This is a genomic window from Pseudomonas sp. Sample_11, assembly GCF_004307505.1.
GTDB lineage: Bacteria > Pseudomonadota > Gammaproteobacteria > Pseudomonadales > Pseudomonadaceae > Aquipseudomonas > Aquipseudomonas atacamensis.
Genome location: NZ_RCOD01000024.1, coordinates 10,819 through 68,489 on the forward strand (window position 1 = coordinate 10,819; position 57,671 = coordinate 68,489).

The following is a 57,671-nucleotide window of genomic DNA, read 5'->3' on the forward strand; positions in this document are numbered from 1 at the left end:
TCCAAACCGAATTCCATTTGTGGGAGTGAGCCTGCTCGCGAATGCGGTGTGTCATCCAGATGCATCAGTGCCTGACAGGACCCCTTCGCGAGCAAGCTCGCTCCCACATGGGCATTGGTCGTGGCGGAGATTTCGGTCCAAACCGAATTCCATTTGTGGGAGTGAGCCTGCTCGCGAATGCGGTGTGTCATCCAGATGCATCAGTGCCTGACAGGACCCCTTCGCGAGCAAGCTCGCTCCCACATGGGCATTGGTCGTGGCGGAGATTTCGGTCCAAACCGAATTCCATTTGTGGGAGTGAGCCTGCTCGCGAAGGCGTCAGTCCATTCGACGCATCTCTGTCAGATCACCTCCCAGCCACCCCCCAGCGCTTTGTACAAGGCGATGCTCGCCTGCAACCGCGACAGGCGCAGTTGCACGTTGAGGTCTTGCGCCGCATACAGCGTGCGCTGGGTTTGCAGGACGGTGAGCAGGTCTTCGGCGCCGGCCTGGTAGCGACTCTGGGCGATGTCGAAGGCGGTTTGTGCCTGGCTCAGTTCTTCGCTTTGCCATTGCCGTTGTTCGTCGAGGCCACGAATGCTGCTGAGGGCTTTTTCGACGTCGGCGAAGCCGTTGGTGATTGCCCCGCGATAGGTCTCCAGCAATTCGTCCTGCCGCGCCTTGGCCTTGTCGCGTTCGGCGCTGAGGCGGCCGTTGTTGAAGATCGGCGCGGTCAGCCCCGAGGACAGGTTGTAGAACGTCGTGCGCAGCAAATCGGCGGCCAGATCAGCGCCGCTGCCGAGACTGGCGGTCAGGGTGATTTTCGGCAGCATCGCGGCGCGGGCGACGGTGACATCAGCCTGGGCTGCGGCGAGCTTGGCCTCGGCGCTGGCAATGTCTGGACGCCGACTGAGCAAGTCGCTCGGCACGCCGCTGGCGATGTCCGGCCAGTGCAATTGGGCGAAGGATTGCTCGGGCAACGGCAACGCTTGCACCGGTTGGCCGAGCAGGGCGGCGAGGCTGATCAGTGCTTCGCGGGCCTGTTGTTGCACCAGCGGCAGGCGACGCTGTTGTTCGGCCACCAGGCTTTTCTGCTGGGCCAGTTCCAGCGCGGTGGCGCTGCCAGCGTCGAAACGGGTCTGCACCAGATGCAGCACATTCTGCGCATTTTTCAGATTGAGTTCGGCAATGCGCGCCTGCTCACGCAATGCCAGGGCCTGGGTGTAACTGTTGGCGACGCCGCTGAGCAAGGTCAACTCGACGGTGGCGCGGTCGAACTCGCTGGCCTGCACGCCGAACACGGCACTGTCGCGGGCGGCACGCTTGCCGCCCCAGAAATCGATTTCGTAACTGGCGCTGAGCTCGGCATCGTAATAGTCCAGCGAACGATTCTCCGGGCTGACATCCAATTGGCTGTAGCCCTTGCCGTGGATCAGTTTCTGCCGGTTGGCATTCAAACCGGCCTTGAGCTCGGGCAGCAGCGGGGCGCCGGCGATGGTTGCGCTGGCCTCGGCCTGTCTGGCTCGCGCCACGGCGGCGGCGAGGTCGTAGCTGCCCAGCCGCGCCTGTTCCACCAGCCGCTCCAGCTCGGGGCTGCCGAATTGCGTCCACCATTGCCGATTGCTCTGCAGCGCGCCGGGGATGTCGGCGGACTGCCACGCGCTCGGTGGCTGCACGCCGCTGTCGAGGCGCGGCGCCGGGCTGCTGCAGGCCGCCAGCAACAGGCTGGCGGCGAGGAACGTCAGTCGCACTTTCATAGGTCGATCATTCACTGGTAAGGGCCGTGACCGGGTCAAGCCGGGCAGCTTTGCGGGCCGGCATAAAGCCGAAAATGACGCCGGTGACCAGCGCACAGGCAAACGCACCGATCACCGCCAGCGCTTGAAAGGCAATCGCCACGCCGCTGAGCAACAACACGCCGCCAACCAGCAGCGCCAGGCCGATGCCGGCAATTCCGCCGACCACCGAAAGCATCAGCGCTTCAGTGAGAAACTGACGGAGGATGTCGCGCTGACGGGCGCCGGTGGCCATGCGAATACCGATCTCGCGGGTACGTTCGCGTACCGTCATGAGCATGATGTTCATCACGCCGATACCGCCGACCAGCAGGGAAATCGCCGCAATTGCCCCCAGCATCAGCGACAGCGTGCCTTGCGTGCGCGCTTCGGCCTGGATCATCGCGGCATTGTTGGTCAGCTCGAAATCCTTCTTGCCGTGGTGCCGGCGCAACATCGCCTGCTCGATGGCCTGTTCGGCGTCCTTGACCTTGCGCGCGTCCTTGGCGGCAATCACCACGTATTGCGGATTGCGGCTGCCGAACAGTCGCGTGCTCGCCGCCGAATAGGGCACGGCGATGCGGTTGTCGCTATCGGAGTCGCCGGAGCTGGCGCCTTTTTCGGCAAGCACGCCGAGGATCTGGAACGGCACGTTTTCGATGAGGATGTATTGGCCGATGGGGTCGGCGACATCCTTGAGCAATTTGTCGCGGACCTTGGTGCCGATCACCGCGACGGCGGCGGCGCTGTCCTCGTCGGCCTGGGTGAAGTAACTGCCCTGGATCACCGGCCAGTTGAAAATCTGCGGAAAGTTGGTGTCATTGCCACCGACGTAACTGCTGTGGTCAGCATTGCCAAAGCGCACCCCAGCGGTCGAGCCGTTGACCGGCATGATTCGTTCCACCTGAGGCAGGGCGGACAGTTCGGCGACGTCGTCGAGGGTGATGATGCCCTCCGGCGTGCGCGGGTTCGGCGCCGAGCCGCTGAGGTAAATGATGTTCGAGCCGAACGCACCCATTTGCGCCATGACCTGACGCTTGCTGCCTTCGCCGACGGCGAGCATGACCACCACCGAGGCCACGCCAATGACGATGCCCAGCAGGGTCAGCGCCGTGCGAAAGCGGTTGATCCACATCACCCGCCACGCCGCTTGTACAGCGTCGAGCAGTTCACCTTTCCAGGCGCCGGTCTGGCTGCTGCCGTTGCTCAGGCGCTGGCGCAGGTCGACCGCTTGCAACGCGCCGGGATTGGCCACAGGCGGCGCGCAGGCGTGCTCGGCGCTGTCACTGATGATCAGGCCGTCACGGATTTCGATGATGCGTTTGGCCCGTTGCGCCACTTCGCGGTCGTGGGTGATGAGGATCACCACATGGCCTTGATCGGCGAGTTCGTCGAGCAGGCTCATGACCTCGGCGCCGCTGTGGCTGTCGAGGGCGCCGGTCGGCTCGTCGGCGAGGATGATATGGCCGCCGTTCATCAGCGCACGGGCAATCGACACTCGCTGTTGCTGACCGCCGGAAAGTTGGTGCGGACGGTTGCCGGTGCGAGTGCCGAGGCCGAGACGTTCCAGCAGTGCGTGAGCTCGGGCATGCCGCTCGGCGGCCGGGGTGCCGGCATAGATCGCTGGCATCTCGACGTTTTCCTGGGCCGAGCCGGACGGGATCAGGTGATAGCCCTGAAAGACAAACCCGAAGGCTTCGCGGCGCAGCCAGGCCAGTTCATCGCTGTCCAGCTGCGCGACATTTTCCCCGGCGAACAGATACTCGCCGCTGGTGGGGCGGTCGAGGCAACCGAGGATGTTCATCAGCGTCGATTTGCCCGAACCGGAGGCGCCGACGATGGCAACGAACTCGCCGGCGTGGATCGACAGATCGATCCCGCGCAGCACTTCCACCAGCGGGCTGTCATCACCGCCGTAGGCTTTGCGGATCTGCCTCAGGTCGATCAGGGGCGTGTGCATTCAGCCTCCATGACCAGCGGCCGGCGCGCTGAGAACATGCTCGCCCTCGGCCAGACCTTCCAGCACCTGGGTGCGCAGGCGATCGCTGATGCCGGTGCGCACTTCCCGCGTTTGAATATCACCGTTGGCAGCGACGATCTGCGCTCGCTGCCACTGCGGACGCGAGCCCGGTTGCAGGGTGGCAGTCGGCACGGTCAAAGTGTCTTGCGCCTGTTCGGCGACAAAGAACACCTGGGCGGTCATGTCGGTCATCAGGCTGTGATCGGCGTTGTCGACGTCGAGCAGCACGGTATAAAGAACCACGCGTTCGCTGCCGCTGCGGCCGCTGGTAGGACTGCCGCCCTGATTCTGTTCAAGCGGACGCGGCGGCACCGGCAGGATCTGCCGCACGGTGCTGCTCCAGCGCCGAGTGCCGCCGCTGAGCGTGGTGAAGTAGGCGGTCATGCCCGGTTTGACGTGGCCGATGTCGGCCTCTGAAACCTCGGCCCACACCGTCATCGGCGACAGCCGGGCGATGCGCAGGATCAGCGGGGTCTGTTGTTGCGCGTTGAGGGTCTGGCCTTCGCGCGCCCCGACGGCGACCACGGTGCCGCTCATCGGCGCGTAGATGCGCGTGTAACCGAGTTCGGCCTCGTCGCTGCGCAGGCTGGCCTGGGCCTGACGGATCTGCGCCTGGAACATGTCGATCCGCGCCTGGGTTGCGCGGACCTCGGCGCGCGCGGTCTGCACGTCTTCTTCGCGGGTGGCGCCACCGGCGGCGAGTTTCTGCTGGCGCTGGTATTTCTGCTGCGCCAGATCGTGCTGGGCACGTTGCTCCTGCAACTGCGCCTTGAGGTTTTCGATGGAAAAACGCCCGGCATCGAGCTTGGCTTTCTGTGTCGACGGGTCGATTTCAACCAGCAACTGGCCTTCCTTGACCGTATCGCCGGCCTCGACGTGAATCTTCTGAATCTGCCCCGAAGCCTGTGCGCCGACATCCACATAGCGGCGCGGCTGCAAGGTGCCGAGCGCTGTCACGCTGTTTTCGATATCGCCGCGGCTGACCTGCACAGTGGCAACGGCGTCGCGACCGGGTGGCAAGACTTGCCAGGCAGCGACGGCGATCACGGGAATCAGACAGAGGGCGGCAAACAGCGCGCGACGGGCGGGGCGGGGACGATTCATGCAGGGTTCCGGCCAGTGGTTGCGGCCCGTCGCAAGGCACGACAGACACAGGGGCTGTCCTGTAAACGAGGCATGGGCGACGGAATTTAGCCGCAGACACATCGAGTTACCGCACGCCGGGCCACGACTATTTGTCCGGGATATGGAATCAACTCTTTAAATCTATATGAGAATTACTATAAATTACGCACCTCAAGTTGCCACTATCTTGCTACTGCGTGATTCGCAGGTCTGATCAGTGCGCTCAAGGACAGAAACGGCATCGATGCGGTCGGGAGTCATGTTGGAAAACTACTATCGTGAGCTGGTGTGTTTCCTCAACGCCAGACTGGGCAACCGTCAGGTCGCCGAGGATGTGGTGCATGACGCCTATGTACGGGTGCTGGAGCGCTCCAGCGAGGTGCCGATCGAACAACCCCGGGCCTTCCTTTATCGCACCGCGCTGAACTTGGTTATCGACGATCACCGCCGCAACGCGCTGCGCCAGGTCGAATCGCTGGACGTGCTCGACAACGAAGAGCGCTATTTCACCCCGTCCCCCCATGGCACCCTCGATCACGGCCAGCGTCTGGAAATGCTCCAGCGCGCACTGGCCGAGTTGCCGCCGCTGTGCCGCGACAGTTTTCTGCTGCGCAAGATCGAAGGAATGTCCCATCCGGAAATCGCCCAGACCCTCGGCATCTCCCGGGCACTGGTGGAAAAACACATCGTCAACGCCATGAAGCATTGCCGCTTGCGCATCCAGCAATGGGATGGCCAGTGAGCCGCACCGGTTAAATTTCCTTTCATCGTCCTCGTTCCTACTCAACAGACGACCTGCTGACCTGATTCAGGCCGGTCAGGCCACCCAGGCTTTATTTCCCCGCGTTGAGGGGTTCATCCAGAGGACACTGGAAATGACACAGGCAATTGCATCGCCCATCGTTCACGACCTGATCGGCGTCGGTTTCGGCCCTTCGAACCTGGCACTGGCCATCGCTCTGCAGGAACGCGGCCGGATCCAGGGCGAACTGGATGTGCTGTTCCTCGACAAGCAGGCCACTTACAGCTGGCACGGCAACACCTTGTCGACGCAGAGCGAGTTGCAGATCTCCTTCCTCAAGGACCTGGTGACCCTGCGCAATCCGACCAGCCCGTACTCGTTCGTCAATTACCTCAAGCACCACGGGCGTCTGGTCGACTTCATCAACCTCGGCACCTTTTATCCATGCCGCATGGAGTACAACGACTACCTGCGCTGGGTGGCCGGGCAGTTCACCGCGCAGAGCCGTTATGGCGAAGAAGTGCAGTTCATCGAACCGGTATTGCACAACCAGCAGGTCGAAGCCTTGCGGGTGATTTCCCGGGGCAGCGACGGCCAGCAATTCGTGCGTACCACGCGTTCGGTGGTGGTCAGCGCTGGCGGCACACCGCGCATTCCGGAGGCGTTCAAGGCGCTGAAGGGCGATCATCGGGTGTTCCACCATTCGCAGTATCTGTCGCAAATGGCCAGGCAGCCGTGCGTGAACAACCAACCGATGAGCATCGCCATCATCGGCGGCGGGCAGAGCGCGGCGGAAGCCTTTATCGACCTGAATGATTCGTTCCCGTCGGTGCAGGTCGACATGATCCTGCGCGGCTCGGCGTTGAAGCCTGCGGATGACAGCCCGTTCGTCAACGAAGTGTTCTCGCCGGAATTCACTGATCTGGTGTTCCAGCAGAACAGCGTCGAGCGCGAGCGTCTGGTCAACGAGTACCACAACACCAACTATTCGGTGGTCGACATCGACCTGATCGAACGCATCTACGGCATCTTCTACCGGCAGAAGGTTTCCGGGATTGCCCGTCATGCGTTCCGCACCCTGACCACCGTCGAGAGCGCCACTGCCACGGCAAACGGCATCGAACTGGCCGTGCGCAACAACGCCACCGGCGAAGTCACGGTGCGAATCTATGACGCCGTGGTGCTGGCCACCGGTTACGAGCGGCAGATGCACCGCAAGTTGCTCGCGCCGCTGGAGGAATACCTCGGTGAGTTCGAGGTCGATCGCAACTACAAACTGATCACCGACGAGCGCTGCAAGGCCGGCATTTATATGCAGGGCTTCTGCCAGGCCAGCCATGGCCTGAGCGATACGCTGCTGTCGGTGCTGCCGATTCGCGCCGACGAAATCGCCGGCTCGCTGTACGAGCATGGCAAACAGCGCGGGCACAGCCGCTCGGTGGCGGAGCTGTTGTTGGCGACTGCCAGCTGAAGTATGCGGCGCCTGTCACACCGCTTTCGCGAGCAGGCTCGCTCCCACAATGGTTCTGTGAATGCAGGCCAAAATCTGGGAGCGAGCCTGCTTGCGAAGGGGCCATGGAAAGCCCCACAGATGATCGTTCCCACGCTCTGCGTGGGAATGCCGCCCGGGACGCTCCGCGTCCCTTTCAGAAGCCGAACGCGGAGCGTCCGATGAGGCGTTCCTACGCTGAGCGCAGGAACGATCACGGGGAAATTCTGAACCCTTCCTGAACACCCCCCACATTCCCCGAAAACACCTCTTCCAGCCGTTTCGCTGCGGGCGTAAGCTGCGCGCGTTTTCATCAATTGCGGAGACCCACAGTGGGTACTTGTTCGAGTGACAGTTGTCGGCCGGTCTCGATCACCGGCAGATTCTCGGCAAGATAACGCGCAGCCTTTCCCTGCCGTTGTCTCGCCGTAACAGCGAGCAGCGGCATCCCGTGCACGACCCGTTCCGGATCGTGTCTCGACGTCCTTCTCATCGACGCTGAAACAAGCGTGCTGACGACCTCAATCGTCATCGCAGCCTATCGACACGCCTGTCGTTCCCGACGGGCGCGCCACGCCTTACCGTGCCGGTTTTCCCGGTGCCAGGGCGCGGCGGTACCTGCTCGACGGTTTCCCGGCTGACCACAGGGGACACAGCCATGAAACTCACGCTCAAGGAATTTTTCGCAGGCTTTCTGCGCAGCCGCCACATCGCCCGGCACTTCCGTCGTCTGGCGCTGCTGGATTCGATCAATGACACCACGGTCAGCCGTGAAGTGCCGCCGACGCTGGCCAACACGCTGGTCGCTGCCGCCCATGAAGACAGCGCTGCGTTGCTGTCATCGCTGGGCACGCACGGCGAGGGGCTCACCGAGGTCGAGGCCGATACTCTGCGCGCGCAACATGGCCTCAACGAGGTCGAACACGAGCAGCCGCTGCCGTGGTGGACCCATCTGGGGCACTGCTACAAAAACCCGTTCAACCTGCTGCTGACTCTGCTCGCGGTGATCTCCTGGCTCACCGAAGACCTCAAGGCGGCCGTGGTGATTTTCTCCATGGTGGTGCTGTCGACGCTGCTGCGCTTCTGGCAGGAGAGCAAGTCCAATCTGGCCGCCGATGCGCTCAAAGCCATGGTCAGCAACACCGCTACGGTGCTGCGCCGCGATGGGCCACGGCGGGAGCTGCCGATCAAGCAACTGGTGCCCGGCGATCTCATCGTGCTCTCGGCCGGCGACATGATTCCCGCCGATTGCCGCGTGCTCAGCGCCAAGGATCTGTTCGTCAGCCAGGCAGCAATGACCGGTGAATCGATGCCGGTGGAGAAATTCACCCGGCCCACCGATCGCGACACGTGTAACCCGCTGGAGCTGGACAATATTCTGTTCATGGGCACCAACGTTGTCTCCGGCAGCGCGATTGCGCTGATTCTCACCACCGGCAACAGCACCTACTTCGGTGCGCTGGCGCAACGCGTCGGCGCGACGGACCGGGCGGTGACCTCGTTTCAGCAGGGCGTCAACAAGGTCAGCTGGCTGCTGATCCGCTTCATGTTCGTCATGGCGCCACTGGTACTGTTCATCAACGGTTTCACCAAGGGCGACTGGAGCGAAGCGCTGCTCTTCGCGCTGTCAATTGCGGTCGGCCTGACCCCGGAAATGCTGCCGATGATCGTCACCTCGACCCTGGCCAAAGGCGCCGTGTTTCTGTCGCGCAAAAAGGTCATCGTCAAACGCCTCGACGCGATCCAGAACTTCGGCGCCATGGACGTGCTGTGCACCGACAAGACCGGCACCCTGACTCAGGACAAGATATTTCTGGCGCGTAATGTCGACGTCTGGGGTGAGGATTCTGACGCTGTGCTGGAACTGGCCTACCTGAACAGCTACTACCAGACCGGCCTGAAAAACCTGCTGGATGTCGCCGTGCTCGAACACGTGGAAGTCCATCGCGAACTCAAGGTCGGCAGCGTGTTTCGCAAGGTCGATGAGATCCCCTTCGATTTCAATCGCCGGCGCATGTCGGTGGTGGTGGAGGGCCGCGGTCAGCCCCATCAACTGATCTGCAAAGGCGCGGTGGAAGAAGTGCTGGCGGTGTGCAGTCGGGTGCGTCACGGCGAGGTCGATGAAGTCTTGAGCGATGAATTGCTGGCGCGGATTCGCCAAGTCACCGGCGCCTTCAACGCTGAAGGTCTGCGCGTGGTGGCGGTCGCGGCTCGCTCAATGCCAGCAGGGCGCGAGATTTACAGCCTGGCCGATGAGCAGGAACTGACGCTGATCGGTTACGTGGCGTTCCTCGATCCACCGAAGGAAAGCACCGCGCCAGCGCTCAAGGCCCTGGCCGAGCATGGCGTGGCGGTCAAGGTGCTGACCGGTGACAACGAACTGGTGACGGCGAAAATCTGCCGTGAGGTCGGCCTCGCGCAACAGGGTTTGCTGCTGGGCAATGACATTGAGCGCATGAGCGATGCCGAACTGGCCGTGGCGGTTGAGACGACCAACGTCTTCGCCAGACTGACGCCATCGCACAAAGAGCGCATCGTCGGCATTCTCAAGGGCAACGGCCATGTGGTCGGGTTCATGGGCGACGGCATCAACGACGCGCCGGCGCTGCGCAGCGCCGACATCGGCATTTCCGTGGACAGCGCGGTGGACATCGCCAAGGAAGCGGCGGATATCATCCTGTTGGAAAAAAGCCTGATGGTGCTGGAGGAGGGCGTGCTCGAAGGGCGGCGCACCTTCGCCAACATGCTCAAGTACATCAAGATGACTGCCAGCTCCAACTTCGGCAATGTGTTCTCGGTGCTGGTTGCCAGCGCGTTCATCCCGTTCCTGCCGATGCTGCCGATGCACCTGCTGGTGCAGAACCTGCTCTACGATATTTCGCAGATCGCCATTCCGTTCGATAACGTCGACGACGAGATGCTGAAACAGCCGCAGCGCTGGCAGCCGGCAGACGTCGGGCGCTTCATGCTGTTTTTCGGTCCGATCAGTTCGATCTTCGATATCACGACGTTCGCCTTGATGTGGTACGTGTTCGACGCCAATACCCCGGATCATCAGACGCTGTTCCAGTCCGGCTGGTTCGTGGTCGGGTTGCTGACCCAGACGCTGATCGTGCACATGATCCGCACGCCGAAGATCCCGTTCCTGCAAAGCCGCGCCGCCATGCCGCTGCTGGTGATGACCGGGGTCATCATGGCGGTCGGCATCTTCCTGCCAATGGGGCCGCTGGCGCATTACTTCAAGTTGCAGGCGCTGCCGTCGCTGTATTTCGTGTTTCTGCCGGTGATTCTGCTGGCGTACATGGCGCTGACCCAAGCCGTTAAAGGCTTCTACATCCGCCGGTTCGGCTGGCAATAACCGCCATGGAATGCTTTCCCCTGTGGGAGCGAGCCTGCTCGCGAAGGCGTCGTGTCAGTCAGTACACCTCTGACTGGTATAGCCCCTTCGCGAGCAGGCTCGCTCCCGCAGGGGATATTGGTGCGTCAGGGCCGCCGGATGAATGACCAAATTTTTAGGAAAAGTCCTACAGAGCTATCGCCGACGCTTGCGTAGTCTTGCCCTCCCCAAACCTCACCGGGAGAATGACCATGAGCAACAAAGCGTTGCGCATCCTGATCGCCGACCCGCAGCATTTTCATCGCATGAAAATCGAGCGCCTGTTCAACGCGCTCGGCTACTACCGCGTCGCCCCGGTGCAGACTCTCGGCGAACTGTTGACCCTGGTCGACTATGGCTGCGAGCCGTTCGATGTGCTGGTGATCAATGCCGAACTGGCGGCAGGCTCTCTCGATCTGCTGGGCTTTCTGCTCGATAACCCACAGGTTCGCCATGCTCTGATCTACAACGAACCGTCGGCACCTTTGCAGGCGGCTGCCGGGTTTGCTCAGGAAAACGCGCAGATCAGCCCGACGCCATTGCCCAATTCACAGCTCATCGGGCAGGTAATGGCGAGAGTCGAAACTTGCGACGAACGCCAGGCAGCGCCTGACGCCCACGCATCGTTGCGCCATGCCAATGCATAAAAAAACACTCTGCACAACTGTCAGACCTGACAGGTGATTCTCTTGCCCATCCATGTAACAGTGCCGGCGCAGCCACCGACTCCGGGACAGACTGTTGCGGTGTCTTCGATTTTGCAGGAGTCCCAATGAAGTCAGCGCTGATCGTCGATGACCATCCAGTCGTGCGCGCGGCCATTCGGATCGTTCTGCAGGCTCAAGGCTTCACCCGGATTCATGAAGCGTCCAATGGCAATGAAGTCGTGCCGTTGATCTGCGCGCATGATCCGCACCTGGTTGTGCTCGATCTGGGGCTGGGATCGATGGACGGTCTGGAAGTGCTGACGCGAATCCAGATCAAGGCGCCAACGGCGCGTTGCCGGGTGCTGGTGTTCAGCATGCATGAGCCCACGCATTACCAGGAGCGCTGTCTGCGCGCCGGCGCACGGGGCTACGTGACCAAGAGCAATCAACTGACTCTGCTGCACGAAGCCATCAAGGCATTGATGTCCGGCCACACTTATTTCTCCGCATTGCCCAATACCAGCGGTCTGTACAACGCCGTGCAACGCACGGAAAAGGAGCTGATCGCGCAGCTGTCCGATCGAGAGTTATGCATCTTCGTGAATCTGGCGCTGGGCAAACCGAACAAGGCCATCGCTTTGGAAATGCACCTGAGTCACAAAACCGTCAGCACCTACAAGACCCGCATGATGGCGAAACTTGGCCTGGGTTCGCTGGTGCTTCTGCGTGAGTTCGCCAAGCGCAATCACTTGATCTGAGTACCCCGACATGATGCAGGGACTGCGGGTTTTATTGCTGTGGCTGGGGCTTGTTGCCTCGGTCGGGGCGAATGACCAGCCGCAGACGCTGGAGGTGCTGGCGCGCCTCGAACCGGGAAGTATCCAGGTCCGCCTCGATGATCGGGAGCGCCAGTGGCTGCGTGAGCATCCAGTCTTGCGCATGGGCATCTCCGGCCCGGATTACCCGCCCTTCGAAATCACCCGCAATCAGCATGAGCTGGAAGGGCTGACCGCCGATTACGCCGATCTGCTGGCGCAACTGCTCGGCATCAGGATCGAAGTGCGGCGTTTCGCCGATCGTCCCGCACTGATGGCCGCACTCAAGCGCGCTGACGTCGAACTCCTGGGCACCTCGAACAGTTTCGAAGCCGCCGATCCGGCTTTCGTTCTGTCGCGGCCGTATGCTGAAGATCAGCCGATGCTGGTGACGCGTCATGACGAGAAACTGCCTGCTGACCTTGCAGGCAAACGCATCGCCATGGTCGAGGATTACCTGCCGCTGACCCATGTTCAGGCGTTCTACCCCGGCGCCCACGTACAGCTTTACGCTTCGGCCATGGATGCACTCGGCGCGGTCGCCTTCGGTGCCGACGACGTGTACCTGGGCGACTTCATCAGCGCCAACTATCTGATCAACACCAATTATCGCAACGACCTGCAATTGGCCGGGCCGTCGGGCCTTGATGCCAATCCGTTCGCCTTTGCGTTGTTGCGCAGCGATGTGGTGCTCAAACGCATCGTCGACAAGGCCTTGCTGGCCGTGCCGATGGAGCGTCGCCATCTGATCGAACAGCGCTGGAGCGTCGGCCTCGCCGAGATGGCCGAACAGTCGCGGGTACAGCTCAGCGCCGCCGAGCAGCAGTGGCTGGATCAGCACCCGGTGGTGCGGGTCGGCGCTGTCGAAGACTTCGCGCCGTTGGCGTTTTTCGATGCTGATGGACGCTTCAATGGGCTGGCAGCGCAGTTGCTGGGCCTGATTGCGCAGCGCAGCGGGCTGAATTTCGAGATTGTCCGTGGCACCTCCTTGAACGATCAGTTCGAGCAGCTCCAGGCCGGCGCACTCGATGTTCTGCCGGTGGTGACGCCGAGCACCGAGCGGGAAGCGCAGCTGCAATTCACCCGCGCCTATCTGAACAATCCGTTCGTGCTGGTCAGCGCAGCGAACGGACCACATCCATTGCCGCTCGACGAACTGGCGGGCAAACGCCTGGCGATCTATCGCGGCCACCCGTTGCGCGAATACCTGCTGCAACGGGTTCCCGGCCTGCGTCTGGTCGAAGTCAAAAGCCCCGCCGAAGGCATGGCGCTGATTGCCCGTGGACAGGTCGACGTGACGGTAAGCTCGTTGCTGGTGGCGCGTTTTCTGATCGCCCGCCAATACCGCGACCGCCTGCGTATTACCGGCACCGTAGGCGATCAGCCGGCGCGCATCGCTTTGGCCACGGCGCCGCAGTCGGCGCTGCTGCACTCGATCCTGAACAAGGCGTTGCTGAGCATCGCGCCGCAGCAAATGGATGAACTGGTCGAGCGCTGGAGCCACGATGTGGTGGTGGAGGACAGCTATTGGTCGCGCCATCGCCGCGAGATTCTGCTTGGTTTTGCCGGCGCCGCAGGCTTGCTGCTGCTGGCCCTGATCTGGATCGGCTGGCAGCGTCGGCAGATTTATCAGCGCCAGCAATGGTTGTTGCAACTGCAACAGGCCAAGGACGCAGCGGATGAGGCCAATCGGGCCAAAAGCACTTTCCTGGCGACCATGAGCCACGAGATCCGCACACCGATGAACGCCTTGATCGGCATGCTCGAACTGGCGCTCAAGCGCGCAGAGGAGGGCGTGACTGATCGACTGGCAATTCAGGTGGCGTCGAATGCCGGCCAGCAATTATTGGCGTTGATTGGCGACATTCTCGACATCGCCCGTATCGAGTCGGGGCATTTGTCCCTCACGCCCGAGCGGGCCAACCTGCGCGAGACGGTGTTATCGATGTGTCGGGTTTTCGAAGGGCTGGCGCGGCAGAAACGGCTCTTGTGGCGCATCGAACTTGATCCGCGCGCCGACGTGGATGTGCTGATTGATCCGACGCGCTTCAAACAGGTGCTGTCGAACCTGTTGAGCAATGCGATCAAATTCACCGAGGTGGGTGAGGTGAGTTTGCGCTTGCAGGTCATCGCCATGACCGACGCTGAAGTGGACTTGCTGTTGCGCATCGAAGACAACGGCATCGGCATCAGCGACGAAGATCAAAAGCGCCTGTTCAGCCCATTCGTTCAAGCGAGCAATAGCCTTCAAGCGGCGCGCAGCGGTTCCGGCCTGGGGCTGGTGATCAGCCGTAACCTCTGCGAAATGATGGGCGGCACGCTAAGTCTCGATAGTGATCTCGGGCAAGGCACGCGCGTGGAAATGCATCTGTCCTTGCCGCTGTTGACAGCTGTGACGACCACACTGGCAACGCCCGAGGCGGCAGCCGCTACCTGTGTATTAAGCGTGTTGGTGGTGGACGATCACCCGGTCAATCGTTTGCTGATGTGTTGGCAACTTAGTGAACTCGGGCATCGCACGGTAGACGTTGGCGATGGTGAACAGGGGCTGGACCGCTGGCGAGCCCAGGCCTTCGATGTCGTCATCACCGACTGCAACATGCCGCGACGCAATGGCTATGAGCTGGCGCGCACCATTCGAGATGAAGAGGCCGCCAGCGGCCGCAGGCCCTGTCTTATCCTCGGTTTTACGGCCAATGCGCAGGTCGAAGAGCGCCTGCGCTGTCTGGATGCCGGCATGGATGGCTGCCTGTTCAAACCGATTCGCTTGCATGATCTGGCTGAAGCCCTGAAAGGCGCTCATCGTTGCGAGCGCCACGAAGATGAACCGCCAAGTGCCGAGCCCGTCGAGATTGATCTGAGTGCCCTGGAGCAGATGGCCGGTGCCGATCACTCGTTGATCGAGCGTTTGCGCAAGGAAGTCGGCAATAGCTTGCGCGACGATCTGCAGGCTTTGGATCAGACCCGCGTCGGCGACCGCAACGGCCTGCGTGAGCTGGCCCATCGCATCAGGGGCGGTGCGCAAATGGTTGGGGCAGCGCGGGTTGTTGCGGCGTGTGCAGATCTGGACACGGCATGCCGAGAAGGTGAAAACGCGTTTATCGAGCGTGCCATCGACAGGTTGCGCGAAGCCATGCACGGCCTCGCACGGTGCCTCTGAACCAATGCAGTCTCCTGTGGGAGCGAGTCTGCTCGCGAAATGCGCGCCGCTGCTCAATTGTTCTGCATATGGAACACTCAAGCCGATTTGCACCCTCTAGTCGAATATTCGATATGCCCTTACGCTTAATCCAATGCATTCACCCATTGGAGACCCCATGAAAAACATCATCGGCATTTACACCAGCCCGCGCGGCCATTGGGTCGGCGATGGTTTCCCGGTGCGCACGCTGTTTTCCTATGACAACCTGGGCAAGCACATCAGCCCGTTTCTGCTGCTCGATCACGCCGGTCCCGCCGAATTCACCCCGACCACTGAACAGCGTGGCGTCGGCCAGCACCCGCACCGTGGTTTCGAAACCGTGACCATCGTTTACGACGGCGAAGTGCAACACCGCGATTCCACCGGCAGTGGCGGCACCATCGGCCCGGGTGATGTGCAGTGGATGACCGCAGCGTCCGGCATCCTTCATGAAGAATTCCACTCGGAAAACTTCGCCCGAACCGGCGGCAAGCTGGAAATGGTCCAGCTGTGGGTCAACCTGCCGGCCAAGGACAAAATGGCCGCGCCGGGTTACCAGACCATTCTCGACCGCGACATTCCGAGCATCGCGCTCAAGGACCACGCCGGCAGCCTGCGTCTGATCGCCGGCGAATTCGATGGGCACACCGGACCGTCACGGACTTTTACGCCAATCGACGTGTGGGATCTGCGCCTCAATGCCGGCAAGTTGCTGACGCTTGATCTGCACGAAGGACGTAATACCGCGCTGGTGGTGTTGAAGGGTTCGGTGCAGGTCAACGGCGCGGAATCGGTTGGGGTAGGGCAGTTGGCGCTGTTCGAACGCGACGGTGATCGACTCACCCTCCAGGCCAGCGAAGACGCGGTGGTATTGCTGCTCAGTGGCGAGCCGATAGACGAACCGATCGTCGGCCATGGCCCGTTCGTGATGAACACCGAGCAGGAAATCCACCAGGCCTTCGCCGACTTCCAGTCCGGGCGCTTTGGCCAGATGCACCCTTAACGCAAAAAGAACCTGTAGGAGCTGCCGAGGGCTGCGATCTTTTGATCTGATCGTTCCCACGCTCTGCGTGGGAATGCAGCCGGGGACGCTCCGCGTCCCACAGCCTCAAGATCGCAGCCTTCGTCAGCTCCTTCAGGGTTTTGCAGTGTTTGTAAGCCGGTGCTCCTCCACCGAAATCAATTGCTCCTACACTGTGCCAATCTGTGCGATCTTCTCGCGATTGGCCTTTGTCGGAGTTGTTTGATGCTGTCTCTGCTGACCGAACACCCGTTGTTTAGCGCGTTGATCCTGATCCTGCTCGATCTTGGCCTGTGGCGGCTGATCAGCTCTCGCGGCAGCGAATGGAAGCTGCTGGTGCGGGTGCTGATTTTCGCCCTGTTCAGCATTGTGCTGTTCAACGAAGGCCTCAACCCGATGGAGCCGGCGCCGTGGGCCGACAACGTGCCGCTGCATCTGGCGGCGACCGGGTTGCAGATCGGTTGGTGGCTGTTTGGTGCGCGGACCCTGACGGTGCTGATCGGCGCGGTGATGATGCAGCGGGTCGGCCATACCGGCCGGCTGTTGCAGGACTTGCTCGGCGCGGTGATTTTCCTCATCGCCATCATTGCGGCGCTGGCGTACGTGCTCGATCTGCCAGTCAAAGGCGTGCTGGCGACGTCCGGCGCGTTGGCGATCATTGTCGGCCTGGCTTTGCAGAGCACCTTGAGCGACGTGTTCTCCGGCATCGTCCTCAACACCACCAAGCCCTATCAACTTGATGACTGGATCTCCATCGACGGCACCGAGGGCCGCGTCACCGACATCGACTGGCGCGCCACGCGTCTGCAAACCAGTCAGGGCAGCATGGCCGTGATTCCCAACTCGCTGGCGGCGAAAGCCAAAATCATCAACTTCAGCCGACCGAGCAATATGTTCGGCGTTTCCGTCAGCGTGCCCGTCAGCCCCCATGCCCGACCCAGTTCGGTAATCGAGGCGCTGGAGCGAGCGATGCAGGGTTGTCGGCAATTGCTCGACACACCGGCGCCGAGCGTGTCGTTGAAGAGTTCTGCCAGCGGCGGCGCGGAATACGAAATCAGCGGGTTTGTCGCCTCGATGGGCGAGAAGCGCGTGGTGCGCAATCAGTTGTTCGACCTCGCTTACCGGCATTTGCAGGCGTCCGGGGTCAACCTGCTGTCCAGCAACGAGACCAGCGCCGCACCGCAGTTGTCGCGGCCACGGGCGCTGCTGGAAAGCTCACCGATCTTCTCGACTCTGCGTGAAGAAGAAAAAGACACCTTCAGCCAGAACATGACTCTGCAAACTTTCCGCGTCGGCGAAACGATTCTCGCGGGCGGGGAGGTCAGCGATCATTTGTTCATCATTGAATCCGGCGTGGTATCGGTGACGCTCAAGCGCCATGGCGCACCCCTGGAATCCGGGCGCATGGGGCCGGGCGAGGTGATCGGCGAGGCCGGGATTCTTTCCGACACCGCGCTGCCGGCGGATTTTTCCGCGAAGACTTTCTGCGCCCTGTATCGCATCGAGAAGTCCTACCTGAAACCGTGCCTGGACGCGCGCCATGACATTCATGATGCGATGCAGGCGTTGCTCGATTTCCGTCTGCACAAGGCGCAGTCGCTGACCGAGGACGCGCCCGTGGTCGCGCCGAAAAGAGGCTTTCTGCAATGGCTGCGTAATCGCGTCTGAGCTGTCGCTTTGTGATTCGATGCAACCTGCGCGGCGTTCTCAGGGTCACAATTTGCAATCCCACCGGGCAGGAGTTGCAGACGATGAAAAACCTGCGAATCGCCACCTTCAACGTCAACGGCATGCGCGCGCGGCTGCCGAATCTGCTGGAATGGCTCAAGCGCGAGCAACCGGACATCGTCTGCCTGCAAGAGCTCAAGTCAGTGGACAGCGCATTTCCCGCCGCCGAGCTGGAGGCCGCCGGTTACGGCGCAATCTGGCAGGGCCAGGCGTCATGGAATGGCGTGGCGATTCTGGCGCGTGATGCGCAGCCGTTGGAGAGTCGACGCGGTTTGCCCGGCGATCCCGATGACACCCACAGCCGCTATATCGAAGCGGCGGTGCACGGTGTGCTGGTCGGTTGCCTGTATCTGCCCAATGGCAACCCGCAGCCGGGGCCGAAATTCGATTACAAACTGGCCTGGTTCGAGCGTCTGATCAATTACGCCAATGACCTGCAAAGCAGCGATCACCCGGTGGTGCTGGCCGGTGACTTCAATGTCGTGCCCACCGACATGGACATCTACAACACCCGCTCCTGGCTCAAGGACGCCTTGTTGCAACCTGAAAGCCGCGAGTGCTACCAGCGGCTGCTGGATCAGGGCTGGACCGATTCTCTGCGCCACGTGTATCCCGAAGAGCGCCTCTACACCTTCTGGGACTATTTCCGTAACCATTGGCAAACAAACTCCGGCCTGCGCATCGACCACCTGCTGCTCAACCCGGCATTGAGCCCGTATCTGCATGACGCCGGCGTCGACGCCTGGGTGCGCAACGAACCGCACGCCAGCGACCATGCACCGACATGGATTCGCATCGCTTCGCGGAAAAAGCGCTGAGCGGGCGATTGGCGAAATCAATTGTCAGAAGCCGTGCTTGATCCCGTATACAGGGCAATAACCACGCAGTGTTCTGCGGCCCATGCATAAGGATCGAGCAATGAGTGCGCCACGGCTGACCAATACCAATCTGTACCTGCAACGTCTGGGTTTCGATGCGCCGCCGCCACCGACGCTGGATACCTTGCGTCAGTTGCAACTGCGCCATACCGCCGAATTTGTTTTCGAGAATCTGGCTACGGTCATGGGTGAACCGGTGTCGATCGACCTAAACTCCATCGAAAGCAAGGTGCTGCAGCAAGGGCGGGGCGGCTACTGCTATGAGCTCAATCATTTGTTTTATGCGCTGCTGCTTGAATTGGGCTTCGACGCGCGGGCGATCAGCGGGCGCGTGGTGATGAATCAACCGGAAGGCAGCTGGACGGCGCGCACCCATCGTCTGAGTCTGGTGACCATCGACACAGTGCGTTACATCACCGACGTCGGCTTTGGCGGCATGGTGCCGACCGCACCGCTGCTGCTCGACAGCGAAGGGGAACAACCGACTCCGCATGAGCCTTACCGCATCGACAAGCAAACCGATGGCTACCTGCTGCGCGCCAAAGTCGCAGGCGAATGGCGGCCGATGTACCTGTTCGATTTGCAACGCCAGGAAGACATTGATTACACCGTCGGCAACTGGTACGTCTCCACCCATCCCGAGTCACCTTTTGCCCAGCGCCTGATGGTTGCGCGCACCGGCGCTGGTTGGCGCAAAACCCTGAACAACGGCAGTTTTGCCATTCATTACATGGGTGCGGACAGTGAGCGGCGCGAGGTGGCGGACGTCGACGAGCTGATGAAATTGCTGCGGCGCGAGTTCGATCTTCAGGTGCCTGATTCACCGCGTGTGCAACAAGCGCTGGCTCGGGTCATCGCGCCAGCCTCCATCTAAGGCTTTGCATCAGGCTCCAATACGCGACGGATTTCGCCGATGGCCGCTGACAGCTTTCGCTCGAGACTCTTGAGATCGGTGGCGGTGATGCCTTTCTTGAATTGCCCCGTCAGACCTGAATCGTCAGCGCTTCCCTGCTGGCGTGGGCCATCAAGCAGAGCATGGCGCAGGGTGTTGTTGATCACAGTCTGGTAGCCAAAGCCCTCGGTTTCCGCGGCGGTACGCGCCGCTTCGATCACCGCGTCATCAAGCATGATAGTGATGCGGGTCTTGCCCTTGCTCGGCGCTACTGCGCCGCGTTTACCTGCGGAAAAGTCATATTCGTCTTTCATCGTTCAAGCCTCCTTAACTCCCGTCGTAATTGAATCACTGATTTGATTATGCATACTTTATATGTATAAAAAAGAGCGCGACTACACCGTCGGTCGCCGTGAACACTTCAGCCTAGTGGGCACTGGCGCGAGCGCAGCGGGGATGTGTTGCCGAATTTGTTGGGGCAAGAAGCGCAGGCTAGAAGGTTGGATGGCTACCTAACCATTATGTGACTGACAAGTTGTATACAACTCTATGGACATTTGTCCTGAGTATTGAATACAGTGTGCGCATAACAAAAACCAGGGAACCCCCCACCATGAAAACGCCCCATGTTTCACACCAACGGCCCGAGGATGAAAACCTCGGGGTCGGCGCGAATATGGCTTACGGCCTGCAACATGTTCTGACCATGTACGGCGGTATCGTTGCGGTGCCACTGATCATTGGCCAGGCGGCCGGTCTGTCGCCGGCGGACATTGGTCTGTTGATTGCTGCTTCATTGTTTGCGGGGGGGCTGGCGACGTTGCTGCAAACCCTGGGTCTGCCGTTTTTTGGCTGTCAGCTGCCGCTGGTCCAGGGCGTATCGTTCTCCGGCGTGGCGACCATGGTTGCGATCGTCAGCAGCGGCGGGGAGGGCGGTTTCCAATCGGTGCTGGGTGCCGTGATTGCCGCCTCGTTGATCGGCTTGCTGATCACGCCGGTGTTTTCACGCATCACCAAGTTCTTTCCGCCGCTGGTCACCGGCATTGTGATCACCACCATCGGCCTGACGCTGATGCCGGTGGCCGCACGCTGGGCGATGGGCGGCAACAGCCACGCGCCGGACTTCGGCAGCATGCAGAACATCGGTCTGGCGGCGGTCACGCTGGTGCTGGTGTTGCTGCTGAGCAAGGTTGGCAGCGCGGCCATTTCTCGGCTGTCGATTCTGCTGGCCATGGTCATCGGCACGGTGCTGGCGGTGTTCCTTGGCATGGCGGATTTCTCCAGTGTCACCACCGGCCCCATGTTCGGCTTCCCGACACCGTTCCACTTCGGCATGCCGACCTTCCATTTCGCCGCGATCCTGTCGATGTGCATTGTGGTCATGGTGACGCTGGTGGAAACCTCGGCGGACATCCTCGCCGTGGGCGAGATCATTGACACCAAGGTAGATTCCAAACGCTTGGGCAACGGCCTGCGTGCCGACATGCTGTCGAGCATGTTTGCGCCGATCTTCGGTTCGTTTACGCAAAGTGCTTTCGCGCAAAACGTCGGTCTGGTGGCGGTGACCGGGATCAAGAGCCGTTTCGTGGTGGCCACCGGCGGTCTGTTCCTGGTGGTGCTCGGCCTGCTGCCGTTCATGGGCCGGGTGATTGCTGCAGTGCCGACTTCGGTCCTTGGCGGCGCAGGGATCGTGCTGTTCGGCACCGTGGCGGCGAGTGGCATCCGCACGTTGTCGAAGGTGGACTACCGCAACAACGTCAACCTGATCATCGTTGCCACCTCGATCGGTTTCGGCATGATCCCGATCGCCGCGCCGAACTTCTACGATCATTTCCCGAGCTGGTTCGCGACGATTTTCCATTCGGGCATCAGTTCATCGGCAATCATGGCGATCCTGCTCAACCTGGCGTTCAACCACTTCACGACCGGCAACTCGGATCAACAGTCGGTGTTCGCCGCAGCGGAAGAGCGCACCCTGCGTTATCGCGATCTCGCCGCGCTGCGTGAAGGCGATTACTTCAGCGACGGCAAGCTGCATGACTGCGATGGCAAGGAAGTGCCGGTGATCGAGCCGGATGACCACGACCATGGCCACGGCGCGCCTAAGGTTCAGGTGAAAAGCAGCGAACATGTCTGACCGCTGCGTCTGAAACAGAAAAGGCCGATCTGCCCACGCAGATCGGCCTTTTGGTATTTTTCGTGCGCCCACAAAAAAGCCCCTGAACCTTGCGATTCAGGGGCTTTGCTATTTGGCTCCACAACCTGGACTCGAACCAGGGACCCAGTGATTAACAGTCACTTGCTCTACCAACTGAGCTATTGCGGAATTGGTGCGTATGTTACTGATTCAAAAAGAGAAGTCAAGCATCGCCGGGCAACTTTTGCGATTCGTCGGGACGGACGGCATTTTGTCAGCGATTGGCGGTTACCAGAAAGGCCTCAGAGGTCTACCATGGCAGCCCGGAAGTGGTCACACGCGCTGCCGGCCATTCGCCGCAAAGGTACGCGCCATGATTCAAATCACTCGCAACACCGAGGTGCCTGCATGAGCACCGCACAGATCAGCCTGCCCAAAGGGATCGGCCCGCACGCCGAAAAACTTTTCGATGCAATCACCGGGGCAAGCACCGCCGAAGAATTGAACCGCGCTGGCGGCAAGGCTGAAGGTTTCGTCCTTGGTCTAGAAAGCAGCAAGGCCATCAAGAGCCAGGTCGCCGAATCGCTGTATGTGATTTACGACGATGCTGCCACTCAACGCGCGGCCGAGCTGGCTTAACTGCCGAAGGTAATCGTGCCGAGCATCAGCTTGGCATAGGCCGCCGTCGCCGCCAGTTGCACCAGCCACAGGGCCAGGCCACCGAGGAATACCCCGGTGGCGACTTGCAGCACCAGGCTCTTTTCACGCTTGGCCGGAGCGCGCGGGATGAAATCATCCAGGTCGTCACGGTCGGCGCGCAGGTTGTCGTTTTTCATGTGGGTTCTCTTCAAAAATCTCGGGTGTACACAAAACCGGTAGGAGCTGCGGAACGCTGCGATCTTTTGATCTTAGAAACAAGATCAAAAGATCGCAGCCTCGTTGCACTCGTCAGCTCCTACACTTTGAATTGTGTGCAGTCTAGAGGTTGCAAGGCGTTTCCAGAGACAAATAAAAACGGGAAGCCCAAAAGGCTTCCCGTTTTTCATCACTGGCCGAAATCAGATGACCTGAACGATCGCGTCCGTCACAGCCTTGATGTTGCTCTGGTTCAGCGCGGCCACGCAGATGCGGCCGGTGTCCAGGGCGTAGATGCCGAACTCGTTGCGCAGGCGATGCACTTGTTCAGTGGTCAGGCCGGAGTAGGAGAACATGCCGCGCTGACGACCGACGAAGCTGAAATCGCGGCCCGGCGCCTTTTCCGCCAGCAGGGCAACCATCTGCTCGCGCATGCCGCGAATACGCAGACGCATCTCGGCCAGTTCGGCTTCCCACTGCGCGCGCAGTTCCGGGCTGTTCAGCACCGCAGCAACGATGCTGGCGCCGTGGGTCGGCGGGTTGGAGTAGTTGGTGCGGATCACGCGCTTGACCTGCGACAGCACGCGCGCGCTTTCTTCTTTCGATTCGCTGATGATCGACAGTGCGCCGACGCGTTCGCCGTACAGCGAGAACGACTTGGAGAACGAGCTCGAGACGAAAAAGGTCAGGCCGGATTCGGCGAACAGGCGCACAGCGGCGGCGTCTTCATCGATGCCGTCGCCGAAACCCTGGTAAGCCATGTCGAGGAACGGTACGTGACCTTTGGCCTTGACCACTTCCAGTACCTTGTTCCAGTCCGCCGGGGTCAGGTCGACGCCGGTCGGGTTGTGGCAGCAAGCATGCAGGACAACGATCGAGCCGTTCGGCAGGGCGTTGAGGTCGTCGAGCATGCCGGCACGGTTCACGTCATGGGTGGCAGCGTCGTAGTAACGGTAGTTCTGCACCGGGAAACCAGCGGTTTCGAACAGCGCGCGGTGGTTTTCCCAGCTCGGGTCGCTGATCGCCACGACGGCGTTCGGCAGCAGTTGCTTGAGGAAGTCGGCACCGATTTTCAGTGCGCCGGTCCCGCCGACGGCCTGAGTGGTGATGACGCGACCGGCGCTGATCAGCGGCGAGTCGTTGCCGAACAGCAGTTTCTGCACGGCCTGGTCGTAGGCAGCGATGCCATCGATCGGCAGGTAACCGCGCGAAGCGTGTTGCGCGACGCGAATCGTCTCGGCTTCGATCACCGCGCGCAGCAGTGGAATTCGCCCCTCTTCGTTGCAGTACACGCCCACGCCCAGGTTGACCTTGGTGGTCCGGGTATCGGCGTTGAATGCTTCGTTGAGGCCCAGGATTGGATCGCGGGGTGCCATTTCGACAGCGGAGAACAGGCTCATTATTACGGCGGCTCTGAATGGAGAGTGGAGGGACGTGTCGCGCTCCAGCCGAATGCACTAGAGCGGTGCACAAACGGGGAGCTAGTATAGAGGCCATCACCGCGCAATGGCGACAGGCGAATCGGCTTTTAGGGTAAGTTTTTCCGATTATTTCTTGACCGTTAGTCGATTGACTTTGTCAGACTCTTTACCGGATGTAGGACGTTTGCCTTGAAAGGTCAGGCAATCGCCACCACATTCAGCACAATCCAGGTTTTTTCTTGCGCGACATCGGTCGTTTGCGGTCGTCCTCGTGGTGCTCCGCCTGACGCGGAACGCCGCGATTCCAGAGGTGTGTATGTCGGAATTCCAGCTAGTCACCCGCTTCGAGCCTGCCGGCGATCAACCGGAAGCCATTCGCCAGTTGGTTGAGGGCATTGACGCCGGGCTGGCGCACCAGACACTGCTCGGTGTGACCGGGTCGGGCAAGACCTTCAGCATTGCCAACGTCATCTCCCAGGTCCAGCGGCCGACGCTCGTACTGGCGCCGAACAAGACCCTGGCCGCGCAGTTGTACGGGGAGTTCAAGGCGTTCTTCCCCAACAACGCTGTTGAATACTTCGTTTCCTACTACGACTACTACCAGCCCGAAGCGTATGTGCCGTCGTCCGACACCTTCATCGAGAAGGACGCCTCGATCAACGACCACATCGAGCAGATGCGCCTGTCCGCAACCAAGGCCTTGCTGGAGCGCAAGGACGCGATCATCGTCACCACGGTCTCATGCATCTACGGTCTGGGCAGTCCGGAAACCTATTTGAAAATGGTCTTGCACGTTGATCGTGGCGACAAGCTCGATCAGCGCGCGCTGCTGCGGCGTCTGGCTGACCTGCAATACACCCGCAACGACATGGATTTTGCCCGGGCGACGTTCCGCGTGCGCGGTGATGTGATCGATATCTTCCCGGCGGAATCCGACCTCGAAGCGATCCGCATCGAGCTGTTCGATGACGAGGTCGAGAGCATTTCTGCCTTCGACCCACTGACCGGCGAAGTCATCCGCAAGATGCCGCGCTTCACTTTCTACCCGAAAAGTCACTACGTGACGCCTCGGGAAACCCTGCTCGACGCCATCGAAGGCATCAAGGTCGAATTGCAGGAGCGCCTCGAATACCTGCGCAGCAACAACAAACTGGTGGAAGCCCAGCGTCTGGAACAGCGCACCCGTTTCGACCTGGAGATGATCCTCGAACTGGGCTATTGCAACGGCATCGAAAACTACTCGCGCTACCTGTCCGGGCGTCCGGCCGGCGCGGCGCCACCCACCCTTTACGACTATCTGCCGGCCGACGCCTTGCTGGTGATCGACGAATCCCACGTCAGCGTGCCGCAGGTCGGCGCGATGTATAAGGGCGACCGCTCACGCAAGGAAACCCTCGTTGAGTACGGCTTCCGCTTGCCTTCGGCGCTGGACAACCGGCCCATGCGTTTCGACGAGTGGGAAGGGGTCAGCCCGCAGACCATTTTCGTCTCGGCAACGCCCGGCAACTACGAAGCCGAGCACGCCGGGCGCGTGGTTGAGCAGGTGGTGCGGCCGACTGGCCTGGTCGACCCGCAGGTTGAGGTGCGGCCGGCGCTGACCCAGGTCGATGACTTGCTCTCGGAAATCACCAAGCGTGTGGCGATCGAAGAACGTGTGCTGGTCACCACGCTGACCAAGCGCATGGCCGAAGACCTGACCGATTACCTCGCCGACCACGGCGTGCGCGTGCGCTATCTGCACTCGGACATCGACACCGTCGAGCGCGTCGAGATCATCCGCGATTTGCGCCTCGGCGTGTTCGATGTGCTGGTCGGGATCAACCTGCTGCGTGAAGGCCTCGACATGCCGGAAGTGTCGCTGGTGGCGATTCTCGATGCCGACAAGGAAGGCTTCCTGCGTTCCGAGCGCTCGCTGATCCAGACCATCGGTCGCGCGGCGCGTAACCTCAATGGCCGGGCGATTCTCTACGCTGATCGCATGACCGGTTCGATGGAGCGGGCGATTGGTGAGACCGAGCGCCGTCGCGAGAAGCAGATCGCCTTCAACCTTGAGAACGGCATTACCCCGAAAGGTGTGATCAAGGACGTCGCCGACATCATGGAAGGCGCCACCGTGCCGGGTTCGCGCAGCAAGAAGCGCAAAGGCATGGCCAAGGCCGCCGAAGAGAACGCCAAGTACGAAGCCGAGCTGCGCTCGCCAAGCGAAATCACCAAACGCATCCGCGCGCTGGAAGAGAAGATGTACCAACTGGCGCGGGATCTGGAGTTTGAAGCGGCGGCGCAGATGCGTGACGAGGTTGCCAAACTGCGCGAACGATTACTTACGGTATAAGGGATCGTTCCCTGTGGGAGCGAGCCTGCTCGCGAATGGCGGCGACTCGGTATAAGCGAGTCCCGGTCTCCGGCTTAAATACCCTGCCCGCTGGAGCGGGGCGGGTGTCGCCTGTTACCATTCGCCGCTTGATTGTTCTGCTCTTCATTTTTCGAGACAAGCCATGACCACCGTCCGCACTCGCATCGCGCCATCGCCTACCGGGGACCCCCACGTAGGTACCGCTTACATCGCATTGTTCAACTACTGCTTTGCCAAGCAGCACGGCGGTGAGTTCATCCTGCGCATTGAAGACACCGATCAGTTGCGTTCGACCCGCGAGTCCGAACAGCAGATCTTCGACGCCCTGCGCTGGCTCGGTATCGACTGGAGCGAAGGCCCGGATGTCGGCGGCCCGCACGGCCCTTATCGGCAGAGCGAGCGCGGCGATATCTACCAGAAGTACTGCCAGCAACTGGTCGACATGGGCCATGCGTTCCCGTGCTTCTGCACCGCTGAAGAACTCGATCAAATGCGCGCCGAGCAAATGGCTCGCGGCGAAACTCCGCGCTACGACGGCCGCGCACTGCTGCTGTCGAAGGAAGAAGTCGCGGCGCGCCTGGCCGCTGGCGAACCGCACGTGATCCGCATGAAAGTGCCGAGCGAAGGCGTCTGCGTGGTGCCGGACATGCTGCGTGGCGACGTCGAGATCCCGTGGGATCGCATGGACATGCAAGTGCTGATGAAGACCGACGGCCTGCCGACGTACTTCCTCGCCAACGTGGTCGACGATCACCTGATGGGCATCACCCACGTGCTGCGTGGCGAAGAGTGGCTGCCATCGGCACCGAAACTGATCTTGCTCTACGAATACTTCGGCTGGGAACAACCAGAGCTGTGCTACATGCCGCTGCTGCGCAACCCGGACAAGAGCAAGCTGTCCAAGCGCAAGAACCCGACCTCGGTGACGTTCTACGAGCGCATGGGCTTCATGCCGGAAGCGATGCTCAACTACCTCGGGCGCATGGGCTGGTCGATGCCGGACGAGCGCGAGAAGTTCTCGCTGCAGGAAATGGTCGACAACTTCGACCTCAAGCGAGTGTCCCTCGGCGGGCCGATCTTCGACATCGAGAAGCTGTCGTGGCTCAACGGCCAGTGGCTGCGCGATCTGCCGGTGGAAGAGTTTGCCGCCCGCGTGCAAAAGTGGGCGTTCAATTCCGAATACATGATGAAGATCGCGCCGCACGTGCAGGGCCGGGTTGAAACGTTCAGCCAGGTTGCACCGCTGGCGGGATTCTTCTTTGCTGGCGGCGTGAATCCGGATGCCAAGCTGTTCGAGTCGAAAAAGCTCTCCGGCGATCAGGTTCGCCAGTTGATGCAGTTGATCCTGTGGAAACTGGAAAGTCTGCGGCAGTGGGAGAAGGACAGCATCACCGCGACGATTCAGGCGGTGGTCGAATCCCTCGAGCTGAAACTGCGCGATGCGATGCCGTTGATGTTTGCTGCGATCACCGGGCAGGCGAGTTCGGTGTCGGTGCTCGATGCGATGGAAATCCTCGGCCCGGATCTCACCCGTTTCCGCTTGCGCCAGGCGATTGACCTGCTGGGCGGCGTGTCGAAGAAAGAAAACAAGGAGTGGGAAAAGCTCTTGGGCGCCATCGCCTGATTGCTTTTGCTTCTTTGCAGGACTGCCGAAGGCTGCGATCTTTTGATCCTGCCTTCGGCGTTTCTCCCGAATTTACGGGGGAGGGCGGTAAGTGATTGTTATCCCGGCAAAAAATTTTGAAATTTTTCAAAAATAAGTTTGACAGGCTTTCGATACGCCCTTAAGATTCGCCCCGTCCTCAGCGATGAGGGGCTATAGCTCAGCTGGGAGAGCGCTTGCATGGCATGCAAGAGGTCGACGGTTCGATCCCGTCTAGCTCCACCAATTTACACTTCGAGGTCTGGCCACACCGGCCTTGAAGCGATCAACACTCAGCGTTGATCAGTTGTATAGAAGGGTTTGCGTCCCCTTCGTCTAGTGGCCTAGGACACCGCCCTTTCACGGCGGTAACAGGGGTTCGAGTCCCCTAGGGGACGCCAGTTTTACAGAAGTGATGTTGCAAGAGATCACTCCGCCGCGAGGCGAAAAATCCGGGGCTATAGCTCAGCTGGGAGAGCGCCTGCATGGCATGCAGGAGGTCAGCGGTTCGATCCCGCTTAGCTCCACCAATTTTACAGTTCAAGGTCTGGCCACACCGGCCTTGAATCGATCAGCTCTCAGCACTGATCAGTTGTATAGAAGGGTTTGTGTCCCCTTCGTCTAGTGGCCTAGGACACCGCCCTTTCACGGCGGTAACAGGGGTTCGAGTCCCCTAGGGGACGCCACGATTACCCGCTCTGCGGGATTTTATAAGGGTCATTCAATTATTGAATGGCCCTTTTGTTTGTCCGGCGTTTGGCCAACTCTCCTTTTTCCTTACACTGTGCTTCAGACCAGCGGTCATATTCATGACTTGCAGAATATTATTATGCGAATAATATTCTAGTCGTAATATTCGGAGGCAACGATGAACGATAAAAAAGCTCAAACCCGCGAACGCATCCTCAAGGCTGCCAGCGCCGCATTGATTCAGCGCGGCCCGGCTGACCCGAGCGTGGGCGAAGTGATGGGCGCAGCCGGCCTGACCGTCGGCGGCTTCTACGCCCACTTCGAAAGCAAGGACGCGATGATGCTCGAAGCGTTCAAGCAACTGCTGGGCCGGCGTCGCGACCTGATTGCCGACATGGACGCCGATCTGACCGGCGAAGAGCGTCGCGCTTTGGTGGCTGCGTTCTACCTGTCACGCAAACACCGGGATTCCAGCGAAGCCGCATGCCCGATTCCTGCCTCGATTGGCGAATTGGGGCGTTTGCCGGAGTCGTTCCGCATCGCGCTGAACGAGCATCTGGAGCTGATGGTCGCGCAACTGGCCGCCAGCCCTGAAGACACCGACAAGGCTTTGGCCGATGTCGCGTTGATGGTCGGTGGTCTGGCCTTGGCCAGGGCGCTGGGTCCGGGAGAGTTATCCGATCGATTGCTGCGCGCCGCCAAGTCGGCGGTGCGTTGACCTGAAGGCAACAAGCCTGAGGAGAGTGCGATGAACGCGTTGAAGTGGGTTCGTGGCGTTAACGGTACCTTGGGCTGGTTTGCACCGAAGCTGGTGGCAAGCAAAATGCGTCTGGCATTCATGACGCCCCGCGCGCTACCGCTGCGGGATTGGGAGCTGCCGCTGTTGGCCAGCTCCGAACGCATCACGTTGCGCTTCGGCCTGTCGGCGCTGCGCTGGGGCCAAGGCCCGACAGTGTTGCTGATGCATGGTTGGGAAGGGCGGCCAACGCAGTTCGCCTCGCTGATCAATGCTCTGGTCGATGCCGGCTATACCGTCGTCGCGCTCGACGGTCCGGCTCACGGTCGCTCCCCTGGGCGCGAAGCCAATGTAGTGCTGTTCGCCCGCGCCATGCTTGAAGCGGCTGCCGAATTGCCGCCGCTGCAAGCGGTTATCGGCCATTCCATGGGCGGCGCCAGCGCGATGCTCGCCGTGCAATTGGGTCTGCGCACCGAAACCCTGGTCAGCATCGCCGCACCGTCGCGGATTCTCGGCGTGCTGCGCGGTTTTGCGCGAATGGTTGGCATGCCGCCGCGCGCGCGTTCGGCGTTTATCCGCCAGGTCGAGCAGGACGTCGGCATGCGCGCCGCGACGCTCGACGTGGCTCACTATCAACTGGATATGCCCGGTTTGATCGTGCATGCCGAGGACGACAATTTTGTCTCGGTCAAAGAATCGCAATTGATTCACGAAGCCTGGTTCGACAGCCGTCTACTGCGCCTGGAAAGCGGCGGCCATCAACGGGTACTGGCCGACCCTCGAGTGATTGATGGTGTGTTATCACTGCTTGCCGGTCGCAGCCTTCAGGCGCGCCAATCGGCCTGAGCTCCGTTACACTGCCCCGGTTGAATACTTTGACCGGGAGTGGGGCATGGGCTGGGATCGGGCAACGCCGTTTACCATTGATCTGCAAGTAGGCGCCGAAGACATCGACGGGCTCGGGCACGCCAATAACGCCGTTTACGTGACCTGGCTCGAGCGCTGCGCCTGGCGCCATTCGCAGCGCCTCGGCCTGGACCTGGTCGAATACCGGCGGCTGGATCGGGCGATGGCCGTTGTCCGCCATGAAATCGATTATCTGGCCGCAGCCTATGAAGGCGATGAACTGCAACTGGCGACCTGGATCGTCGACTGGGACCAGCGCTTGAAAATGACCCGGCATTTCCAGCTCAAACGCCCCAGCGACAACGCCACCCTGCTGCGCGCGCAGACCACGTTTGTGTGCATCGAACTGTCGACCGGCAAGCCCAAGCGCATGCCGGCGGAATTTATCGAAGGCTATGGCCCGGCGATCCTGACTCCAGCCTGACCCGGTCTGGTAGGAGCTGCCGAAGGCTGCGATCTTTTGATTTTGCTTTTTGCGAATCAAGATCAAGATCAAGATCAAAAGATCGCAGCCTTCGGCAGCTCCTACAAGGGTTCTGCGGTTTTGTGCGATATCCAGTAAACTGCCGCACGTTTTTCTTCAAGTAGTGTTTCCCCATGCAAATTGCTCTGGCGCCCATGGAAGGGTTGGTCGACGACATCCTGCGCGACGTGCTGACCCGCGTTGGCGGCATCGACTGGTGCGTGACCGAATTCATTCGGGTCAACGACCAGTTGCTCACCCCGGCGTACTTCCACAAGTTCGGCCCCGAGCTGCTCAACGGTGCTCGCACCGCGTCCGGCGTGCCGCTGCGCGTGCAGTTGCTCGGTTCCGATCCGGTGTGCCTGGCGGAAAACGCTGCGCTGGCCTGCGAACTCGGTTCTGAAGTGATCGACCTCAACTTCGGCTGCCCGGCCAAGACCGTCAACAAATCCCGCGGCGGCGCCGTGCTGCTCAAGGAGCCGGAGCTGCTCAACCAGATCGTCGAACATGTCCGTCGCGCCGTACCGGCGCACATCCCGGTCACCGCGAAAATGCGCCTGGGTTTCGACAGTCCTGACGGCTCGCTGGTCTGCGCCACGGCGCTGGCCGAAGGCGGGGCAGAGCACATCGTCGTACATGCGCGGACGAAAATGGACGGCTACAAACCGCCGGCTCATTGGGAGTGGATCCCGCGCGTGCAGGACGTGGTCAAGGTGCCGGTGTTCGCCAACGGCGATATCTGGAGCGTCGAAGACTGGCGCCGTTGCCGCGAAATCAGTGGTGTCGAAGACATCATGCTCGGTCGGGGTCTGGTCTCCCGCCCGGATCTCGCTCGGCAGATCGCTGCGGCGCGCGCTGGCGAAGAGGTCGTCGAGATGACCTGGGCCGAGCTGATGCCGCTGATTCAGGACTTCTGGCTGCAGGCCAAAGCGCAGATGACCGCCCGGCAATCGCCCGGTCGCCTCAAGCAATGGCTGGCCATGCTGACACGGAACTACCCGGAAGCCGCCGAGCTTTTCACCGTTCTGCGCCGTGAAACCGAGCCGGATCAAGTCTCGCGTCTGCTCGGATTGCCGCTCGTCGAAGCCGCATAAAAAATCTCAAAATAATCTCTTGAAATCAAAACAGCGGTCCCTATCTAAGGGTTACGCGATGCCGAATTCGGGTCGCGGAGACACAAAACCTTGCTGATTGTTTTCAGGAGATTTGAATCATGAGTACTGCATTTTCTCTCGCGCCACTGTTCCGTTCCTCGGTAGGTTTTGACCGTTTCAACGACCTGTTCGAAACCGCCCTGCGCAACGAGCCAGGCAGCAGCTACCCACCTTACAACGTCGAAAAACACGGTGATGACCAATACCGTATCGTCGTTGCGGCCGCCGGTTTCCAGGAAGAAGACCTGGACCTGCAAGTCGAGAAGGGTGTGCTGACCATCAGTGGCGGCAAGCGTGACACTGACGAGAGCGTCACGTTCTTGCATCAAGGCATCGCCCAGCGAGCCTTCAAGCTGTCGTTCCGTCTGGCCGATCACATCGAGATCAAGGACGCTGCCCTGCGCAACGGCCTGCTGAGCATCGACCTGCTCCGTGTGATCCCGGAAGAAGCGAAAGCCAAGCGCATCCCGATCAATGGAGCGCAGCAGCCGGCGTTGCAGCATTGATTCATGTGCTGACACACAATCGCCCGAACCGGCGATAAGCCGCTGAACGAAAGGCCCCGATACGTCGGGGCCTTTTTTGTGCGCGCAGTCAAAGCGATGCAGGGTTTGCCGCTGTCGTCGGGGCTCTTTACAATCGGCGCAGTTTTGCCGGCCCCCATTTCCCAGCGGTCGGCCTGGAGCCTTTTTTCATGGACGAGATTCAACAGCGCTGGCTGTGCGCGTTGTCCGCACCAATGGCCGCGCTCAACACCGGCGCCGGGTATGACGACCCGGCGTTCTGCAACGATCGTTACATCAACCTCAAGGAAAGTTGGGGTATCGATGATCGGCAACAGTTGTTCGACATGCTCGGATGGATGACCGACGACGGCCATGCCAAACACCTCAGTGCGGCCTATCTGGCGTGGCAGCGATGCCTGCCGAGTGAATGGCAGTCGTTGCTCAATGAGCTGAGCCCGCGCGAGCGCGTCCTGCATGAATTTGCCAGCCGTACCTTCGGCAGCTGTGGTCCCGGCGGCATCTTGTCCTGGGATTACGGCCGGATGGGCTTTCTGTTGCGCTGCGCCGTACGTAATCAATGGATCGATCTGGCCGAGAGCAACTGGTTGCACAGTCGTCTGGCGTTGAGGGCGCAGTTTCATTACGGCAGCTGGATGGCTTACTTCAACGGCTTTCTGGTGGGACGAACCTTTTGGTGCTGCATGAGTAAAAGCGATGATGAACTGGCGGTCGAGATGAGTCGTGAGGGCACCAGCGCTTTCAACACCAGGATTGCCCGAGGTCTTGCGCAAAACATTCCACACTTTCTCGCTGATCTGCCTTGGCACATGGATATTGATCCGCCGTCTCGTCCGGCATCGCTTGGGGAGTTCGACTGGTCATGAGTTGCTGGATTCGACTGGGCATTGAACCGACTACTGACGAAACCCTGATTCGCAGCGCCTATCGCGCCCGTTTGCCGGCGCACCATCCGGAAACCGATCCGGAAGGTTTTCAAGCGCTACGCATGGCCTACGAGAGTGCCCTGCGTCTGGCCCGTGAAGAGGAGGAAGAGGCTGGAGACGAGATCGACGCTGCACAAGCCAATGTCGTTCGGGCGCCTCAAGCTTTCCTGGATTTCTGTGCGCTGCTTGATGATCCCGCGCGACGATTCAATCACACGGCGTGGCAGGCATTCGTCCGGACGCTGGATGAATTGTCACTGGAGGTTTTAGATGACCTCAACTGGGGCTTGTACCACCGACTGTCCGGCGCCGGTCCGTTGTCCTACCGTTGTGCGAATCTGTTGGCGCAGCGCATGGCCTGGGACCAGCAATTGCTCGATCTGGCATTCGACGATGCGCAAGCGGTAGAAGGCTTTTTGCAGCGCATCAAGACGCCCGACCCGTTCGACACGGATCTGATGAGCGCCTGGTCAGAGCCGGCACAAACCGAGTCGCTGTGGTATGCCCGTAGCCTCGATTTCATCTTTACTCAGCGTCCGCTTCACGAGTTCGCCGAGTTCGCCAGTCGGCACACGTGCTTGCCGTTGCCCAACGATGCCGCGTACCTCAAGCGGTTGCTGGTGCAGTTCACCCAAGCGGGGATGGGCGCGCCGACGTTCCTGCAATGCTGTGCCGAACAGCACGATGCGGCGCCGGATAACGTCGACTGGCTGTACCTGCTGGCGTGTCAGTACAGTCTGTTGGGGCACGACGATCAAGCGTTTCCATGCTGGATTCGGCTCTGGAGCGAACATCGCCATCCCGCGGCAGAGAGTCGCTTGCTGGAGCTGTGTGCCAAGCGTCAGCCGACCTTTCTGCCGTTGCTGATTCAGGCGTTCGATCGTCTGGAGGACTGCGCCGTTTGGCCGGACGAACTGGGTGCTGAGTGCCAAGTGTATGGCAGTCCGTCACAACGGCCCGAGACCTTGACCCGTTGGTTGGGTGTCGGACGGCTCAAGCTTGATGCACTGGCGCAAAGCTTTGTTGATTGGCGCATGGCGGGCGACGAGTTGCCATTGCTCGCGCAGTTGATCGGCGAAAACCACGACAGCCGTTTGCTGCGTCTGTACCGGCACGCCTGGGCGCTGCATCGTGGTGATTCGGCCTTGTTGCAGCAGATTGTCGACGAACCGCTGCCGGTGGACGCGCTGGAATGCCTGGTTTTGAGCGGCCTGAAGTATCAGGCCAGGCAACATCTGCATTGGCTGGCCAAGGCGCCTGTTGCGCAGGCCATGAGCGCTTTCACTGACTCGCAAACACTTTCACCGCAATTGCCGCTCGCGTTGTCCGAAGGTGCGCTGCACAAGGTTTGTCGTCTGTGGTTGCAGCGCTTACGGCCCTATAGCGACACGGCGCTTGCACGCATTGCCGACGCGTTCGAGCTGAGTGCGGTCAAAGACGGCAATGACCTCTCGGAGCTTGATCTCATGCTCCAGTTGAGTCGGCGCGCGACAGGTTTGCCGCCGATCGGGTTGAGAGCGGCCATCTGGGATTGGCACGCTCAAACCGTGTTTTTTCTGGCATTGCTGGAACAACCCGAGCGCTGGTTGCAATTGATTGATGCGCAGTGTCTGGAGCGTTTGCCGTTCAATCCTGCGCATCCTTTGAGCCGACTGCAGCCGCTATTGCGGCGCTTGCTGCGTGAGCAGGGCAATGGCGCCGGTTTGCTGGGTTGGCTGCAGGGTGACGATCCTGTGCACGGTTTGCTGGTGCAACAGTTGTTCAGTGTCGAGCAGGCTCTCGACAGCGCCAGGCTGCCCGCCAATACCCTGCTTTACACCTGCGTCGAAAGTGACCGTGCGGCGTGCGGCGATGACCTGCTGGGCTTGTTGATGTTCTGGGGCGTGCTCTACCACGATCCAAGCCTGAGCGCCGAGCAGCACCGGGCGTTGTTGCAGTCGATTGAAGCGGTCAGTTGCGAGGATGACTGGTTCGAAGGCTTTCGCGACGGTCTGATCAAGGGCGAACCGGTGTGGCCACCGCGCAAGGTGTTGACGGATTTCGGTGTCGACAAACTATTGGCCTATGAGGCGCTGGATGCGCTCAAAAGCTTGATTCGCTACGGCGCTGCCGGAGTGCCGAAAACGCGAGTATTGCGGCAGCTGCAGCAGGGTAAGGATGACGTGCAGAACAGCGTCGGTTTGCGCTTGGCACTGTGCGCGTTGCTGTCGTGGTCGGAGCGGTTGCTGTTAGCCAACAGTGATGTCCAGCCAGTACCAGCGAAAGCGTTCTGGCGCCTCGGATCACGGCTGGGGCGCAGGGCTTTTATCGCTCAGGTCCTGGGATGCGTAGTGGTAACCCCAATAGCCGGGCTGATAACGGGCACGACGATTGGCGGGATGGTCATCTTTTTGCTTGGCGTGCTGCTGTTGTTCGCGGCAGTTGTACGGCGGTTGCACGATATGGGCCGGGGCATACCGACACTGCTGATATTTCTTGGATTGTCGTCGTTTCTGCCATTCCTGCCGCTGGTGTTGTTCGGCTTTCCGGGAGACAAACTGCCTAACCGCTATGGCGTGCCGCCGGACAGTGGGGCAGATATGTTGTCCGGCGGGTTGCAGGCTGCTTTACGGCAACTGAACGGTTAAAGACGCATCTGATCCAGCGCATCATTCAGCGCTGAGCGGTGGCTGGCGATTTCGCTGGCTTGCTGGCCGGCAAGCACGGTGTTGAAGGTGTCCATCCACTCGGCAATGCGCGCACGCTCGTCGCCCAGAGTTTGCATCCATGCTCGCTCCAGTCGTGCGAGCAGGGTGCGGTTGGGCAGGGCGTCGCGAGGGTGGACTTTGAGCGTCGCGAGCCGGGCATGGCTGTCTCTGCGCGCCTGTTCATCCAGTCCGGTCGGGCTACGGTCGATGCTGTGGCCGTAACGTTCGCCGGTTTCCAGAAGCGTGACGTCTACTTCCAGCAGGCCGTTGATGTCATAACTGAAACGCACATCGAGGCTCTGCAGCTGCTCACTAGGGGTGAACTGGATGTCGAAAGAATCGATGAAAATATTGTCGCGTACCCACGGGCGTTCCCCTTGATACACCGCGACACGGATTTCAGTCTGTTGCGCAAACGTCGTCGAGTAACGCTGCACCCGTGACGTTGGAATCACCGTGTTACGTTCGATGATCGGCGAGAACGCGCCACTGACGCCTTCGCCACGATTGGTCGAAATCCCCAGCGTATACGGACAGACATCGGTCAGAATCAACTCCTCGACCGCACCGTCCCGCGCCTTGCATGCCGCCTGTGTCGCTGCGCCCAGAGCCACGATGGTGTCCGGATCAAGATGCCGATAAGGCAGGCGTCCAAACAACGTGGCGACCATTTGCTGTACCGCCGGCATGCGCGTGGCGCCACCGACCAGCACCAGGCTGTCGAGGTCGCGCGGTTTCAGTCGGGCATCGCGCAGAGCCTGTTCGATTGGCGCGCGCAAGCGGGCCAGCAACGGCTCCCAGATTTTCACCGCAGCGGCTTCATCCAGTTCCCATTCGAATGTCTGCTCGGCATGCCGCCAGCTCAAGTGCTGCGCGCCTTCGCCGAGTTTGCATTTCAGCTGTTCCAGGGCATCACCGAGGCTGGCCATGGCTTGTGCATCGATCGTTGAGGGTGTGAGTTGCCAGTGTTTCAGGCAGGCCTGCAACAGGGCGGCGGTGAAGTCTTCGCCGCCGAGAAAGTTGTCGCCAGTGGAGGCATGCACTTCAATCAGCGGCAATGCGTATTCGAGCACGGTGACGTCGAATGTGCCGCCGCCGAGATCGAAAATCAGCGTGCGTTCGAACTTCTGTTCGTGCAGGCCGTACGCCATGGCGGCCGCGGTCGGTTCATTGATCAGGCGCGTCACGGACAGCCCGGCCAGTTCGGCGGCGAACAAGGTACGCTTGCGCTGCTCGTCACTGAAATATGCCGGTACGGAAATGACCGCTTCTGTGACCGCTTGGCCGAGAAAGGCCTCCGCGTCCTGCTTGAGTGAGCCAAGTACCAGCGCCGACAACTCTTCCGGGCTGAACTGGCGAGAGCCGAGCTGGATTTGCCTGTCGCTGCCCATGAAACGCTTGAACGCGGCGGCAGTGCGTTCCGGGTGCGTGGTCAGGCGGGCGCGGGCGGCTTTGCCGACCAGAATCGTGTCGTCTTCATCAAGGCTGACCACCGACGGTGTCAGCACATCGCCGAGGGCGTTGCGGATCAGTTCGGCGCGGCCTTCACGCCAGACGGCGATCAGACTGTTGGTGGTGCCAAGGTCGATGCCCAGCAGGGCCGGGCGGGGAAGGGATGCATCCTGCATGGTTGATCTCGAAGCGGCGCAAAAAACGCGACCCTACAGGCTGACGCAAACCGTGGCAATTGTTGCTCTGTTGCCAGTCTGTGCGACCGCCGATTCAGGGCAGCAGTTTTTTCAGATCCTCCAACCCCACCGGCCGGCTGTGCAGATAACCCTGATACAAATGGCATTCCAGGCCCTGCAAAAACGCCAGCTGTGCTGGCGTCTCCACGCCCTCGGCAATGACCTCCAGCTCAAGGCTGCGCGCCATCGCGACAATCGCGCGAATGATCTCGGCAACATTGGAATCGGTGGTCGCATCGCGGATGAACGACTGGTCGATCTTCAGGGTGTCTACCGGCAGACGCTTCAAATACGTCAGCGACGAATAGCCGGTGCCGAAATCGTCCATGGCGAAGCTCACGCCGAGCTTTTTCAGCCGGCGCATTTTGCTGATGGTGTCTTCCAGATTCTGGATGACGATGCCTTCGGTGATTTCCAGTTTCAGCAGCGAGCAGGGCAGGCCGTGGCTGGTCATGCTGTGTTCGATGCGTTCGACGAAATCGTTCTGGCGGAACTGCCGGGGGCTGATGTTCACGCACAGGCTGAAGTTGAGCGGGTCGACCAGTTTCAACGCGATCAGTTGTTTGAAGGCGTTGCAGGCTTCATCGAGGATCCACGTGCCGACTTCGAGAATCAGGCCGCTGTCTTCCAGTACCTTGATGAACTCGGTGGGCGATTGCGCACCAAGTTCGGGATGGTTCCAGCGCACCAGGGCTTCGGCGCCGATGATGCGGTTGTCGCGGGCATCGACTTGCGGCTGGAAGTGCACGTTGAACTCGCCGCGCGACAGCGCCAGGCGCAGGTCGGTCTCCATGCGCAGGCGTTCGCTGGCCGCTTTCTGCATGGTGTTGTGATACATCTGCGTGGTGTTGCGCCCGGAATCCTTGGCCCGGTACAGGGCGATGTCGGCGCGTTTGAGCAGGTCGGTCGGGGTCGAGCCGTGATCGGGAATCAGCGCGACGCCAATGCTCGGCGTCACTTGCAGGCGCTGGCCATCGAGGAACATCGGCTCCGAGAGCAGTTCACGAATGGTGTCGGCCAGCGCGCGCACTTGTTCGCTGACTTCACTGCGCGAACCTTCGAGGCCGCTGAGCAACACCACGAACTCATCGCCACCGAGGCGCGCCACCGTGTCTTCCATGCGCACGCTGGCTTCGAGCCGCGCGGTGATGATTTTCAGCACGGTGTCGCCGACCGGGTGACCGAGGGAATCGTTGATGTGCTTGAAGTGATCGAGGTCGAGAAACAGCAAGGCGCCACGCAGATTGTGGCGCTTGAGCAGGGCGATCTGCTGACTCAGGCGATCCATCAGCAGGGCGCGGTTGGGCAGGTTGGTCAGCGGGTCGTGATAGGCCAGGTGACGAATCTGCGCTTCGGCGTTCTTCAACAGGCTGACGTCGCGCGCGGTCAGCAGCAGGCATGCGGTTTCATTGAGGGTGATCGGCTCGACCGAGACTTCCACCGTGAGCAATTCGCCGCGCTTGTTGCGCCCGAGCATTTCCTGATGATGCACGCGGCCCTTGATCTGCAACTCGGCGAGTAAGGTCGAGCGCTGTTTCTCTTCGGCCCAGATCCCCACCTGATAAACGGTTTTGCCCACCACTTCGTCGGCGCGGTAGCCGGTGAGGCGACAGAAGCCATCGTTGACCTCAAGATAACGCCCGGTGTCGCGCTCGGTGATGGTGATGGCGTCGGGGCTGGAATGGAACGCCTTGGCGAATTTTTCTTCGCTGGCCTTCAGCGCTGCTTCCGAGCGTTGTTGCTGGGTGATGTCGCGCAGGGTGGTGACGATGCACGGCTGATCGCCGACGCTGATCTGCCGGCTGGAAATCACGCAGGTCAGCGACTGGCCGTCCTTGTGCTGGACGAGAATGGCCACGTTGCTCAGGCCTTGTTCGCGAATCACCCGTTCGATGCGTTGCAGACTTTTCGCCGAGGCGTCCCACAGGCCGATTTCCTCGGCGGTGTGGCCAATCACATCGGCGGCGCTCCAGCCAAAGGTCTGGCTGAAGCTGGAATTGATCTCGATGAACTCCCCGGTTTCCTGGCGCGTGACGCAGATCGGATCGGGGCTGACCTGAAACAGCGTGGCGAATTTCTCTTCCGAGGCCACCAGACGCTGTTCGCGCTCGACCTGATCGGTAATGTCCAGCAGCGTGCCGGCCATTCGCAGCGGTGCGCCGTTGTCGTCGCGATAGAGACGCGCGCGGCTTTCCAGATAGCGCGAGCTGCCGTCGGGCAATTGCACCCGATAGGTCAGTTGATAATTGCCGGCGGGGCCTTCGCGCAGGCTGCGGTAGGCGTCGCGCATGCTGTCGCGTTCCTCGCCCGGCACGCCTTCGAAAAACTCCTCGAATGATTCATGGAATGGAATCGGCTCCAGCCCGTGCAATTGCGCAGCGCGCGCCGAGCCGTAAAGCATGCCGCTGGGGATGTGCCAGTCCCAGGTGCCGAGTTGCGCCGAATCCAGCGCCAGGTCGAGGCGTTCCTGGCTGTCCTTCAAGGCCAGTTCGGCGGCTTTGCGTTCGGTGGTGTCGAGGAAGGTGCTGAGCAGATAGGGCTGGCCTTCGAGCTCGACCTTCTGCGCGCTGAGGATGCCGTCGTGCACCTGGCCATTGCTGGCGCGGAACTGCACTTCCATGCTGATCAGCTCGCCCTTGGCTTTGGTTTTCTTCACCAGTTCGGCGCGTTGCTCGGGATGCACCCACAAGCCCAGTTCCAGGGTGGTGCGGCCGATTGCGCTTTGCACCGGCCAGCCGAACAGGCTTTCGAAATACTGGTTGGCCTCGCTGATCAGACCGTCATCCTGGCGGGTCAGCAAAACCATGTTCGGGCATAGGTGGAAAAGTGTCGCGAAACGTTTCTCCGAGCTGCTCAGGGCCTGCTCGCGCTGGCGTTGGTGGGTGATTTCGCGAATCACCCCGATCATTCGGGGCCGGCCGTTCTTGTCCGGCAGCAGGCTGCCGCTGATCTCCAGCCAGTGCAGGCTGCCGTCGGGCCAGCGGATGCGGTGATGCATCGCCTGCTCCAGAGGGGCGCCGGCGATCACCGCGTGGAAAGCACGCACGGTTTTCGCGCGGTCTTCCGGCGGCAACAGGTCGAGGTATTCCAAATCGGCGGGCAACGGCTGCCGTGGATCGAAACCGAACAACGCCTGGGTGCCCCGCGACCAGCTGATCTGCCCGCGCTCGATGTCCCAATACCAGGCACCGAGCCGCGCGCCGTTGAGCGCGGCGAGCAATTGCGGCGCGCTTTCCCAGCTCTGCTCGGAATGGCGCGGATCGACGGCCTGGATTCGCGGCATCGGCGGAGTTCGGTCAACAGATTTCGGCATTGTCAGCGGGCCTTGAGCTGAGTGGCGTTAGGCACAGGAGCGGCGCTATAGGAGTAGCACAAGTCAGGCCGGGATCCCTGGCCGATCGATTTGTGCATCCAGCAGGGCCATGAAGGCTCTTGCTGCATTCGATAGCGTCCGTTCGGTGTGCAAGATATAGCCTAGCTGGCGAGTGAGCTGTATGCCCGGCAATGCGATGCTTGCCACTTGTTCGTCGAGCATGGTGCGCGGCAGCACGCTCCAGGCCAGGCCAATGGAGACCATCATCTTGATGGTTTCCAGGTAGTTGGTGCTCATGGCGATGTTCGGCGTCAGGCCCTGGGCTTCGAACAAACGCTGGACGATGTGGTGGGTAAAGGTGTTGCCGCCGGGGAAAACCGCGGGGTGGCCGGCGATGTCCGCCAGACTGACGGCACCGTTGTTGATCAGCGAATGCTCCGGGGCGACGACGAAATCCAGCGGGTCGTCCCACACCGGCGTGGCTTTGACCAAGGTATGCGGCTCTGGCGCGAGGGTGATGACCGCCAATTCTGCGCGGCCGTGGAGAATTTCCTCGTAGGCCACTTCCGAATCAAGAAACTGAATATCCAGCGCAACCTGTGGGTAGCGGCGGGTGAACTCCCTTAATAGAGGCGGCAAGCGGTGCAGGCCGATGTGGTGACTGGTGGCCAGCGTCAGGCGGCCGCTGACTTCACCGGTCAGGTTGGTCAGGGCGCGGCGGGTGTCGTCGAGCACGTTGAGGATCTGATAAGCCCGTGGCAGCAGGGCGCGACCGGCCTCCGTCAGGCCGACTTCACGGCCCAAGCGGTCGAACAGGCGCACCTTCAATTGCTGCTCAAGACCGGCGATGCGCTTGCTGATCGCCGGTTGGGTCAGATGAAGGCGTTCGCCAGCGCCGGAGAAGCTGCCGGTCTCGGCGATGGCAATAAAAGCGTTGAGGTTAGCCAAGTCCATGTCGCATTCCAGTTGGTTATCCAAAGCATAAAAAATATGAATTTGAGTTATTTAATCTAACCCCATAGGATCGGCCTCACAAGCCAAAGGGTTATTGATAAGCCCAGGGCATAGAAACAAGCTGATGAGGAACCGTCTGATGGCCGGCAAAACGCTCTACGACAAGCTCTGGGATTCGCATTTGGTCAAGCAGCGCGACGATGGCTCGGCGCTGATCTACATCGATCGTCACATCATCCACGAAGTGACTTCGCCGCAAGCTTTCGAAGGCTTGCGTCTGGCCGGGCGCAAGCCTTGGCGCATCGATGCCAACATTGCGACCCCGGACCACAACGTACCGACCACCCCGGAGCGCAAGGGCGGCATCGAAGCCATTGCCGATCAGGTTTCGCGTTTGCAAGTGCAGACCCTCGACGACAATTGTGATGAATACGGCATCGTCGAGTTCAAGATGAACGACGTGCGTCAGGGCATCGTTCACGTCATCAGTCCGGAGCAGGGCGCGACCTTGCCGGGCATGACCGTGGTCTGCGGTGACTCGCACACCTCGACCCACGGCGCATTCGGTGCGTTGGCCCACGGCATCGGCACATCCGAGGTCGAGCACGTGCTCGCCACGCAGTGCCTGGTGGCCAAGAAAATGAAAAACATGCTGGTGCGCGTCGAAGGCCAATTGCCGTTCGGCGTGACCGCCAAGGACATCGTCCTTGCGGTGATCGGCAAGATCGGCACCGCCGGCGGTAACGGCCACGCCATCGAATTTGCCGGCAGCGCGATCCGCGATCTGTCCGTTGAAGGCCGCATGACCATCTGCAACATGTCCATCGAAGCCGGCGCCCGCGTCGGCCTGGTGGCGGCGGATCAGAAGACCATCGACTACGTCAAAGGTCGTCCATTCGCGCCGAAAGGCGAGCAGTGGGGCATGGCCGTCGAAGCCTGGAAAGACCTGGTTTCCGATGCCGATGCCAAATTCGACACCGTGGTCGAGCTCGACGCCGCGCAAATCAAGCCGCAAGTCAGCTGGGGCACATCGCCTGAGATGGTTTTGGCTGTTGATCAGAACGTGCCGGACCCGGCCAAGGAAATGGATCTGGTCAAGCGCGACTCGATCGTCCGCGCCTTGAAATACATGGGTTTGACCGCCAATCAGGCGATCACCGACATTCAGCTTGATCGCGTATTCATCGGTTCCTGCACCAACTCGCGCATCGAAGACTTGCGCGCCGCTGCGGTGATCGCCAAGGGCCGCAAGGTGGCCTCGACCATCAAGCAGGCGATCGTCGTGCCGGGCTCGGGTCTGGTCAAGGCGCAGGCGGAAGCTGAAGGGCTCGACAAGATTTTCCTCGAGGCCGGTTTCGAATGGCGCGAGCCGGGTTGCTCGATGTGTCTGGCGATGAACCCGGACCGTTTGGAGTCCGGCGAGCATTGCGCGTCGACGTCCAACCGTAATTTCGAAGGCCGTCAGGGCGCCGGTGGCCGTACCCACCTGGTCAGCCCGGCCATGGCGGCGGCGGCAGCAGTGAACGGCCGTTTCATTGACGTTCGTGAATTGATCCAAGGAGCACAGTAAAGATGAAGGCATTTACTCAGCACACTGGTCTTGTTGCGCCTCTGGATCGTGCCAACGTCGACACCGATCAGATCATTCCCAAGCAGTTCTTGAAGTCGATCAAGCGCACCGGTTTCGGTCCGAACCTGTTCGACGAGTGGCGTTATCTGGATGTCGGTCAGCCGTACCAGGACAACTCCAAGCGCCCGTTGAACAAGGATTTCGTCCTCAACGCCGAGCGTTATCAGGGTGCCAGCGTATTGCTCGCCCGCGAGAACTTCGGCTGCGGATCGAGCCGTGAACACGCGCCGTGGGCGCTGGAAGAGTACGGTTTCCGCAGCATCATCGCGCCGAGTTACGCCGACATCTTCTTCAACAACAGTTTCAAGAACGGCCTGCTGCCGATCATCCTCAGCGATGCAGAAGTTGATGAACTGTTTAAGCAGGTTGAAGCCGAGCCGGGTTATCAATTGCAGATCGACTTGCAAGCGCAGACCGTGACCCGCCCGGATGGCAAGGTCTACAGCTTCGAGATCGACGCGTTCCGCAAGCACTGCCTGCTCAACGGTCTGGACGATATCGGCCTGACCTTGCAGGACGGCGATGCGATTGCGACGTTCGAGGCCAAGCATCGGGTTAGTCAGCCGTGGTTGTTTCGCGACGTGTGATTCGAAATTGATGTAGTCGGGGCTGACCCCCATCGCTGGCAAGCCAGCTCCCACAGGGATTTGCGCAGTTCACAAAACCTGTGGGAGCTGGCTTGCCAGCGATAGGACCCTGCAAAGCAACGCAAAATTGAACAGGATGTCCCCATGACCAGCACCGCCCAACACACTCAGGTCGTACAAAAGCAATTCGGTGAACAGGCCGCCGCTTACCTGAGCAGCGCCGTTCACGCCCAAGGCAGTGAATTCGCACTGCTACAAGCTGAACTGGCCGGGCAGGGCAGTGCGCGGGTGCTGGATCTGGGTTGCGGCGCCGGTCACGTCAGCTTTCATGTGGCACCGCTGGTCAAGGAAGTGGTGGCTTACGACTTGTCGCAGCAAATGCTTGATGTGGTTGCCGGCGCTGCCGTCGATCGCGGCTTGAGCAACATCATTACCGTCAACGGTGCTGCCGAGCGCTTGCCGTTCGCCGATGGCGAGTTCGATTTTGTGTTCAGCCGCTATTCGGCGCATCACTGGAGCGACCTCGGTCTGGCCTTGCGCGAAGTGCGTCGGATGCTGAAGCCGGGCGGGGTGGCGGCGTTCGTTGATGTGTTGTCACCGGGCAGTGCGTTGTTCGACACTTACCTGCAAAGCGTTGAAGTGCTGCGCGACACCAGCCATGTCCGCGACTACTCCGCCGCCGAGTGGCTGCGCCAGGTCAGCGAAGCCGGTCTGCATGTGCGCAGTACCACCCGGCAGCGCCTGCGTCTGGAGTACAGCAGTTGGGTGGAGCGCATGCGCACACCTGACGTGATGCGCGCGGCGATCCGCCAGTTGCAGCAGTCGATGGGCAACGAAGTGCGTGAGTATTTTGAGATAGATGCCGACGGCTCGTTCAGTACCGATGTAATCGTACTGATGGCTGAGCGATAAGAATTTTTCCCGGCGCGCCGTTCACTGGCGCACCGCTTGAAGACACGAGGAAAGCATGAGCAAGCAGATTCTGATTCTCCCGGGTGACGGTATTGGTCCGGAAATCATGGCCGAAGCGGTCAAGGTGCTGGAATTGGCCAATGACAAGTACAGCTTGGGCTTCGAGCTGAGCCACGACGTGATCGGTGGCGCGGCCATCGACAAGCACGGCGTGCCGCTGGCCGACGAAACCCTTGATCGCGCCCGCGCTGCCGACGCCGTGCTGCTGGGCGCTGTCGGTGGCCCGAAATGGGACACCATCGAGCGTGATATCCGCCCTGAACGCGGTCTGCTGAAAATCCGAGCGCAACTGGGCCTGTTCGGCAACCTGCGCCCGGCGATCCTCTATCCGCAACTGGCCGACGCGTCGAGCCTGAAGCCGGAAATCGTTGCCGGTCTGGACATCCTCATCGTCCGTGAGCTGACCGGCGGCATTTACTTCGGCGCGCCGCGTGGTACCCGTACGCTGGACAATGGCGAGCGTCAGTCCTACGACACCCTGCCGTACAGCGAAAGCGAAATCCGCCGCATCGCCCGTGTCGGTTTCGACATGGCCATGGTGCGTGGCAAGAAGCTCTGCTCGGTGGACAAGGCCAACGTCCTGGCATCCAGCCAGTTGTGGCGCGAAGTGGTCGAGCAGGTGGCCAAGGATTACCCGGAAGTCGAGCTGAGCCACATGTACGTCGATAACGCCGCCATGCAGTTGGTGCGCGCACCCAAGCAGTTCGACGTGATCGTCACCGACAACATGTTCGGCGACATCCTCTCCGATGAAGCGTCGATGCTCACCGGTTCGATCGGCATGCTGCCGTCGGCCTCGCTGGACTCCAACAACAAGGGCATGTACGAGCCGTGCCACGGTTCGGCGCCGGACATTGCCGGTAAAGGCATTGCCAACCCGCTGGCGACGATCCTGTCGGTGTCGATGATGCTGCGTTACAGCTTCAATCTGCACGACGCTGCCGATGCCATCGAAAAAGCCGTCAGCGTCGTGCTCGATCAGGGCTTGCGCACCGGCGACATCCACTCGGCCGGTTGTACCAAAGTCGGTACGCAGGAAATGGGCGACGCAGTAGTCGCCGCGCTGCGGAATCTGTAATCTCTCGGGCCCGCTGCGAAATTCAATACAAAGCAGCGGCCCACTTTTCAAGAAGGTGTAGTTGCGATGAAACGTGTAGGTCTGATCGGTTGGCGCGGGATGGTCGGTTCCGTGCTCATGCAGCGGATGCTGGAAGAGCAGGATTTCGATCTTATCGAGCCGGTGTTTTTCACCACGTCCAATGTCGGTGGCCAAGGCCCGTCCGTGGGCAAGGACATTGCTCCGCTCAAGGACGCTTACAGCATTGACGAGCTGAAGACCCTCGACGTGATCCTGACCTGCCAGGGCGGCGACTACACCAGCGAAGTATTCCCCAAGCTGCGTGAAGCCGGCTGGCAGGGTTACTGGATCGACGCGGCGTCGAGCCTGCGCATGAACGATGACGCGGTGATCATTCTCGACCCGGTCAACCGCAAGGTCATCGACCAGCAACTGGACGCGGGCACCAAGAACTACATCGGCGGCAACTGCACCGTCAGCCTGATGCTGATGGGCCTGGGCGGTCTGTTCGAGGCCGGTCTGGTCGAATGGATGAGCGCCATGACCTATCAGGCGGCCTCCGGTGCCGGCGCGCAGAACATGCGTGAACTGATCAAGCAGATGGGCGCGACCCACGCCGCTGTCGCCGATCAACTGGCCGACCCGGCCAGCGCGATCCTCGACATCGACCGTCGCGTGGCCGAAGCCATGCGCAGCGACGCGTACCCGACCGAAAACTTCGGTGTACCGCTGGCCGGCAGCTTGATCCCGTGGATCGACAAGGAACTGCCGAACGGCCAGAGCCGCGAAGAGTGGAAGGCCCAGGCCGAGACCAACAAGATCCTCGGTCGCTTCAAGAGCCCGATCCCGGTCGACGGCATCTGCGTGCGCATCGGCGCCATGCGCTGCCACAGCCAGGCGCTGACCATCAAGCTGAACAAAGACGTACCGATCGCCGATATCGAAGGGCTGATCAGCCAGCACAACCCGTGGGTCAAGCTGGTGCCGAACAACCGCGAGATCAGCATGCAGGAGCTGAGCCCGACCAAGGTCACCGGCACCCTGAATGTACCGGTCGGTCGTCTGCGCAAGCTGAACATGGGTTCGCAATTCGTCGGCGCCTTCACCGTCGGCGACCAACTGCTGTGGGGCGCGGCCGAACCGCTGCGCCGCATGCTGCGGATCCTGCTGGAGCGTTGATCGCTTGAAGCAATGAGAAGCCCGTGCCTTGTGAGAGGTGCGGGTTTTTTTATGCGCAATGATCGTTCCCATGCTCCGCGTGGGAATGCATCCCGGGACGCTCTGCGTCCCTTCCAAAGCAGAACGCGGAGCGTCCGTTGAGACATTCCCACGCAGAGCGTGGGAACGATCGGTACGGGCAGAAATTGCCTGTGCGCCACCCACCCGGTAAAGTGCCGCTCCCCCCGTTTTGCCAGAGGTAGCTCCATGACCCAGACTTTCGATATCGCCGTTATCGGCGCCACCGGTACTGTCGGCGAAACCCTCGTACAGATTCTCGAAGAGCGCGACTTTCCGGTCGGCAACCTGCACCTGCTGGCCAGCAGTGAATCGGCCGGCAGCTCGGTGCTGTTCCGCAACAAAAACGTCCGCGTGCGCGAGGTCGACGAGTTCGATTTCAGCAAGGTCAGACTGGTGTTCTTCGCCGCCGGCGCTGCGGTGTCGCTGAGTTACGCCGCCCGCGCCCATGCTGCCGGTTGCTCGTTGATCGACCTGTCCGGCGCGTTGCCTGCCGATCAGGCGCCGCAGGTGGTGCCCGAGGCCAATGCCGATATTCTCGCCAGTCTGAAAAGCCCGTTCCAAGTCAGCAGCCCAAGCCCGTCTGCTACGACGCTTGCGGTGGTGCTGGCGCCGTTGCTCGATCTGCTCGATCTGCAATACGTCAACGTCACCGCCAACCTGGCCGTTTCGGCGCAAGGTCGCGAAGCGGTCACCGAGCTCGCGCGGCAGACCGCCGAGCTGCTCAACATGCGTCCGCTGGAACCGACGTTCTTCGACCGGCAGATGGCGTTCAACCTGCTGGCACAAGTCGGTACGCCTGATGCGCAGGGCCACACGCTGCTGGAAAAGCGTCTGGTGCGCGAGTTGCGCCAGGTGCTGGCAAAACCTTTATTGAAGATTTCTGCCACTTGCGTTCAAGCCCCGGTGTTTTTTGGCGATAGCTTTAGCGTGACCTTGCAGTCAGGCAGCGCTGTTGACCTGAAAAAGGTCAACGCCGCGCTCGAGGCTGCACCGGGCATCGAGCTGGTCGAGGCCGGCGATTATCCGACCGCGGTCGGCGATGCGGTGGGGCAGGACGTGGTCTATGTCGGCCGCGTGCGCAGTGGTGTCGACGACCCGGCGGAACTAAATCTTTGGCTGACGTCAGATAACGTACGCAAAGGCGCGGCGCTCAATGCCGTGCAACTGGCTGAGTTGTTGATAAAAGACCTGCTGTAAAAGATACTTGGCAACAATTTGTCGACTGATTCTAGGTGAGCGCTATGCTTGCCCGAAGCGCGTCGATGACGAGTCACCCTCCGGGACTTTCCGGGGCAGCACCGAAATGATCGCGCGCGGCGACACCCGTCGTCGCGCGCAATGCCTTACGGCAGCGGTATTCAAAAGCTTCTCGCTGGCCGAGGAACGTTCAAACAAAGGATGAGGCTATGGTTCAAGTTCGCAAACTGGTGTTAGCAATAGCGGCCGCCTCGGCGCTGTCCTCCGGTATGGCGCATGCCCTCGGGCTCGGGGAGCTGACCCTGAAGTCGACCCTGAACCAGCCGTTGGTGGCTGAAATCGAGCTGCTCGACGTCAAGGATCTCACCGCTGCCGAAGTGGTGCCGAGCCTGGCTTCCCCTGAAGATTTCGCCAAGGCCGGCGTCGACCGTCAGGCTTTTCTCAATGACCTGACGTTCACCCCGGTGCTCAACGCCAACGGCAAAAGCGTGTTGCGCGTGACCTCGAGCCAACCGCTGTCGGAACCGATGGTGAAGTTCCTTGTGCAGGTGATGTGGCCCAATGGCCGCTTGTTGCGTGATTACAGCGTGCTGCTCGATCCGTCGAAGTTCTCGCCGCAGACCGCAGACGCCGCCGCGCAACCGGCGCCGTCGCAGACCATCACTGCGCCAACCACTGGCGCCACCCATCGCAATCAGTACACCACCACGCCGCGCGACACCCTGTGGGAAATCGCCGCGAAGGCGCGCAACGGCGGCTCGGTGCAGCAGACCATGCTGGCGATTCAGGCGCTCAATCCGAATGCCTTTATCGACGGCAACATCAACCGTCTGAAAACCGGTCAGGTGCTGCGTCTGCCGGATCCGGTACAAAGCACGGCGCTGCCGCAGTCGGCGGCCATCGCTGAAGTGGCGGCGCAGAACGAAGCCTGGCGTCAGGGCCGTCGTTACGCGGCCAAGCCTGGCACCGGTCAGCAGCAGTTGGATGCAACCAATCGCGGCCGTGGCAATACCGGTGCAGCGGCCAACACTCAGGACAATCTAAGCCTGGTCTCGGCGGAAAGCGCCAAGCCCGGTGCGAAAGGCCCGGCCGGCGACGCCAAGGCGCTGAGCAACAAACTGGCAATCACCCAGGAAAACCTCGACACGACCCGTCGTGACAACGAGGAACTGAAAAGCCGCATGGCGGATCTGCAGAGCCAGTTGGACAAGCTGCAAAAGCTGATCGAGCTGAAGAACAATCAACTGGCGAAGATGCAGGCCGACGGCGCCGGCGCTGCGCCTGGCGCCACTGCTGCTGTGCCGCCGGTGCCGGCGATCACTGCCGATCTGGCCGCGACACCGCCAGCCACTCCGGCCGACGCCGCAGCGGCTTCGCCGACTCCAGAGTCGGCCATCGCGCCGCCAGCGGAAACCCCGGTTGAGCCAGTCGTCGAGCCGGTGGTCGAAACTACGCCGCCTGCTGCCGCCGATGACGACAAAGCCTTCAATGAACTGCTGACCAATCCGATCCTGCTCGGCCTGATCGGCGGCGGTGCGGTGGTTCTGCTGCTTCTGCTGTTGCTGCTGGCGCGCCGTCGCAAAGCCCAGCAGGAAGCCGAAAAGCACCTGCGCATGGCCCGCGCTCTGGCTGAAGAGCAAGAGTTCTCCGCTGAGCAGGAACTGCCGGAAAGCAGCTTCTCTGGCCTCGAAACCCCGGCAGCCAGCGTCAAACTCAATACGCCAGCTCCGGCACCTGCGCCAGCCCCTGCACCGGTCGTCACTCCGGTGGTGATGGCTGCGCCGATTGCCGCACCTCTGGTGGCCCCGGCCGGCGAGCGATCGGATGACGTGCTCGACAAAGCGCAATCGCACATCAATGCCGGTCGCCTCAATCAAGCCGCCGCGCTGCTGGAAGAGGGCGTCAGCCTTGAGCCGGAACGCAGCGATCTGCGCCTGAAGCTGATGGAAGTCTACGGCCAGCAGGGCGATCGCGATGCGTTCGTTGCGCAAGAGCGTCAACTGGTGGCTAATGGCGATAACTTCGCCAAGGTCGAAGCACTGAAAAGCCGCTTCCCGGCCATGGCCGTGGTTGCTGCCGGTGGACTGGCGGCTGCCGCCGTCGCTGCCGAGCTGGACGCGCAGTACGTCAAGGAACTGTTGCAGGACGAGCCGCAAGCGCCCGAGACCGCCGCTGACGACCTCGACACCGCGTTCGATTTGAGTCTGGACGACCTCGACAACATCACCCCGGTCGATCCTGCGCCAGCGGTCGAGCCAGAAGCGCCTGTCGAGCTCGACGCGTTTCCGGCCGAAGACGATCTGAGCTTCGCTTCGGTGCTGCAAGAGCAGACCGAGATGAAAGACAATCTCGACGATCTGTCGGACTTCGATCTGGATATGGATCTCGGCGCCGAACCATCGCCGGCCACGTTGGCTGAAGATGACTTCCTGCTGGATCTGGACGACGGCGTGAAGGACGTGCCGCCGGTCGAGACGCCGGTTGTCGCTGACGTGCCGCAGGACGATCTGGAGCTGCCAGCCGATTTCGACCTGTCGCTGGCGGACGAAATGGACAGCAACCCGGCTGCTGAGCCGGATGCCTTCTCGGCCGAGCTGGACGACGTCAATGCCGAGCTGGATCGCCTGTCGCAAAGCATGGCCGAGCCGAGCTTCACCGAAGCGGACGCGGCGATGGGTGACGATCTGGGCGAAGACGATTTCGACTTCCTCGCCGGCACCGACGAAGCGGCGACCAAACTCGATCTAGCCCAGGCCTACATCGACATGGGCGACGCCGACGGTGCCCGTGACATCCTCAACGAAGTGTTGACCGAGGGTGACGAGAAGCAGCGGGGAGAGGCAAAGGAAATGCTTTCCAACCTGGCGTAAGTTCAGCGGTAAACAACAAGCGGCAGCCCGGTGGGGCTGCCGTTTTTGTTTGTGCCGGATGAAGGGTTGTGAGTGCCGTCGTCATCGCTGGCAAGCCAGCTCCCACAGGTTGGGTGCGCGCCGCAAATCAATGTGGGAGCTGGCTTGCCAGCGATGGCGGCAGATCATGCGACAGAGAACCTCTGGCATCCCCGGCCCACCGCCTTATAATGCCCGCCTTTGCAAAATCAGCAGGCTGTACCACCTTGGCAAACATAGATAACCCGGTCGCCGAAATGGCGCCCGACGGCTTTTACCGCGTCGCGCTGGGCGTTGAGTACAAAGGCTCGCGCTACAGCGGCTGGCAGCGTCAGTTGACCGGTGTGGCGACGGTGCAGGAAGAGCTTGAAAAGGCCCTGTCGAAAGTCGCCAATTCGCCGGTTTCCCTGCAATGCGCCGGGCGTACCGATGCCGGCGTGCATGCCTGCGGGCAAGTGGTGCACTTTGACACCCAGGTTGATCGCTCGCTGAAAGCCTGGGTCATGGGCGCCAACATCAATCTGCCTCACGACATCAGCGTCAGTTGGGCCAGGGTCATGCCGGCGCATTTTCATGCGCGCTTCAAGGCCATCGCCCGGCGTTATCGCTATGTGATCTACAACGATCAGATTCGCCCGGCGCACCTCAACGAAGAAATCACCTGGAATCACCGCCCGCTCGACGCCGAGCGCATGGCCGAGGCCGCGCAGTACCTGATCGGTACTCACGATTTCAGCGCGTTCCGGGCCGGTCAGTGCCAGGCCAAGTCGCCGATCAAGAAGATGCATCACCTGCGCGTGACTCGTCACGGCAAGATGATCGTGCTCGACATTCGGGCCAATGCCTTCCTGCATCACATGGTGCGCAATATTGCCGGTGTGCTGATGACCATCGGTGCCGGGGAGCGCCCGGTGGAGTGGATGAAAGAAGTGCTGGAGAGTCGCGAGCGTCGCTCCGGCGGGGTGACGGCGCATCCGTACGGGCTGTATCTGGTGCAGGTCGAGTACCACGACGAATTCCCGTTACCCGAGCGCTTTATCGGGCCACATTTCCTTACGGGTTTCTCCGAACTTGACGGCTGACGCCCTCGGACGCTTTTGTTACCATCCGGGACGTTTTCGGATTTTGCCTTGAGGTTTTCCTGACATGTCAGCTGTTCGCAGCAAGATCTGCGGCATTACCCGCATCGAAGATGCGCTGGCCGCCGTCGAAGCCGGCGCCGATGCGATTGGTCTGGTGTTTTACGCCAAGAGCCCGCGTGCAGTGAATGTGCAGCAGGCAAGGGCGATCATCAAGGCGTTGCCGCCGTTCGTCACCACCGTGGGGCTGTTCGTCAATGCCAGTCGTTGCGAGCTGGGAGAAATCCTCGATGCGGTGCCGCTTGATCTGCTGCAATTTCATGGCGACGAAAGCGCGCAGGAGTGCGAAGGCTGGCATCGTCCGTACATCAAAGCGCTGCGGGTCAAGGCTGGCGATGACATTGCCGCTGCCTGCGATGCCTTTCCCGGCGCCAGTGGCGTACTGCTCGACACGTATGTCGAAGGGGTGCCTGGCGGAACCGGCGAGGCGTTTGACTGGTCACTGATTCCGCAACACCTGAGCAAGCCGCTGATTCTGGCCGGTGGCCTGACGCCGGAGAACGTTGCTGATGCGGTAGCGCGGGTCAAGCCCTACGCGGTGGATGTCAGCGGCGGGGTAGAAGCGAGCAAAGGCATCAAGGATCACCACAAGATTCGCGCATTCATCAACGCGGTGCGCGGCAATACATCGTCGATGTGACGGCTGGCAGTCTGCCGCCGTCCATCAATGCACTTGCACAAAGCAGGCGCGGCTGAGGGTTGCTGAATCGTACGCAGGTCATGTTCCGCGCTGACCGCGACTGTTCATCAACCATCGCCACACACATGAATTTAGCTCAAGGGCATACGCGGGGCTGCGAACCAGAGCGTTCGGGCCGCCGGTACTGGAGAAAGAAAGCATGAGCAACTGGTTAGTAGACAAACTGATCCCTTCGATCATGCGCTCGGAGGTCAAGAAGAGCTCGGTGCCTGAAGGTCTGTGGCACAAATGCCCGTCCTGCGAGGCGGTGTTGTACCGTCCGGAGCTGGAAAAGACCCTGGACGTTTGCCCCAAGTGCAACCACCACATGCGCATCGGCGCACGTGCGCGTATCGACATCTTCCTCGATCCGGAAGGCCGCAACGAACTGGGTGCTGACCTGGAGCCGGTTGACCGTCTGAAATTCCGCGACGGCAAGAAGTACAAGGACCGCCTGGTCGCTGCGCAGAAGCAGACCGGCGAGAAAGATGCGCTGATCTCGGTCAGCGGTACCCTGCTGGGCATGCCGGTAGTGGTTTCGGCATTCGAATTCAACTTCATGGGCGGTTCCATGGGCGCCATCGTCGGTGAGCGCTTCGTGCGCGCTGCCAACTACGCACTGGAAAACCGCTGCCCGATGATCTGCTTCGCCGCCTCCGGTGGTGCACGCATGCAGGAAGCGCTGATCTCGCTGATGCAGATGGCCAAGACCTCGGCCGTGCTGGCGCGCCTGCGTGAAGAAGGCATTCCGTTCATCTCCGTACTGACCGACCCGGTCTACGGCGGCGTTTCCGCCAGTCTGGCGATGCTTGGCGACGTCATCGTCGGCGAACCGAAAGCCCTGATCGGCTTCGCCGGTCCGCGGGTAATCGAGCAGACCGTGCGCGAGAAACTGCCGGAAGGCTTCCAGCGCAGCGAGTTCCTGCTGGAGCACGGCGCGATCGACATGATCATCCACCGTCAGGAACTGCGCCCACGTCTGGGTAACCTGCTGGCACAGATGACCGGCAAGCCGACGCCGAAGTTCGTCGCCGCGCCGATCGAACCGATCGTGGTGCCGCCGGTGCCTGCCAACGTATGACCCAGCGCACCCTTGGTGAATGGCTCGCCTACCTCGAGCAGTTGCATCCGTCGGCCATCGACATGGGCCTGGAGCGTTCGCAACAGGTAGCGTCCCGCATGGGGCTGGGCCAGCCGGCGCCTCGGGTGATCACGGTCACTGGCACCAACGGCAAGGGTTCGACCTGCGCGTTCGTGGCTTCGTTGCTGCGTGCGCAGGGCCTGAGCGTTGGTGTCTACAATTCTCCGCACCTGCTGCGTTACAACGAGCGGGTGCAGCTCAACGGCGTCGAAGCCACTGACGCGCAGCTGTGCGAAGCCTTTGCTGCGGTCGAGGCGGGCCGCGGCGACACTTCCCTGACTTACTTCGAAATGGGCACCCTTGCGGCGTTCTGGCTGTTCCAGCAGTCTGCGCTTGACGCTGTGGTGCTTGAAGTCGGGTTGGGCGGGCGTCTGGATACCGTCAATGTAGTCGATGCCGATATTGCGCTGGTCACCAGCATTGGCGTCGATCACGCCGATTATCTGGGCGATACCCGCGAATCCGTGGCCTTCGAGAAGGCCGGAATTCTCCGCCAGGGCAAGCCTGCACTGTGTGGCGACCTGAATCCTCCGCAACCACTGTTCGACAAGGCGCACGAACTGGCTTGCCCGTTCTTCCTGCGTGGACGCGATTTCGATCTTGGCTTCACCGAGCAGCACTGGCAGTGGCGCGGTACCGACGCGCAGGGCCAAGCGGTCGAATTGCGTGATTTGCCACTGCTTGATCTGCCGATGGAAAACGCCGCGCTGGCGCTGCAAGCCTATCTGCTGACAGGTTTGCCGTGGAATGCCGAACAGATTGTCGCGGCGTTGCAGGCGACGCGCGTGGTCGGGCGCCTCGATCGTCGTTCGTTCGAATGGAATGGCAAGCGCCTGAACCTGTTGCTGGATGTTGGTCACAATCCGCATGCCGCTGAATATCTCGCGCGACGTCTGGCTGCGCGGCCGCCGGTTGGCAAGCGTCTGGCGGTGTTCGGGTTGCTGGCGGACAAGGATCTCGATGGTGTTGTTGGCGAATTGAATGCTAGTGTCGCGCATTGGGCTGTCGCGCCGCTGGATTCGCCGCGTGCGCGTCCCGTAGCTGAGCTTGAGGCAGCGCTGCAGAACCTTGGTGCTTCGGTTACGTCCTATGCCAGCGTTGCGGCCGCTCTGGAAGGGCAGTGCGCTATAGCAACCAGCGACGACGAGATTCTGTTGTTCGGATCATTTTATTGTGTCGCCGAGGCCCTTGAATGGCTGGCCCGGCGCTCCACGGAGGAAGCGGCAAATGGCTTTGCTGGATAAAGCGTACAAGCAGCGCATGGTTGGCGCGCTGGTGCTGGTGGCGCTGGCGGTGATCTTCCTGCCGATGCTGTTTTCCCGTCAGGATGAGCAGCGTCAGGTGACCGTCGAGGCCCCGGCTGCGCCTCAGCCTTCGGCCATGCCGCAAGTGCAAATGGACCCGGTCGCCGTGCCTGAGCCCCAGGCTTTGCCACAAGAGCCGGTGCCAACGGACGAAGAGGTCGCTGAAGAAGTGGTGCCTGCTGCTCCGGCTGCTGCTCCTGCCGCCCCGGCACCGACCATCCCGGCGCAGATTGCCCGCCCGGCAACGCCGCCACCAGTGGCCAAGCCGATTCCGGCGCCGGCTCAGCCAATCACCTCCGCAACCAGCAAGCCTGACACCACGCAGAGCCGCGTCGATGCCAACGGTCTGTCGGTGAGCTGGTCAGTGCAACTTGCCAGCCTGTCGAGCCGTGCCAGCGCCGAGAGCCTGCAGAAGAACCTGCGCAGCCAGGGTTATAACGCCTACATTCGTTCGGCCGATGGCAAGAATCGGGTGTTCGTCGGTCCGCTGATCGAGCGTGCCGAAGCCGACCGTCTGCGTGATCTGCTGAGTCGTCAGCAGAACCTCAAAGGCTTCGTTGTCCGTTTTCAGCCTGAACGTGGCTGAAATCTATCACCTCGATTGAAAAGCACTGACAATCGCAGCTTACCGACAGCCATGCGCTCTGCTAAAATGCGCCGCCTTATCCGTCTGTAGGCTGCACTGTGCCATTTACCTGGGTTGACTGGGCGATCGTTGCAATCATCGCCATCTCCGCATTGATCAGTCTGAGCCGCGGCTTCGTAAAGGAAGCGTTATCGCTGCTGACCTGGATCATCGCAGGAGCGGTTGCCTGGATGTTTGGTGGCTCACTGTCCGAGTACCTCGCCGGATACATCGAAACCCCATCGGCTCGCGTGATTGCGGGCTGTGCCATCATGTTTGTCGCCACACTGATCGTGGGCGCAATGATCAATTATCTTATCGGCGAGTTGGTTCGCGTCACCGGGTTGTCCGGGACCGATCGATTCCTCGGCATGGCCTTCGGCGCAGCGCGTGGCGTGTTGCTGGTGGTCGTGGCGGTCGGGCTGTTGAGCCTGGGGCCGGTACAGCAGGACGGGTGGTGGAAAGAATCACAGCTCGTGCCCAAGTTTCTATTGGTCGCCGACTGGTCCAAAAACCTGATACTCGGGTGGAGCAGTCAGTGGCTTGCCAGCGGAATCAGCGTACCCGCTGAGATTCCGTTCAAGGAGCAGCTCTTGCCGACGGCGAAAACGCCTCAGTGAGTGCTGTTCAGTTCAGATCCATTAAGTAGGGGTTGCGTCGCATGTGTGGCATCGTCGGTATCGTCGGTAAGTCGAACGTCAATCAGGCGCTGTATGACGCGCTAACCGTGCTCCAGCACCGCGGCCAGGACGCTGCCGGTATCGTGACCAGCCATGATGGCCGGTTGTTCCTGCGCAAGGATAATGGCCTGGTGCGTGACGTGTTCCAGCAGCGTCACATGCAGCGTCTGGTCGGCCACATGGGTATCGGCCACGTCCGTTACCCGACTGCCGGCAGCTCGACGTCGGCCGAAGCCCAGCCGTTCTACGTCAACTCGCCGTACGGCATCACCCTGGCGCACAACGGTAACCTGACCAACGTTGAACAGTTGGCCAAAGAGATCTACGAATCCGATCTGCGTCACGTCAACACCAGTTCCGACTCGGAAGTGCTGCTCAACGTGTTCGCTCACGAG

The 57,671-nt window shown here is 61.0% G+C and carries 44 protein-coding genes and 5 tRNA genes (1 of these 49 running past the window's edge); 39 read left to right on the plus strand and 10 right to left on the minus strand.

Annotated features, from left to right (window positions below; translation table 11 throughout):
* Positions 1–341: 341 nt before the first annotated feature.
* From D8U60_RS05145 to D8U60_RS05155, 3 genes are read right to left on the minus strand one after another with little or no spacing between them, the layout of a single operon-like run.
* On the minus strand, positions 342–1,736 hold the full coding sequence (locus D8U60_RS05145) for an efflux transporter outer membrane subunit (protein WP_130899629.1): 1,395 nt from the start codon (positions 1,734–1,736) through the stop codon (positions 342–344).
* Positions 1,737–1,743: 7 nt separating this feature from the next.
* Positions 1,744–3,714 carry a MacB family efflux pump subunit gene (locus D8U60_RS05150; RefSeq protein WP_130899630.1) on the minus strand — a complete coding sequence of 657 codons (1,971 nt, stop codon included), beginning with the start codon at positions 3,712–3,714 and terminating at the stop codon, positions 1,744–1,746.
* On the minus strand, positions 3,715–4,878 hold the full coding sequence (locus tag D8U60_RS05155) for an efflux RND transporter periplasmic adaptor subunit (protein WP_130899631.1): 1,164 nt from the start codon (positions 4,876–4,878) through the stop codon (positions 3,715–3,717).
* A gap of 280 nt (positions 4,879–5,158) precedes the next feature.
* Here D8U60_RS05155 and D8U60_RS05160 point away from each other — a divergent pair, with 280 nt between their 5' ends.
* From D8U60_RS05160 to D8U60_RS05210, 10 genes are all read left to right on the plus strand, one after another.
* Entirely contained in the window at positions 5,159–5,641 is a 483-nt protein-coding gene (locus D8U60_RS05160; RefSeq protein WP_016773904.1) for a sigma-70 family RNA polymerase sigma factor, read from the plus strand.
* A gap of 133 nt (positions 5,642–5,774) precedes the next feature.
* Complete coding sequence (locus tag D8U60_RS05165) at positions 5,775–7,112, plus strand: SidA/IucD/PvdA family monooxygenase (protein ID WP_016773905.1); 1,338 nt, start codon at positions 5,775–5,777, stop codon at positions 7,110–7,112.
* 676 nt (positions 7,113–7,788) lie between these two features.
* Positions 7,789–10,488, plus strand: coding sequence for a magnesium-translocating P-type ATPase (gene mgtA, locus D8U60_RS05175; RefSeq protein WP_130899633.1), 2,700 nt, complete (start codon positions 7,789–7,791; stop codon positions 10,486–10,488).
* Between the two features lie 230 nt (positions 10,489–10,718).
* On the plus strand, positions 10,719–11,153 hold the full coding sequence (locus tag D8U60_RS05180; RefSeq protein ID WP_122881560.1) for a chemotaxis protein CheY: 435 nt from the start codon (positions 10,719–10,721) through the stop codon (positions 11,151–11,153).
* 125 nt (positions 11,154–11,278) lie between these two features.
* A complete protein-coding gene (locus tag D8U60_RS05185; RefSeq protein ID WP_024012369.1) occupies positions 11,279–11,911 on the plus strand; it encodes a response regulator transcription factor in 633 nt (210 codons plus the stop codon).
* 10 nt (positions 11,912–11,921) lie between these two features.
* Positions 11,922–15,128 (plus strand): transporter substrate-binding domain-containing protein, encoded by a 3,207-nt coding sequence (locus tag D8U60_RS05190; protein WP_130899634.1) that lies wholly within the window; start codon positions 11,922–11,924, stop codon positions 15,126–15,128.
* Positions 15,129–15,285: 157 nt separating this feature from the next.
* On the plus strand, positions 15,286–16,152 hold the full coding sequence (locus tag D8U60_RS05195) for a pirin family protein (RefSeq protein WP_130899635.1): 867 nt from the start codon (positions 15,286–15,288) through the stop codon (positions 16,150–16,152).
* 243 nt (positions 16,153–16,395) lie between these two features.
* A complete protein-coding gene (locus D8U60_RS05200) occupies positions 16,396–17,838 on the plus strand; it encodes a mechanosensitive ion channel family protein (protein WP_125918422.1) in 1,443 nt (480 codons plus the stop codon).
* Between the two features lie 83 nt (positions 17,839–17,921).
* Positions 17,922–18,716, plus strand: coding sequence for an exodeoxyribonuclease III (gene xth, locus D8U60_RS05205; protein ID WP_130899636.1), 795 nt, complete (start codon positions 17,922–17,924; stop codon positions 18,714–18,716).
* A 100-nt stretch (positions 18,717–18,816) separates the two neighbouring features.
* A complete protein-coding gene (locus D8U60_RS05210) occupies positions 18,817–19,650 on the plus strand; it encodes an arylamine N-acetyltransferase (RefSeq protein ID WP_130899637.1) in 834 nt (277 codons plus the stop codon).
* Here the strand turns inward: D8U60_RS05210 and D8U60_RS05215 are convergent.
* On the minus strand, positions 19,647–19,982 hold the full coding sequence (locus D8U60_RS05215; RefSeq protein WP_130899638.1) for a BrnA antitoxin family protein: 336 nt from the start codon (positions 19,980–19,982) through the stop codon (positions 19,647–19,649). The two genes, D8U60_RS05210 and D8U60_RS05215, sit on opposite strands and share 4 nt — an antisense overlap.
* A 299-nt stretch (positions 19,983–20,281) precedes the next feature.
* On the opposite strand from D8U60_RS05215, the gene D8U60_RS05220 reads away from it, so the two are divergent.
* Positions 20,282–21,805 (plus strand): nucleobase:cation symporter-2 family protein, encoded by a 1,524-nt coding sequence (locus tag D8U60_RS05220; protein ID WP_130899639.1) that lies wholly within the window; start codon positions 20,282–20,284, stop codon positions 21,803–21,805.
* Positions 21,806–21,918: 113 nt separating this feature from the next.
* On the opposite strand, the gene D8U60_RS05225 is transcribed toward D8U60_RS05220, so the two are convergent.
* Positions 21,919–21,994: transfer RNA gene (locus tag D8U60_RS05225), tRNA-Asn, on the minus strand.
* 219 nt (positions 21,995–22,213) lie between these two features.
* On the opposite strand from D8U60_RS05225, the gene D8U60_RS05230 reads away from it, so the two are divergent.
* Positions 22,214–22,444: a hypothetical protein gene (locus tag D8U60_RS05230; RefSeq protein ID WP_122506462.1), complete on the plus strand. Its 231-nt coding sequence runs from the start codon at positions 22,214–22,216 to the stop codon at positions 22,442–22,444.
* On the opposite strand, the gene D8U60_RS05235 is transcribed toward D8U60_RS05230, so the two are convergent.
* Together D8U60_RS05235 and D8U60_RS05240 are read right to left on the minus strand one after the other, a co-directional pair.
* Positions 22,441–22,641, minus strand: coding sequence for a hypothetical protein (locus tag D8U60_RS05235; RefSeq protein ID WP_016773917.1), 201 nt, complete (start codon positions 22,639–22,641; stop codon positions 22,441–22,443). The two genes, D8U60_RS05230 and D8U60_RS05235, sit on opposite strands and share 4 nt — an antisense overlap.
* 222 nt (positions 22,642–22,863) lie before the next feature.
* On the minus strand, positions 22,864–24,060 hold the full coding sequence (locus tag D8U60_RS05240) for an amino acid aminotransferase (RefSeq protein ID WP_016773918.1): 1,197 nt from the start codon (positions 24,058–24,060) through the stop codon (positions 22,864–22,866).
* Between the two features lie 337 nt (positions 24,061–24,397).
* Here D8U60_RS05240 and uvrB point away from each other — a divergent pair, with 337 nt between their 5' ends.
* The 13 genes from uvrB (at position 24,398) to D8U60_RS05305 (ending at position 36,102) form a co-directional block, all read left to right on the plus strand.
* Positions 24,398–26,413, plus strand: coding sequence for an excinuclease ABC subunit UvrB (uvrB, locus tag D8U60_RS05245; protein ID WP_130899640.1), 2,016 nt, complete (start codon positions 24,398–24,400; stop codon positions 26,411–26,413).
* 163 nt (positions 26,414–26,576) lie between these two features.
* A complete protein-coding gene (gene gltX / locus D8U60_RS05250; protein ID WP_016773920.1) occupies positions 26,577–28,058 on the plus strand; it encodes a glutamate--tRNA ligase in 1,482 nt (493 codons plus the stop codon).
* A gap of 188 nt (positions 28,059–28,246) precedes the next feature.
* Positions 28,247–28,322: transfer RNA gene (locus tag D8U60_RS05255), tRNA-Ala, on the plus strand.
* Positions 28,323–28,401: 79 nt separating this feature from the next.
* Positions 28,402–28,477, plus strand: a tRNA-Glu gene (locus D8U60_RS05260).
* Positions 28,478–28,530: 53 nt separating this feature from the next.
* A tRNA-Ala gene (locus tag D8U60_RS05265) sits at positions 28,531–28,606 on the plus strand.
* A gap of 80 nt (positions 28,607–28,686) precedes the next feature.
* A tRNA-Glu gene (locus D8U60_RS05270) sits at positions 28,687–28,762 on the plus strand.
* Between the two features lie 182 nt (positions 28,763–28,944).
* Entirely contained in the window at positions 28,945–29,484 is a 540-nt protein-coding gene (locus D8U60_RS05275) for a TetR/AcrR family transcriptional regulator (protein ID WP_016773921.1), read from the plus strand.
* Between the two features lie 30 nt (positions 29,485–29,514).
* Positions 29,515–30,348 carry an alpha/beta fold hydrolase gene (locus D8U60_RS05280; protein WP_016773922.1) on the plus strand — a complete coding sequence of 278 codons (834 nt, stop codon included), beginning with the start codon at positions 29,515–29,517 and terminating at the stop codon, positions 30,346–30,348.
* 46 nt (positions 30,349–30,394) lie between these two features.
* Positions 30,395–30,832 carry a thioesterase family protein gene (locus D8U60_RS05285; protein ID WP_122610307.1) on the plus strand — a complete coding sequence of 146 codons (438 nt, stop codon included), beginning with the start codon at positions 30,395–30,397 and terminating at the stop codon, positions 30,830–30,832.
* 173 nt (positions 30,833–31,005) lie between these two features.
* Positions 31,006–31,965, plus strand: a complete 960-nt coding sequence (locus tag D8U60_RS05290; protein ID WP_016773924.1) for a tRNA-dihydrouridine synthase — start codon at positions 31,006–31,008, stop codon at positions 31,963–31,965.
* Between the two features lie 119 nt (positions 31,966–32,084).
* Positions 32,085–32,531, plus strand: a complete 447-nt coding sequence (locus D8U60_RS05295) for an Hsp20 family protein (RefSeq protein ID WP_016773925.1) — start codon at positions 32,085–32,087, stop codon at positions 32,529–32,531.
* A 188-nt stretch (positions 32,532–32,719) separates the two neighbouring features.
* Positions 32,720–33,415: a DUF1266 domain-containing protein gene (locus tag D8U60_RS05300; protein WP_016773926.1), complete on the plus strand. Its 696-nt coding sequence runs from the start codon at positions 32,720–32,722 to the stop codon at positions 33,413–33,415.
* On the plus strand, positions 33,412–36,102 hold the full coding sequence (locus tag D8U60_RS05305) for a DUF805 domain-containing protein (RefSeq protein ID WP_130899641.1): 2,691 nt from the start codon (positions 33,412–33,414) through the stop codon (positions 36,100–36,102). Before D8U60_RS05300 ends, D8U60_RS05305 begins: the two co-directional genes overlap by 4 nt.
* On the opposite strand, the gene D8U60_RS05310 is transcribed toward D8U60_RS05305, so the two are convergent.
* From D8U60_RS05310 to D8U60_RS05320, 3 genes are all read right to left on the minus strand, one after another.
* A complete protein-coding gene (locus D8U60_RS05310; protein ID WP_110598740.1) occupies positions 36,099–37,790 on the minus strand; it encodes a molecular chaperone HscC in 1,692 nt (563 codons plus the stop codon). The two genes, D8U60_RS05305 and D8U60_RS05310, sit on opposite strands and share 4 nt — an antisense overlap.
* 94 nt (positions 37,791–37,884) lie before the next feature.
* Positions 37,885–41,163, minus strand: a complete 3,279-nt coding sequence (locus D8U60_RS05315; protein ID WP_024012383.1) for a PAS domain S-box protein — start codon at positions 41,161–41,163, stop codon at positions 37,885–37,887.
* A 63-nt stretch (positions 41,164–41,226) separates the two neighbouring features.
* Positions 41,227–42,117 (minus strand): LysR family transcriptional regulator, encoded by an 891-nt coding sequence (locus D8U60_RS05320; protein WP_024012384.1) that lies wholly within the window; start codon positions 42,115–42,117, stop codon positions 41,227–41,229.
* Positions 42,118–42,256: 139 nt separating this feature from the next.
* Between D8U60_RS05320 and leuC the strand changes: the two genes are divergently transcribed.
* The 14 genes from leuC to purF form a co-directional block, all read left to right on the plus strand.
* Positions 42,257–43,687, plus strand: coding sequence for a 3-isopropylmalate dehydratase large subunit (gene leuC / locus D8U60_RS05325; RefSeq protein WP_064363917.1), 1,431 nt, complete (start codon positions 42,257–42,259; stop codon positions 43,685–43,687).
* A 2-nt stretch (positions 43,688–43,689) separates the two neighbouring features.
* Positions 43,690–44,334, plus strand: coding sequence for a 3-isopropylmalate dehydratase small subunit (leuD, locus tag D8U60_RS05330; RefSeq protein WP_056784378.1), 645 nt, complete (start codon positions 43,690–43,692; stop codon positions 44,332–44,334).
* A gap of 144 nt (positions 44,335–44,478) precedes the next feature.
* Complete coding sequence (locus D8U60_RS05335; RefSeq protein ID WP_130899642.1) at positions 44,479–45,246, plus strand: class I SAM-dependent methyltransferase; 768 nt, start codon at positions 44,479–44,481, stop codon at positions 45,244–45,246.
* A gap of 55 nt (positions 45,247–45,301) precedes the next feature.
* Complete coding sequence (gene leuB, locus D8U60_RS05340) at positions 45,302–46,384, plus strand: 3-isopropylmalate dehydrogenase (protein ID WP_016773933.1); 1,083 nt, start codon at positions 45,302–45,304, stop codon at positions 46,382–46,384.
* A gap of 66 nt (positions 46,385–46,450) precedes the next feature.
* Positions 46,451–47,563: an aspartate-semialdehyde dehydrogenase gene (gene asd, locus D8U60_RS05345; protein ID WP_016773934.1), complete on the plus strand. Its 1,113-nt coding sequence runs from the start codon at positions 46,451–46,453 to the stop codon at positions 47,561–47,563.
* A gap of 246 nt (positions 47,564–47,809) precedes the next feature.
* Positions 47,810–48,820, plus strand: coding sequence for an aspartate-semialdehyde dehydrogenase (locus D8U60_RS05350; RefSeq protein ID WP_130899643.1), 1,011 nt, complete (start codon positions 47,810–47,812; stop codon positions 48,818–48,820).
* Between the two features lie 209 nt (positions 48,821–49,029).
* Positions 49,030–51,690 carry a FimV/HubP family polar landmark protein gene (locus D8U60_RS05355; RefSeq protein ID WP_130899644.1) on the plus strand — a complete coding sequence of 887 codons (2,661 nt, stop codon included), beginning with the start codon at positions 49,030–49,032 and terminating at the stop codon, positions 51,688–51,690.
* 275 nt (positions 51,691–51,965) lie between these two features.
* Positions 51,966–52,790 (plus strand): tRNA pseudouridine(38-40) synthase TruA, encoded by an 825-nt coding sequence (gene truA, locus D8U60_RS05360; RefSeq protein WP_016773937.1) that lies wholly within the window; start codon positions 51,966–51,968, stop codon positions 52,788–52,790.
* Positions 52,791–52,854: 64 nt separating this feature from the next.
* A complete protein-coding gene (locus D8U60_RS05365; RefSeq protein WP_024012391.1) occupies positions 52,855–53,487 on the plus strand; it encodes a phosphoribosylanthranilate isomerase in 633 nt (210 codons plus the stop codon).
* A gap of 199 nt (positions 53,488–53,686) precedes the next feature.
* A complete protein-coding gene (gene accD, locus D8U60_RS05370; protein WP_016773939.1) occupies positions 53,687–54,607 on the plus strand; it encodes an acetyl-CoA carboxylase, carboxyltransferase subunit beta in 921 nt (306 codons plus the stop codon).
* Positions 54,604–55,911, plus strand: coding sequence for a bifunctional tetrahydrofolate synthase/dihydrofolate synthase (gene folC / locus D8U60_RS05375; RefSeq protein WP_130899645.1), 1,308 nt, complete (start codon positions 54,604–54,606; stop codon positions 55,909–55,911). The genes accD and folC overlap by 4 nt, the downstream gene beginning before the upstream one ends.
* Positions 55,895–56,557, plus strand: coding sequence for an SPOR domain-containing protein (locus D8U60_RS05380; protein ID WP_024012393.1), 663 nt, complete (start codon positions 55,895–55,897; stop codon positions 56,555–56,557). The genes folC and D8U60_RS05380 overlap by 17 nt, the downstream gene beginning before the upstream one ends.
* Before the next feature lie 98 nt (positions 56,558–56,655).
* On the plus strand, positions 56,656–57,216 hold the full coding sequence (locus D8U60_RS05385; RefSeq protein ID WP_016773942.1) for a CvpA family protein: 561 nt from the start codon (positions 56,656–56,658) through the stop codon (positions 57,214–57,216).
* A 41-nt stretch (positions 57,217–57,257) separates the two neighbouring features.
* On the plus strand, positions 57,258–57,671 hold the start of the coding sequence (gene purF / locus D8U60_RS05390; RefSeq protein WP_016773943.1) for an amidophosphoribosyltransferase. The gene runs 1,092 nt beyond the window's last position; the window shows 414 of its 1,506 coding nt (coding positions 1–414); it begins with the start codon at positions 57,258–57,260; its stop codon lies off the right edge, out of view.

Bases quoted from the DNA above. Each gene is read 5' to 3' on its own strand.
- D8U60_RS05145 (WP_130899629.1), bottom strand. From the start codon at position 1,736: ATGAAAGTGCGACTGACGTTCCTCGCCGCCAGCCTGTTGCTGGCGGCC.
- D8U60_RS05150 (WP_130899630.1), bottom strand. From the start codon at position 3,714: ATGCACACGCCCCTGATCGACCTGAGGCAGATCCGCAAAGCCTACGGC.
- D8U60_RS05155 (WP_130899631.1), bottom strand. From the start codon at position 4,878: ATGAATCGTCCCCGCCCCGCCCGTCGCGCGCTGTTTGCCGCCCTCTGT.
- D8U60_RS05160 (WP_016773904.1), top strand. From the start codon at position 5,159: ATGTTGGAAAACTACTATCGTGAGCTGGTGTGTTTCCTCAACGCCAGA.
- D8U60_RS05165 (WP_016773905.1), top strand. From the start codon at position 5,775: ATGACACAGGCAATTGCATCGCCCATCGTTCACGACCTGATCGGCGTC.
- mgtA (WP_130899633.1), top strand. From the start codon at position 7,789: ATGAAACTCACGCTCAAGGAATTTTTCGCAGGCTTTCTGCGCAGCCGC.
- D8U60_RS05180 (WP_122881560.1), top strand. From the start codon at position 10,719: ATGAGCAACAAAGCGTTGCGCATCCTGATCGCCGACCCGCAGCATTTT.
- D8U60_RS05185 (WP_024012369.1), top strand. From the start codon at position 11,279: ATGAAGTCAGCGCTGATCGTCGATGACCATCCAGTCGTGCGCGCGGCC.
- D8U60_RS05190 (WP_130899634.1), top strand. From the start codon at position 11,922: ATGATGCAGGGACTGCGGGTTTTATTGCTGTGGCTGGGGCTTGTTGCC.
- D8U60_RS05195 (WP_130899635.1), top strand. From the start codon at position 15,286: ATGAAAAACATCATCGGCATTTACACCAGCCCGCGCGGCCATTGGGTC.
- D8U60_RS05200 (WP_125918422.1), top strand. From the start codon at position 16,396: ATGCTGTCTCTGCTGACCGAACACCCGTTGTTTAGCGCGTTGATCCTG.
- xth (WP_130899636.1), top strand. From the start codon at position 17,922: ATGAAAAACCTGCGAATCGCCACCTTCAACGTCAACGGCATGCGCGCG.
- D8U60_RS05210 (WP_130899637.1), top strand. From the start codon at position 18,817: ATGAGTGCGCCACGGCTGACCAATACCAATCTGTACCTGCAACGTCTG.
- D8U60_RS05215 (WP_130899638.1), bottom strand. From the start codon at position 19,982: ATGAAAGACGAATATGACTTTTCCGCAGGTAAACGCGGCGCAGTAGCG.
- D8U60_RS05220 (WP_130899639.1), top strand. From the start codon at position 20,282: ATGAAAACGCCCCATGTTTCACACCAACGGCCCGAGGATGAAAACCTC.
- D8U60_RS05230 (WP_122506462.1), top strand. From the start codon at position 22,214: ATGAGCACCGCACAGATCAGCCTGCCCAAAGGGATCGGCCCGCACGCC.
- D8U60_RS05235 (WP_016773917.1), bottom strand. From the start codon at position 22,641: ATGAAAAACGACAACCTGCGCGCCGACCGTGACGACCTGGATGATTTC.
- D8U60_RS05240 (WP_016773918.1), bottom strand. From the start codon at position 24,060: ATGAGCCTGTTCTCCGCTGTCGAAATGGCACCCCGCGATCCAATCCTG.
- uvrB (WP_130899640.1), top strand. From the start codon at position 24,398: ATGTCGGAATTCCAGCTAGTCACCCGCTTCGAGCCTGCCGGCGATCAA.
- gltX (WP_016773920.1), top strand. From the start codon at position 26,577: ATGACCACCGTCCGCACTCGCATCGCGCCATCGCCTACCGGGGACCCC.
- D8U60_RS05275 (WP_016773921.1), top strand. From the start codon at position 28,945: ATGAACGATAAAAAAGCTCAAACCCGCGAACGCATCCTCAAGGCTGCC.
- D8U60_RS05280 (WP_016773922.1), top strand. From the start codon at position 29,515: ATGAACGCGTTGAAGTGGGTTCGTGGCGTTAACGGTACCTTGGGCTGG.
- D8U60_RS05285 (WP_122610307.1), top strand. From the start codon at position 30,395: ATGGGCTGGGATCGGGCAACGCCGTTTACCATTGATCTGCAAGTAGGC.
- D8U60_RS05290 (WP_016773924.1), top strand. From the start codon at position 31,006: ATGCAAATTGCTCTGGCGCCCATGGAAGGGTTGGTCGACGACATCCTG.
- D8U60_RS05295 (WP_016773925.1), top strand. From the start codon at position 32,085: ATGAGTACTGCATTTTCTCTCGCGCCACTGTTCCGTTCCTCGGTAGGT.
- D8U60_RS05300 (WP_016773926.1), top strand. From the start codon at position 32,720: ATGGACGAGATTCAACAGCGCTGGCTGTGCGCGTTGTCCGCACCAATG.
- D8U60_RS05305 (WP_130899641.1), top strand. From the start codon at position 33,412: ATGAGTTGCTGGATTCGACTGGGCATTGAACCGACTACTGACGAAACC.
- D8U60_RS05310 (WP_110598740.1), bottom strand. From the start codon at position 37,790: ATGCAGGATGCATCCCTTCCCCGCCCGGCCCTGCTGGGCATCGACCTT.
- D8U60_RS05315 (WP_024012383.1), bottom strand. From the start codon at position 41,163: ATGCCGAAATCTGTTGACCGAACTCCGCCGATGCCGCGAATCCAGGCC.
- D8U60_RS05320 (WP_024012384.1), bottom strand. From the start codon at position 42,117: ATGGACTTGGCTAACCTCAACGCTTTTATTGCCATCGCCGAGACCGGC.
- leuC (WP_064363917.1), top strand. From the start codon at position 42,257: ATGGCCGGCAAAACGCTCTACGACAAGCTCTGGGATTCGCATTTGGTC.
- leuD (WP_056784378.1), top strand. From the start codon at position 43,690: ATGAAGGCATTTACTCAGCACACTGGTCTTGTTGCGCCTCTGGATCGT.
- D8U60_RS05335 (WP_130899642.1), top strand. From the start codon at position 44,479: ATGACCAGCACCGCCCAACACACTCAGGTCGTACAAAAGCAATTCGGT.
- leuB (WP_016773933.1), top strand. From the start codon at position 45,302: ATGAGCAAGCAGATTCTGATTCTCCCGGGTGACGGTATTGGTCCGGAA.
- asd (WP_016773934.1), top strand. From the start codon at position 46,451: ATGAAACGTGTAGGTCTGATCGGTTGGCGCGGGATGGTCGGTTCCGTG.
- D8U60_RS05350 (WP_130899643.1), top strand. From the start codon at position 47,810: ATGACCCAGACTTTCGATATCGCCGTTATCGGCGCCACCGGTACTGTC.
- D8U60_RS05355 (WP_130899644.1), top strand. From the start codon at position 49,030: ATGGTTCAAGTTCGCAAACTGGTGTTAGCAATAGCGGCCGCCTCGGCG.
- truA (WP_016773937.1), top strand. From the start codon at position 51,966: ATGGCGCCCGACGGCTTTTACCGCGTCGCGCTGGGCGTTGAGTACAAA.
- D8U60_RS05365 (WP_024012391.1), top strand. From the start codon at position 52,855: ATGTCAGCTGTTCGCAGCAAGATCTGCGGCATTACCCGCATCGAAGAT.
- accD (WP_016773939.1), top strand. From the start codon at position 53,687: ATGAGCAACTGGTTAGTAGACAAACTGATCCCTTCGATCATGCGCTCG.
- folC (WP_130899645.1), top strand. From the start codon at position 54,604: ATGACCCAGCGCACCCTTGGTGAATGGCTCGCCTACCTCGAGCAGTTG.
- D8U60_RS05380 (WP_024012393.1), top strand. From the start codon at position 55,895: ATGGCTTTGCTGGATAAAGCGTACAAGCAGCGCATGGTTGGCGCGCTG.